Source organism: Actinomadura sp. 21ATH, assembly GCF_041951345.1.
Classification (GTDB): Bacteria; Actinomycetota; Actinomycetes; order Streptosporangiales; family Streptosporangiaceae; genus Spirillospora.
The window spans coordinates 1-57489 of sequence record NZ_JBGNUR010000014.1 but is presented as its reverse complement, the minus strand read 5'-3'; the positions used below and the strand labels follow the sequence as shown (position 1 = coordinate 57489).

Annotated in this window: 48 protein-coding genes (1 of these 48 only partly in view); 25 read left to right on the top strand and 23 right to left on the bottom strand. The window is 73.4% G+C overall.

Annotated features, from left to right (window positions below; all coding sequences use genetic code 11):
* Positions 1-367 carry the 5' portion of a MarR family winged helix-turn-helix transcriptional regulator gene (locus ACA361_RS31350; RefSeq protein ID WP_375017988.1) on the bottom strand. It extends 146 nt beyond the left edge of the window, so 367 of the gene's 513 nt are visible here — the first part of the coding sequence; it begins with the start codon at positions 365-367; its stop codon lies beyond the left edge, outside the window.
* A gap of 63 nt (positions 368-430) precedes the next feature.
* On the opposite strand from ACA361_RS31350, the gene icmF reads away from it, so the two are divergent.
* Together icmF and ACA361_RS31340 are read left to right on the top strand one after the other, a co-directional pair.
* On the top strand, positions 431-3634 hold the full coding sequence (gene icmF / locus ACA361_RS31345; protein WP_375017986.1) for a fused isobutyryl-CoA mutase/GTPase IcmF: 3204 nt from the start codon (positions 431-433) through the stop codon (positions 3632-3634).
* Positions 3627-4412 carry a helical backbone metal receptor gene (locus ACA361_RS31340; RefSeq protein ID WP_375017984.1) on the top strand — a complete coding sequence of 262 codons (786 nt, stop codon included), beginning with the start codon at positions 3627-3629 and terminating at the stop codon, positions 4410-4412. The genes icmF and ACA361_RS31340 overlap by 8 nt, the downstream gene beginning before the upstream one ends.
* Here the strand turns inward: ACA361_RS31340 and ACA361_RS31335 are convergent.
* From ACA361_RS31335 to ACA361_RS31320, 4 genes are all read right to left on the bottom strand, one after another.
* Complete coding sequence (locus ACA361_RS31335) at positions 4342-4989, bottom strand: TetR/AcrR family transcriptional regulator (RefSeq protein WP_375017982.1); 648 nt, start codon at positions 4987-4989, stop codon at positions 4342-4344. The two genes, ACA361_RS31340 and ACA361_RS31335, sit on opposite strands and share 71 nt — an antisense overlap.
* 10 nt (positions 4990-4999) lie before the next feature.
* Positions 5000-5758, bottom strand: a complete 759-nt coding sequence (gene fabG, locus ACA361_RS31330) for a 3-oxoacyl-ACP reductase FabG (RefSeq protein WP_375017980.1) — start codon at positions 5756-5758, stop codon at positions 5000-5002.
* Positions 5759-5790: 32 nt separating this feature from the next.
* The gene (locus ACA361_RS31325) at positions 5791-6942 is read right to left on the bottom strand and encodes an acyl-CoA dehydrogenase family protein (RefSeq protein WP_375018263.1); all 1152 of its coding nucleotides are present in this window, start codon (positions 6940-6942) and stop codon (positions 5791-5793) included.
* A gap of 645 nt (positions 6943-7587) precedes the next feature.
* Positions 7588-7926, bottom strand: coding sequence for a DUF3099 domain-containing protein (locus ACA361_RS31320; RefSeq protein WP_375017978.1), 339 nt, complete (start codon positions 7924-7926; stop codon positions 7588-7590).
* Between the two features lie 50 nt (positions 7927-7976).
* Between ACA361_RS31320 and ACA361_RS31315 the strand changes: the two genes are divergently transcribed.
* Positions 7977-8189, top strand: a complete 213-nt coding sequence (locus tag ACA361_RS31315; protein ID WP_375017976.1) for a dodecin — start codon at positions 7977-7979, stop codon at positions 8187-8189.
* 106 nt (positions 8190-8295) lie between these two features.
* Here the strand turns inward: ACA361_RS31315 and ACA361_RS31310 are convergent, their stop codons facing one another.
* A complete protein-coding gene (locus ACA361_RS31310; RefSeq protein ID WP_375017974.1) occupies positions 8296-9693 on the bottom strand; it encodes a metallopeptidase TldD-related protein in 1398 nt (465 codons plus the stop codon).
* A 98-nt stretch (positions 9694-9791) separates the two neighbouring features.
* Positions 9792-11291: a TldD/PmbA family protein gene (locus ACA361_RS31305; protein WP_375017972.1), complete on the bottom strand. Its 1500-nt coding sequence runs from the start codon at positions 11289-11291 to the stop codon at positions 9792-9794.
* A 188-nt stretch (positions 11292-11479) separates the two neighbouring features.
* Between ACA361_RS31305 and ACA361_RS31300 the strand changes: the two genes are divergently transcribed.
* Positions 11480-12184 carry a beta-ketoacyl-ACP reductase gene (locus ACA361_RS31300; protein WP_375017970.1) on the top strand — a complete coding sequence of 235 codons (705 nt, stop codon included), beginning with the start codon at positions 11480-11482 and terminating at the stop codon, positions 12182-12184.
* A gap of 1 nt (position 12185) precedes the next feature.
* Positions 12186-12974, top strand: a complete 789-nt coding sequence (gene fabI, locus ACA361_RS31295) for an enoyl-ACP reductase FabI (protein ID WP_375017968.1) — start codon at positions 12186-12188, stop codon at positions 12972-12974.
* A gap of 69 nt (positions 12975-13043) precedes the next feature.
* Here fabI and ACA361_RS31290 read toward each other — a convergent pair whose 3' ends face one another.
* The 3 genes from ACA361_RS31290 to ACA361_RS31280 form a co-directional block, all read right to left on the bottom strand.
* Positions 13044-13673 (bottom strand): hypothetical protein, encoded by a 630-nt coding sequence (locus tag ACA361_RS31290; protein WP_375017966.1) that lies wholly within the window; start codon positions 13671-13673, stop codon positions 13044-13046.
* A gap of 160 nt (positions 13674-13833) precedes the next feature.
* Positions 13834-15675 (bottom strand): helix-hairpin-helix domain-containing protein, encoded by a 1842-nt coding sequence (locus ACA361_RS31285; RefSeq protein ID WP_375017964.1) that lies wholly within the window; start codon positions 15673-15675, stop codon positions 13834-13836.
* 32 nt (positions 15676-15707) lie between these two features.
* Positions 15708-16661, bottom strand: a complete 954-nt coding sequence (locus ACA361_RS31280) for an aldo/keto reductase (RefSeq protein ID WP_375017962.1) — start codon at positions 16659-16661, stop codon at positions 15708-15710.
* A gap of 67 nt (positions 16662-16728) precedes the next feature.
* On the opposite strand from ACA361_RS31280, the gene ACA361_RS31275 reads away from it, so the two are divergent.
* Positions 16729-17433 carry a hypothetical protein gene (locus ACA361_RS31275; RefSeq protein WP_375017960.1) on the top strand — a complete coding sequence of 235 codons (705 nt, stop codon included), beginning with the start codon at positions 16729-16731 and terminating at the stop codon, positions 17431-17433.
* Here ACA361_RS31275 and ACA361_RS31270 read toward each other — a convergent pair.
* Positions 17391-17633: a hypothetical protein gene (locus ACA361_RS31270; protein WP_375017958.1), complete on the bottom strand. Its 243-nt coding sequence runs from the start codon at positions 17631-17633 to the stop codon at positions 17391-17393. The two genes, ACA361_RS31275 and ACA361_RS31270, sit on opposite strands and share 43 nt — an antisense overlap.
* A complete protein-coding gene (gene corA, locus ACA361_RS31265) occupies positions 17630-18628 on the bottom strand; it encodes a magnesium/cobalt transporter CorA (RefSeq protein ID WP_375017956.1) in 999 nt (332 codons plus the stop codon). The genes ACA361_RS31270 and corA overlap by 4 nt, the downstream gene beginning before the upstream one ends.
* A gap of 95 nt (positions 18629-18723) precedes the next feature.
* On the opposite strand from corA, the gene ACA361_RS31260 reads away from it, so the two are divergent.
* The 7 genes from ACA361_RS31260 (at position 18724) to mshC (ending at position 25206) form a co-directional block, all read left to right on the top strand.
* Positions 18724-19446, top strand: coding sequence for a histidine phosphatase family protein (locus tag ACA361_RS31260; protein ID WP_375017954.1), 723 nt, complete (start codon positions 18724-18726; stop codon positions 19444-19446).
* A 9-nt stretch (positions 19447-19455) separates the two neighbouring features.
* A complete protein-coding gene (locus ACA361_RS31255; protein ID WP_375017952.1) occupies positions 19456-20004 on the top strand; it encodes a DUF3090 domain-containing protein in 549 nt (182 codons plus the stop codon).
* A gap of 98 nt (positions 20005-20102) precedes the next feature.
* Positions 20103-20873: an SCO1664 family protein gene (locus tag ACA361_RS31250; RefSeq protein WP_375017950.1), complete on the top strand. Its 771-nt coding sequence runs from the start codon at positions 20103-20105 to the stop codon at positions 20871-20873.
* A gap of 49 nt (positions 20874-20922) precedes the next feature.
* Positions 20923-21723, top strand: coding sequence for an NRDE family protein (locus ACA361_RS31245; protein ID WP_375017948.1), 801 nt, complete (start codon positions 20923-20925; stop codon positions 21721-21723).
* A 159-nt stretch (positions 21724-21882) separates the two neighbouring features.
* The gene (locus ACA361_RS31240) at positions 21883-22965 is read left to right on the top strand and encodes an ABC transporter permease (RefSeq protein ID WP_375017946.1); all 1083 of its coding nucleotides are present in this window, start codon (positions 21883-21885) and stop codon (positions 22963-22965) included.
* Between the two features lie 6 nt (positions 22966-22971).
* Positions 22972-23916, top strand: a complete 945-nt coding sequence (locus tag ACA361_RS31235; RefSeq protein WP_375017944.1) for an ABC transporter permease — start codon at positions 22972-22974, stop codon at positions 23914-23916.
* A 60-nt stretch (positions 23917-23976) separates the two neighbouring features.
* On the top strand, positions 23977-25206 hold the full coding sequence (mshC, locus tag ACA361_RS31230) for a cysteine--1-D-myo-inosityl 2-amino-2-deoxy-alpha-D-glucopyranoside ligase (RefSeq protein WP_375017942.1): 1230 nt from the start codon (positions 23977-23979) through the stop codon (positions 25204-25206).
* A gap of 25 nt (positions 25207-25231) precedes the next feature.
* Here mshC and ACA361_RS31225 read toward each other — a convergent pair whose 3' ends face one another.
* From ACA361_RS31225 to ACA361_RS31210, 4 genes are all read right to left on the bottom strand, one after another.
* A complete protein-coding gene (locus ACA361_RS31225; protein WP_375017940.1) occupies positions 25232-26131 on the bottom strand; it encodes an oxygenase MpaB family protein in 900 nt (299 codons plus the stop codon).
* 92 nt (positions 26132-26223) lie between these two features.
* Entirely contained in the window at positions 26224-27813 is a 1590-nt protein-coding gene (locus ACA361_RS31220; protein ID WP_375017938.1) for a serine/threonine-protein kinase, read from the bottom strand.
* Positions 27814-27983: 170 nt separating this feature from the next.
* Complete coding sequence (locus ACA361_RS31215) at positions 27984-28826, bottom strand: PAC2 family protein (protein ID WP_366625094.1); 843 nt, start codon at positions 28824-28826, stop codon at positions 27984-27986.
* A gap of 203 nt (positions 28827-29029) precedes the next feature.
* Complete coding sequence (locus tag ACA361_RS31210; RefSeq protein ID WP_375017936.1) at positions 29030-29488, bottom strand: universal stress protein; 459 nt, start codon at positions 29486-29488, stop codon at positions 29030-29032.
* Between the two features lie 133 nt (positions 29489-29621).
* Between ACA361_RS31210 and metH the strand changes: the two genes are divergently transcribed.
* The 8 genes from metH (at position 29622) to ACA361_RS31170 (ending at position 41256) form a co-directional block, all read left to right on the top strand.
* Complete coding sequence (gene metH / locus ACA361_RS31205; RefSeq protein WP_375017934.1) at positions 29622-33122, top strand: methionine synthase; 3501 nt, start codon at positions 29622-29624, stop codon at positions 33120-33122.
* 59 nt (positions 33123-33181) lie between these two features.
* Complete coding sequence (locus tag ACA361_RS31200) at positions 33182-33874, top strand: HAD family hydrolase (protein WP_375017932.1); 693 nt, start codon at positions 33182-33184, stop codon at positions 33872-33874.
* A gap of 314 nt (positions 33875-34188) precedes the next feature.
* On the top strand, positions 34189-34629 hold the full coding sequence (locus ACA361_RS31195) for a hypothetical protein (protein WP_375017930.1): 441 nt from the start codon (positions 34189-34191) through the stop codon (positions 34627-34629).
* Between the two features lie 451 nt (positions 34630-35080).
* Positions 35081-36079, top strand: a complete 999-nt coding sequence (locus ACA361_RS31190; protein WP_375017928.1) for an ABC transporter permease — start codon at positions 35081-35083, stop codon at positions 36077-36079.
* A gap of 38 nt (positions 36080-36117) precedes the next feature.
* Positions 36118-37872, top strand: coding sequence for an ABC transporter substrate-binding protein (locus tag ACA361_RS31185; RefSeq protein WP_375017926.1), 1755 nt, complete (start codon positions 36118-36120; stop codon positions 37870-37872).
* Between the two features lie 96 nt (positions 37873-37968).
* Entirely contained in the window at positions 37969-38979 is a 1011-nt protein-coding gene (locus ACA361_RS31180; RefSeq protein ID WP_375017924.1) for an ABC transporter permease, read from the top strand.
* Entirely contained in the window at positions 38979-40031 is a 1053-nt protein-coding gene (locus tag ACA361_RS31175; protein ID WP_375017922.1) for an ABC transporter ATP-binding protein, read from the top strand. The genes ACA361_RS31180 and ACA361_RS31175 overlap by 1 nt, the downstream gene beginning before the upstream one ends.
* 154 nt (positions 40032-40185) lie before the next feature.
* Entirely contained in the window at positions 40186-41256 is a 1071-nt protein-coding gene (locus tag ACA361_RS31170) for an ABC transporter ATP-binding protein (RefSeq protein ID WP_375018261.1), read from the top strand.
* A gap of 96 nt (positions 41257-41352) precedes the next feature.
* Here ACA361_RS31170 and ACA361_RS31165 read toward each other — a convergent pair whose 3' ends face one another.
* Positions 41353-42348, bottom strand: coding sequence for a DUF5937 family protein (locus ACA361_RS31165; protein ID WP_375017920.1), 996 nt, complete (start codon positions 42346-42348; stop codon positions 41353-41355).
* 76 nt (positions 42349-42424) lie between these two features.
* Here ACA361_RS31165 and ACA361_RS31160 point away from each other — a divergent pair, with 76 nt between their 5' ends.
* Positions 42425-43684 (top strand): MFS transporter, encoded by a 1260-nt coding sequence (locus ACA361_RS31160; protein ID WP_375017918.1) that lies wholly within the window; start codon positions 42425-42427, stop codon positions 43682-43684.
* On the opposite strand, the gene pepN is transcribed toward ACA361_RS31160, so the two are convergent.
* The 6 genes from pepN to ACA361_RS31130 form a co-directional block, all read right to left on the bottom strand.
* Positions 43608-46190 (bottom strand): aminopeptidase N, encoded by a 2583-nt coding sequence (gene pepN, locus ACA361_RS31155; RefSeq protein WP_375017916.1) that lies wholly within the window; start codon positions 46188-46190, stop codon positions 43608-43610. The genes ACA361_RS31160 and pepN overlap by 77 nt on opposite strands.
* 109 nt (positions 46191-46299) lie before the next feature.
* Positions 46300-48795 (bottom strand): ABC transporter permease, encoded by a 2496-nt coding sequence (locus tag ACA361_RS31150; RefSeq protein WP_375017914.1) that lies wholly within the window; start codon positions 48793-48795, stop codon positions 46300-46302.
* Positions 48792-49586, bottom strand: coding sequence for an ABC transporter ATP-binding protein (locus ACA361_RS31145; RefSeq protein WP_375017912.1), 795 nt, complete (start codon positions 49584-49586; stop codon positions 48792-48794). Before ACA361_RS31145 ends, ACA361_RS31150 begins: the two co-directional genes overlap by 4 nt.
* Before the next feature lie 313 nt (positions 49587-49899).
* On the bottom strand, positions 49900-50580 hold the full coding sequence (locus ACA361_RS31140; RefSeq protein WP_375017910.1) for a response regulator: 681 nt from the start codon (positions 50578-50580) through the stop codon (positions 49900-49902).
* An 83-nt stretch (positions 50581-50663) separates the two neighbouring features.
* Positions 50664-51884: a sensor histidine kinase gene (locus tag ACA361_RS31135; protein WP_375017908.1), complete on the bottom strand. Its 1221-nt coding sequence runs from the start codon at positions 51882-51884 to the stop codon at positions 50664-50666.
* 138 nt (positions 51885-52022) lie between these two features.
* Complete coding sequence (locus ACA361_RS31130; RefSeq protein WP_375017906.1) at positions 52023-52937, bottom strand: RecB family exonuclease; 915 nt, start codon at positions 52935-52937, stop codon at positions 52023-52025.
* Positions 52938-53075: 138 nt separating this feature from the next.
* On the opposite strand from ACA361_RS31130, the gene ACA361_RS31125 reads away from it, so the two are divergent.
* The 3 genes from ACA361_RS31125 to arc all read left to right on the top strand — a co-directional run bounded on the left by ACA361_RS31125 (position 53076) and on the right by arc (position 57417).
* Entirely contained in the window at positions 53076-54254 is a 1179-nt protein-coding gene (locus ACA361_RS31125) for a site-2 protease family protein (protein WP_375017904.1), read from the top strand.
* Between the two features lie 105 nt (positions 54255-54359).
* Positions 54360-55319 (top strand): tRNA (adenine-N1)-methyltransferase, encoded by a 960-nt coding sequence (locus ACA361_RS31120; RefSeq protein ID WP_375017902.1) that lies wholly within the window; start codon positions 54360-54362, stop codon positions 55317-55319.
* 334 nt (positions 55320-55653) lie between these two features.
* The gene (gene arc / locus ACA361_RS31115; RefSeq protein WP_375017900.1) at positions 55654-57417 is read left to right on the top strand and encodes a proteasome ATPase; all 1764 of its coding nucleotides are present in this window, start codon (positions 55654-55656) and stop codon (positions 57415-57417) included.
* Positions 57418-57489 lie beyond the last annotated feature (72 nt).

The following is a 57489-nucleotide window of genomic DNA, read 5'->3' as shown; positions in this document are numbered from 1 at the left end:
GGGTGATGGCGGCCAGCACGACCCGGCGGTCGTCGGGGGAGGGGCGGCGCTCGACCAGGCCGCGCCGTTCCAGCCGGCCGATCACGTTGGTGACCGACGCCGGATGCACCATCAGCCGGGCGCCGACCTTGCCCATCGGGAGCGTGCCGGTCCGGGCGAACGCCAGCAGCCGCAGGGCCTCGTACGCCGCGAACGTCAGCCCGAACGGCTTCAGCGCGGCCTCGACCAGCCCCAGCAGGAGCTGCTGCGCGCGCATGACGGAGGTGACGGCCGCCATGCGGTCGGCGTGCTCGGGCCAGCGGGCGCTCCACTGGCGGTGCGCCTCGGCGATGGGGTCCAGGGGCTCGTTCTTGACCGGGTCGCTCACGGAAAGTATTTTAGCTTCCAAATATTGGATGTCCAAGGGCTGTTCTCACACGTTGGGGGAGCGATGCACGTCCCGGTGCACCCGGTGCGGTTCGTGACGGCGGCGGCGCTGTTCGACGGGCACGACGCGGCCATCAACATCATGCGGCGGATCCTGCAGTCGCAGGGCGCCGAGGTGGTCCATCTGGGGCACGACCGCTCGGTCCGCGAGGTCGTCGACGCCGTCCTGGAGGAGGACGCCCAGGGCGTGGCGATCAGCTCGTACCAGGGCGGGCACGTCGAGTACTTCGAGTACCTTGCGGCGTCGCTGGCCGAGGCGGGCGCCGGCCACGTGAAGGTGTTCGGCGGGGGCGGCGGCGTCATCGTGGCCGAGGAGATCGCCCGGCTGGCCGCCGCCGGCGTGCGGATCTTCTCGCCCGAGGACGGCCAGCGGCTCGGCCTGCCCGGCATGATCAACGAGCTGGTCCGGGACTGCGACGTGGACCTCGCCGCCGACCCCGCCCCGGTCGAGGCGGTACTGGCGGGGGAGCGGCCCGCGCTGGCCCGCGCCATCACCTGCCTCCAGGCCGGGAGGCTGCCCGATGCCGACCGCGCGGCGCTGGCGGAGGCGGCCGGTCGCCGGAACGTTCCCGTGCTCGGCATCACCGGCACCGGCGGCTCCGGCAAGTCCTCGCTCACCGACGAGCTGGTGCGGCGGCTGCGCGCCGACCGCCAGGACAAGGTCCGCGTCGCCGTGCTGGCCGTCGACCCGACCCGGCGGCGAGGCGGCGGCGCGCTGCTCGGCGACCGCATCCGGATGAACTCCCTGGACGGCGACCACGTGTTCTTCCGGTCGCTGGCCACCCGCGGCGCCCGTGAGCTGCCCGAGGGCGTCGAGGGCGCGATCGAGGCGTGCAAGGCCGCCGGCTACGACCTGGTGATCCTGGAGACGCCCGGCATCGGGCAGGGCGACGCGGCGATCGTGCCGCTGGCCGACGTGTCGCTGTACGTGATGACGCCCGAGTTCGGCGCCGCGTCCCAGCTAGAGAAGATCGACATGCTGGACTTCGCCGACGTCGTCGCGATCAACAAGTTCGAGCGCCGGGGCGCCGCCGACGCGCTCCGCGACGTGTCCCGGCAGCTGCTGCGCAACCGCGAGGCGTTCGGGTCCTCGCCCGACGACATGCCGGTGTTCGGGACCAGCGCCGCCACGTTCAACGACGACGGCGTCACCGCCCTCTACCAGCACCTCGCCGGCGAGCTGGGCCTGGAACGGGGCGTGCTGCCCGCCGCCGAGACCAAGATCTCCACCGGGGCGGCGCAGGTCGTCCCGCCGAACCGGGTCCGCTACCTGGCCGAGATCGCCGAGACCGTGCGCGGCTACCACGCCGAGACCACCGCGCAGATCAAGGCCGTGCGGCGCGCGCAGCGGCTGGACGAGGTCCGCGCCGAGCTGTCCGGGCCCGCCGCCGAGGAGGTCGGCGCGCTCCTGGACGGCGCCCGCCGCGACATCGCCCCGGAGAGCGCCGCGCTGATCGCGGAGTGGCCCGCCGTCGTCGAGTCGTACTCGGGCGACGAGCAGGTCGTCCGCGTCCGCGACAGGGAGCTGCACACGAAGCTGACGCGCGAGTCGCTGTCGGGCAGCCGCATCCCGCGCGTCGCGCTGCCGCGCTACGAGGACCACGGCGAGCTGCTGCGCTTCCTGCGCAACGAGAACCTGCCGGGGCGCTTCCCGTTCACCGGCGGCGTGTTCCCGTTCAAGCGCGACAACGAGGACCCGGCGCGGATGTTCGCCGGCGAGGGCGACCCGTTCCGCACCAACCGGCGCTTCAAGCTGCTGTCGGAGGGCCAGCCCGCCACCCGCCTGTCGACCGCGTTCGACTCGGTCACCCTGTACGGCCGCGACCCCGACGAGCGGCCCGACGTGTACGGCAAGGTCGGCACGTCCGGCGTCTCGATCGCCACGCTCGACGACATGAAGGCGCTGTACGACGGGTTCGACCTGGCCGCGCCGACCACGTCCGTCTCCATGACGATCAACGGGCCGGCCCCGGCCATCCTGGCGTTCTTCCTCAACACCGCGATCGACCAGGGGCTGGACGCGTTCCGCGCCGAGCACGGCCGCGAGCCGTCCGCCGAGGAGGCCGCGGAGGTCCGCGCGCGCGTGCTGGGCACGGTGCGCGGCACCGTCCAGGCCGACATCCTCAAGGAGGACCAGGGTCAGAACACCTGCATCTTCTCCACCGAGTTCTCGCTGCGGATGATGGGCGACATCCAGCAGTGGTTCATCGACAACGGGGTCCGCAACTTCTACTCGGTGTCGATCTCCGGCTACCACATCGCCGAGGCCGGGGCGAACCCCATCAGCCAGCTCGCGTTCACCCTCGCCAACGGGTTCACCTACGTGGAGTCGTACCTGGCGCGCGGCATGGACGTCGACGCGTTCGCGCCGAACCTGTCGTTCTTCTTCTCCAACGGCATGGACCCCGAGTACTCGGTCCTCGGCCGGGTCGCGCGGCGGATCTGGGCGGTGGCGATGCGCGAGCGGTACGGCGCCGGCGAGCGCAGCCAGAAGCTGAAGTACCACGTGCAGACCTCGGGCCGCTCGCTGCACGCCCAGGAGATGCACTTCAACGACATCCGCACCACGCTGCAGGCGCTCATCGCCGTCTACGACAACTGCAACAGCCTGCACACCAACGCCTACGACGAGGCCGTCACCACCCCCACCGCCGCGTCCGTGCGGCGCGCCCTGGCCATCCAGATGATCATCAACCGGGAGTGGGGCCTGGCGATGAACGAGAACCCGCTGCAGGGCTCGTTCATCATCGACGAGCTCACCGACCTGGTGGAGGAGGCCGTGCTCGCCGAGTTCGACCGCATCAGCGAGCGCGGCGGCGTGCTGGGCGCGATGGAGACCGGCTACCAGCGCGGCCGCATCCAGGACGAGTCGATGCTGTACGAGCGGCGCAAGCACGACGGCTCACTGCCCATCATCGGCGTCAACACCTTCCGCGCCCCCGAGGGCGAGGAGGACGACGCCGGCGGCGGCTCGCTGGAGCTGGCCCGCGCCACCGAGCAGGAGAAGCGCTCGCAGCTGGAGCGCGTGCGCGCCTTCCAGCAGGAGCACCGCGACGACGCCCCGGCCGCCCTGGAGGCCCTGCGCGAGGCCGCGCGCGGCGGCGGCAACGTGTTCGCCGTCCTGATGGACGCCGCGCGGGTCTGCAGCCTGCAGCAGATCACCGAGGCGTTCTTCGAGGTCGGGGGCCAGTACCGGCGCAATGTCTGACCAGGATCCCGGGGTCCCCGCCGACGACACCGGCCACCCGGTCCCCGTCCCGGACCGGGTGCGCCGCGTCGTGTCGCTGGTGCCCTCGCTCACCGAGTCGATCGCCGCGACCGCGCCCGGCCTGCTGGCGGGCGCGACCGACTGGTGCACCCACCCCGAGGGCCTGGACGTGCCGCGGGTGCGCGGCACCAAGAACCCCGACGTCGAGAAGATCGTCGCGCTGCGCCCGGACGTGGTCGTCGGCAACACCGAGGAGAACCGGCCGCCCGACGTGGCGGCCCTGCGCGCCGCTGGGATCGCGGTCTGGATGACCGAGATCCGCACGGTCGGCGAGGCCCTGGCGTCGCTGCGCCGGATGCTGGAGCTCGCGTGCCGGCTCCCGGCGCCGGCCTGGCTGGACGAGGCCGCCCGCGCCTGGTCCGGCGCCGATCCCCTGGACCCGCGGCGGACGGCGATCGTCCCCATCTGGCGGCGGCCGTGGATGGTCGCCGGGCGCGCCACGTTCACCGGCGACGTCCTCGCCCGCCTGGGCGTCGACAACCTCTACGCGGACCACCCCGAGCGCTACCCGAAGATCCCCATCGGCGAGCTCAACGCCGCGGGCGCCGACCTGGTCGTGCTGCCGGACGAGCCCTACGCGTTCTCCGCCGCCGACGGCCCCGAGAGCTTCCCCGGCAGCACGCCGGTCCTGGTCAGCGGCCGCCTCCTCACCTGGTACGGGCCGTCCCTGGCGGAGGCTCCCCGGCTGCTCGGCCGGGCTCTGGCGGGCGCGCGCTGAACAGGGCCTCCAGGGTGGGCACCATGCGCTCGTCCAGCTCCTCCACCGGGACGCCGATCTCGCGCGCCAGATGCTCGCGGAACAGCGTGTAGCCGTAGATCGTGGACGCCAGCGCGGCGTGCACGGCGTCCACGTCGCCGGACGGGAGCGCGCCGCGCGCCGCGTCCTCGGCGAGCGTGTCGCGGCCGCTGCCCCGGTTGGGCAGGATCCGCGGCCGGTCGTCGCCGTCCAGCACCAGCAGCGCGATCAGCCGGATCGCCTCGGGCCGCCGCGCGTTCCCGCGCAGCAGCAGGGCCAGCCGCTCGCGCAGCGGCAGCCGCGCCGCCGACGCGGCGTCGGCCGCGTTCCCCTTGGAGCGGTGCAGCAGCGCCGAGCGCAGCAGCGCCCGGCGCGAGCCGAAGTACTGGTAGACCAGCCCGCGGTTCACGCCCGCCGCGTCGGCGACCTCGCGCAGGTTGAGCCCCGCGAGGACGCCCTCCTTGTTCAGCAGCTCGACCGCCGCCGTGCGGAGGGCGTCCTCGGTGGCCTCCCGGTCGTGGAACGATCCGGCGCGGCGCCGCGGCCGCGGGCTGGTCATGCGGGCCGCCTCAGTCCTTGGGCCCGCCGGCGACATAGAGGACCTGCCCGGACACGAACCCGGCGTCCTCGCTCACCAGGAACGCGACGGTGCCGGCGATGTCCTCGGGCGTGCCGACCCGGCGCACCGGGATCTGCTCGGCCGAGGCGGCCTTGAACGCCTCGAAGTCGACGCCCACCCGGGCGGCGGTCGCGGCGGTCATGTCGGTGGCGATGAACCCGGGCGCGATCGCGTTGGCGGTCACGCCGAACTTGCCGAGCTCGATGGCGAGGGTCTTGGTGAAGCCCTGGAGCCCCGCCTTGGCCGCCGAGTAGTTCGCCTGGCCGCGGTTGCCGAGCGCCGAGGTCGACGACAGGTTGACGATCCGGCCCCAGCCCGCCTTCGTCATGTGCGCCTGCACGGCGCGCGTCATCAGGAACGCGCCGCGCAGGTGCACCGACATGACCGCGTCCCAGTCGTCGTCGGACATCTTGAACAGCAGGTTGTCGCGCAGGATGCCGGCGTTGTTGACCAGCACCACGGGCGGCCCGAGCTCGGCGGCGATCCGTTCCACGGCGGCCTTGACGCGCTCGGCGTCGGAGACGTCCACGCCGACCGCGAGCGCCCGCGCGCCCTCCTTCTCGACGGCCTCGACGGTCGCCGCGCAGGCGGCCTCGTCGAGGTCGCAGACGGCGACGGCGAACCCCTCCCTGCCGAGCCGGACGGCCGTGGCCGCGCCGATCCCGCGCGCGGCGCCGGTGACGACCGCGACCCTGGTGTTCTCGCTCATGCTGTGCTCCCCGCTCGGCTCATCCGGATCTCCTAGACGCCCAGGTCCTTGGCGATGATGGTCTTGAGCACCTCGCTGGTGCCGCCGTAGATGCGGGTGACGCGGGCGTCGGCGTACATGCGGGCGATCGGGTACTCCAGGATGTAGCCGTAGCCGCCGTGCAGCTGGAGGCACTTGTCGACCACGCGGGCCTGCACCTCGGTGCAGAACAGCTTGGCGCGGGCGGCGTCGGCGGGGGTGAGCTCGCCGGCGTCCAGCGCCTCGGTCGCCCGGTCCACCAGCGACTGGGCCGCCTCGACCTCGGTGGCGCACTCGGCCAGGACGAACTTGGTGTTCTGGAACGAGGAGACCGTCTTGCCGAAGACGGTGCGCTCCTGGACGTACTTCTTGGCGAAGTCCACGGCCGCCATGGCGGAGGCGTAGGAGGAGGCGGCGATGCCCAGGCGCTCCTCGGCCAGGTTGTGGGTCAGGTACTCGAAGCCGCGGCCCTCCTCGCCCAGGAGGTCCTCGGCGGGCACCCGCACGTCCACGAACGACAGCTCGGCGGTGTCGGAGCTGCGCAGGCCGATCTTCTCCAGCTTGCGGCCGACCGAGTAGCCGGGGCTCTTGGTGTCGACCGCAAGGATCGACAGCCCGGCGCGCCGGTTCTCCGGGGTGGCGGGGGAGGTGCGGGCGACGACCAGCACCCGGTCGGCCAGGACGCCGCCGGTGATGAACGTCTTGGCGCCGTTGAGGACGTAGTGGTCGCCGTCGCGCTTGGCGGTGGTCTGCATGCCCGCCAGGTCCGACCCGGTGCCGGGCTCGGTCATCGCGATGGCGGTCATCATGTCGCCGCTGATGAAGTCGGGCAGCCAGCGCTTCTTCTGCTCGTCGGAGCCGTACTTGATCAGGTAGGGCAGGACGAGGTTGACGTGGACGCCGTACCCGCCGAAGCTCACGCCGGCGCGGGCGCACTCCTCGGAGATCACCAGCTGGTACTTGAAGCTGGTCTCGCCGGCGCCGCCGTACTCCTCGGGCACCGTGATCCCGAAGACGCCCAGCTCGCCGAGCTTGTTGTAGAAGTCGCGCGGCGGGTGGCCGGCGTCCTCCCACTGCTCGTAGACGGGTGCCACCTCGGCGGCGATGAAGTCCCGGATCGTGGACCGGAAGGCCTCATGATCCTCGTTGAACACGGTACGGCGCACAGCGACGCTCCCTTCGGTCCGCATCTAGCGGAACGCTAAGTTACTTCGAACTGGATTCTAGAATCAACCGGGGAGTGTTCGCCACGGGGGTGCGGCGGGCGGACCGGGAGGCGGGTTTCGGTCCGTGGCCGGATGGGGCCACGGACGGGTCTTGCAATCCGGGAATCCGCCGCATACGCGGGGCCGGGCGGGCACCGCCGCCGGCCGCGCGGAGGCCCGGGCGTGGGGGCGCGCGACGCTTTGCTCTCCGATGGCCGGCACCCGCCGTACGGCCGCCAGGGGTCAAAACGGGGTGAAGGCGACACCGGGAACGGGTCACGGGGCCGGAAGCGGGCTCAGGAGCCCTGAGAAGCCTTCGCAGGCCCTTGTGCGCCTTCGTGCCCCCTCCCGTGCGGGCTCGGCGGGGACGGGCGGCGCGTCCGCGGTCACCGGGCGGCGGGCGAGAGGTGTCCGTACAGTTCAGAGCCGGGAAAGAGGTCCCGGAAAGTGAAAGCGACGCCGGGTGGATACGGGGGCAATCCACCCGGCGTCGCATCATCGGTGTTCCGACGGGGGCCCGGAACACCGGCACAGGCGCTCCGACGGGGGACCAGAGCGCCGGTACAAATCGTACACCGAACCCCCCCGCCCCTAGTCAAGAGAAAGTCACGACCCGATTTCTGGGCGGTGTCCGGAAATGCCCTTGTGGTGCGGGCTATCGGGCTCCTCGAACCGGGCCGCCGCCTGCGGCTCCCGCCCGCCGTTGGCGACGACGACGCTGATGTAGGGCAGGAAGACGGCTCCGACGATCAGCAGGCCGACCAGCCACAGCGGCGCGCCGAGCACGCCGGCGAGGACCGCGCCGAGGAAGCAGCCGGTCCGGATGCCCATCGAGACGAGGTAGCGCCGCTGCCGGTGTGCGATGTCCTCCGACATGGGCAAGGGCGCGTTGGTCACCGTGTAGACGTCGGAGACCTGGGCCCTCTTGCGGGGAATGACTCTCACGATTCCACGGTATGCCCTGGATGGCCGGGAGGCGACAGCAGGAGGGCCCTATGAGCGACCGCACGTACCGGGTGACCGAGATCGTCGGCACCTCGCCCGTTTCCGTCGACGAGGCCGTGCGCAACGGCATCAGACGCGCGTCGCAGACGCTGCGGCACCTGGACTGGTTCGAAGTGACCCAGGTGCGCGGCCAGATCGTGGACGGGGAGGTGGCGCACTACCAGGTCGGGCTGAAGGTCGGCTTCCGCCTGGAGGATTCCTGAGGACTCCTGACGGTGCCCGCGCGCACCCCAGGAAGCCGTGGGCGGCCTCCGGTGCCGTACCGGAGGCCGCCCGAACAGAGCGCGTCGCGAGCCCGCAGAGGCTCGCTCAGGACGCCTGGGACACCGTCGACATGTTGAAGTCGGCGACCCGCACGGGCGGCATCGCCGCCCGCGTGAAGTAGTCCGACCACTCGCGCGGCAGCGTCGGCGCGGTCGCGCCGGCCTCGGTGAGCCGGCCGAGCAGGTCGACCGGGCTCTCGTTGAACCGGAAGTTGTTCACCGCGCCGACGACCTCGCCGTCCTCGACGAGGTACACGCCGTCCCGGGTGAGGCCGGTCAGCAGCAGGCTCTGCGGGTCGACCTCCCGGATGTACCAGAGGCAGGTCAGCAGCAGCCCGCGCTCGGTGCGCGCGACCATGTCGTCCAGCGAGGCGCCGCCGCCCGGCACGGTCATCGTCAGGTTGTCGACCGAGGGCGTCACCGGCAGCCCGGTGAGCGCCGCCGACCGCCGGGTCTGGGTGAGCGCGTTCAGCGTCCCGCCGGAGATCCACTCGGTGGCCGCCAGCGGCAGGCCGTTGTCGAACACCGACGACTCGCGGCTGGAGGCGTGCGCGACCACGAACGGCGCGCACTCCAGCCCCGCCGCCCGCGGGTCACTGGACAGCGTCACCGGCAGCCCCGACAGCTTCTCGCCGATCCGGGTGCCGCCGCCCGGCGCGCTGAACACCGTGCGGCCGTCGTGGGCGTCCTGCGCGCCCGCCGACCAGTACAGGTAGATCATCAGGTCGGCCACCGCGCTCGGCGGCAGGATCGTCTCGTACCGCCCGGCGGGCAGGTCGATCCGGCGCTCGCCCCACTCCAGCCGGCGGGCCAGCCCGCCGGCCAGGCCCGGCACGTCCACGTCGGCGAAGTCGCGGGTGCCCACGCCCGCCCACGCCGAGCCGCCCGCGCCCTTGGCGTTCAGCTCCAGCAGCCCGGTCGGCTGGTCGTGCCGCAGCCGCAGCCCCGCCGACGTGCCCAGGTAGGTCGAGGTGACCACGTGGTTGGCGAACCCGTACAGCCGCCGCCCGCCGGCCTCCGCCTCCGCGAACGCCTCGCCGAGCGCCGGCGCGACCGCCCCGAACACCCCGATGCCGGTCTCGGCCGGCGCGTCGTCCCACGCGCCGCCCCCCGCCGACTCGGTGACCAGCGGCGCCGCGTCCTCGGCGGCGGCGTTGCCCGCCGCGTCCGCCTCGGCGGCCCGGACCAGGTCCTCCAGCTCGGCCGCGGTCACCGCGGCGCGCGACACCACCCCGGCCGCCACGCCCTCGCCGGTACGGCGCAGCGCGATCACCGTCAGCCGGCCGGACCGGGTGACGCCGTTGGTCGTCAGCGTGTTGCCCGCCCAGCGCAGGTTGGCCGTGCTGGACTCATCGGCGATGACCAGGCAGTCGTCGGCGCGCGACAGCTCCAGCGCCCGCTCGACCGCCTCCTGCGGCCGCATCACCCCGCTCGCATGGCTCATGCCCTCCGCTCGCCTCCGGGGCGCCTTCTGGCGGCGCCTTCCCTCCTCACTCGTTCCTCGCTCGTCAGTCCAGGCGCCGCCGCGCCCCTGCGGCTCGCTCATGAGCCGGCCTCCTTCAGCGCGTTGAGGATGTTGACGCCGCGGAACAGCGCCGACGGGCAGCCGTGGCTGACCGGCGCGACCTGCCCCGGCTGGCCCTTGCCGCAGTTGAACGCCCCGCCGAGCACGTACGTCTCCGGCCCGCCCACGGCCTCCATCGAGTTCCAGAAGTCGGTGGTGGTCGCCTGGTACGCCACGTCCCGCAGCTGCCCCGCCAGCCGGCCCTTCTCGATCCGGTAGAACCGCTGGCCGGTGAACTGGAAGTTGTAGCGCTGCATGTCGATCGACCAGCTCTTGTCGCCGACGATGTAGATCCCGCGGTCGACGCCCGAGATCAGCTCCTCGGTGGAGGGGCCGTCCGGCGCGGGCCTCAGCGACACGTTCGCCATCCGCTGCAGCGGCATGCTGGACGCGGCGTCGGCGAACGCGCAGCCGTTCGAGCGCTCCTCGCCGGTCAGCCGGGCGATGCGGCGGTCCAGCTGGTAGCCGGTGAACACGCCGCCGGAGATGATGTCGAACTCCTGCGTGCGCACGCCCTCGTCGTCGTACCCGATGGTGGCCAGGCCGTGCTCGGCGGTCCGGTCGCCGGTCACGTTCATCACCCGCGACCCGTACTGGAGCGTGCCGAGCTTGTCGGGGGTGGCGAACGAGGTGCCGGCGTAGGCGGCCTCGTAGCCCAGCGCGCGGTCCAGCTCGGTGGCGTGGCCGATCGACTCGTGGATGGTCAGCCACAGGTTGGACGGGTCGATCACGACGTCGTAGGCGCCGGCGTCGACCGACGGCGCGGCCAGCTTCTCGGCCAGCAGCTCCGGCATCCGGGCCAGCTCGCCGTCCCAGTCCCAGTGGTCCCCGGTCAGCCACTCCCAGCCGCGGCCGACCGGCGGCGCGATCGTCCGCATCGTGTCGAACAGGCCGTCGCCGATGCCGACGGCGGTCAGCACGGGGTGCAGCCGCACCCGCTGCTGGGTGGTGACGGTCCCGGCCAGGTCGGCGAAGAACTTGTTCTCCTTGACCTGGAGGAGGGTGGCGTCGGCGTGGTCGACGCGGTCGTCGCCCAGCAGGCGGCGGCTCCAGTCGGCGAGCAGGGCGGCCTTCTCGGCGGTCGGCACGTCGAACGGGTCGGTCTCGTACGCCGAGACCCACGTCCGCTCGCCGTGCACCGGCTCGGGCGCCAGCTCGATGGGCTCGCGGTTGACGGCGGCGGCCACGGCGGCGACCTCGACGGCCTGCTCGGCCACCCGGGCCGCGCCGGCGGTGGTCAGGTCGACGCCGGCGGCGAAGCCCCACGTGCCGTCCTTGACGACCCGTACCGACAGCCCGACGTCGTCGGCGTCCAGCGCGGTCTCCAGGGAGGCGTCGTGCAGGCGCAGTGTCTGGCTGCGGACGCGCTCGAGCCGGAAGTCGGCGTGCTCGGCGCCCAGCTCCCGGGCCCGGGTCAGCGCCGCGTCGGCGAGCGCGCGCAATGGCAGCGCGGTGAAAGCGGGATCGATGTCATGCACCTACCGCAACCTACCCTTTGTCACCCCGCGCGCACCCCGTCCCGCGCGTGGCGCGGCCGGAACAAACGCGGTGATCAGATCTTGTCGGAACGGCACATCTCGTCGCCGCCGGAGGGTCGATACAGTCCATGACTGTTGTGAGCGAGCCGGAGAACCACGGCCCTTCCCTTCGACCGAGAGGTACGACCATGAGTCGCTCTGTCCTCGTGACCGGCGGTAACCGGGGCATCGGCCTGGCCATCGCCCGCGAGCTGTCGGCCGGAGGTGACGCGGTCGCGGTCACCTACCGATCCGGCGAGCCGCCCGAGGGCCTGTTCGGCGTCCGGTGCGACGTGACGAGCTCCGAGGACGTGGACGCGGCGTTCGGCAAGGTCGAGGCCGAGCAGGGCAAGGTCGAGGTGCTGGTGGCCAACGCCGGCATCAACAAGGACACCCTGCTGGCGATCATGAGCGAGGACGCGTTCACCTCCGTCCTGGACACCAACCTGACCGGCGCCTACCGGGTGGCGAAGCGCTCGGTGAAGGGCATGATGCGCAACCGCGGCGGCCGCATCATCCTGGTGTCGTCGGTGGTGGGGCTGCTCGGCTCGGCGGGCCAGTCCAACTACGCCGCGTCCAAGGCGGGCCTGGTCGGCTTCGGCCGGTCGCTGGCGCGCGAGCTGGCCTCCCGCAACATCACGGTGAACGTGGTGGCGCCCGGCTTCGTCGACACCGACATGACCGCGGAGCTGTCGGAGGAGCAGCAGGACGCCATCAAGAAGGTCATCCCGCTGGGCCGCACGGCCCGGCCGGAGGAGGTCGCCAAGACGGTGCGTTTCCTGGCGAGCGAGGACGCCGCCTACATCACCGGGGCCGTGATCCCGGTGGACGGCGGCCTGGGAATGGGGCACTGACATGGGCATCCTGGAAGGCAAGCGGATCCTGGTCACCGGCGTCCTCACCGACGCCTCGATCGGCTTTCACGTGGCGCGGATCGCGCAGCAGGAGGGCGCGGAGGTCGCGCTGACGGCGTTCCCGCGGCCGACGCTGACGGCGCGCACGGCCAAGCGGCTCCCGACCGGGCGAGACAACCCGCCGCCGGTGCTGGAGCTGGACGTCACCAACACCGAGCAGCTGGACGGCCTGGCCGACGGCCTGCGCGAGCACGGCTTCGACCGGCTCGACGGGGTGGTGCACGCGATCGGCTTCGCGCCGCAGACCGCGCTGGGCGGCAACTTCCTGGACACGCCGTGGGAGGACGTCGCCGTCGCGGTGCACGCCTCGGCGTACTCGCTGAAGTCGCTGACGATGGCCTGCCTGCCGCTGATGAAGGGCGGCGGCTCGGTGGTCGGCCTGGACTTCGACGCCACCAAGGCGTGGCCGGTGTACGACTGGATGGGCGTGGCCAAGGCCGGGCTGGAGTCGACGTCCCGCTACCTGGCCAAGTACCTGGGCCCGCAGGGCATCCGGGTGAACCTGGTCGCGGCCGGGCCGCTGGCGACGATGGCGGCCAAGAGCATCCCGGGCTTCGAGGGGATGACCGAGCTGTGGCCGCAGGCGGCCCCGCTCGGCTGGGACATCAAGGACAGCGAGCCGACGGCGCGCGCGTGCGCGGCGCTGCTGTCGGACTTCTTCCCGGCGACGACGGGCGAGATCGTCCACGTCGACGGGGGTCTGCACGCGATCGGCGCCCCGTCGACCTGACCGGGACCCCACCGGACGCCCGCCGCGACCCGCGGCGGGCGTCCGGCGTTCCGGAGGGTCCCAGAAGTGTCAGCGGCGGGCGTGGCGGAAGCGTCGGCTCAGGACGCTGACGTTGAGCGCGCCCACGGCTCCGGCCGCTCCGGCCGCGGCGGCGACCCACAGCATGGAGGGGGTGCTCTGCGGCGCGGTGGCGGCGACCGGGGCGGTCAGCCTGGTCTCCGGCATCGCCCCGGCCGGCGGGTCGTCGGCGACCTCCGGCGAGGGCAGCAGCCCGGGCAGGTCCGGCGCGCCGCTCTCGGGGGTGTAGGGGCGCAGGCCGCCGGGCGCGGTCTGGGGGCTGACGCCGGACGGCGGCGCCTGCACCTTGGGACCGTTCCCGCCGCCGTTGCGCCCCGGGCTCTTCGGCTTGCGCTCGGACGGCGCGGGTTTGGCCCCGGTCTCCTTCTTGGGGGGCTTGGCCGTCCTGGTGGGGGAGGGCGCCGGAGTCGCGGGCTTCTTCGGCTCCAGGCCCTCGCGGATGTTGTCGAGCTGGCACTTCCAGTTCTCGATGGTGCTGGCCGGGTCGGTGCCCTTGGGGCACGGCGCGGCGGCCGGGGCCGCGGCGGCCGCGGGGGGCGCGCTGAGGGCGACCAGGACCAGCGCCCCGCCCGCCGAGACCGCCGTGGCCGAACCGAGTCGCTTCAGGCGCTGCTGGGGCATCTCACTCCTCCGACGCTATTGACGAATCGCCAATAAGCCTAGTGAGACGCGCGTCTCGCCACAAGAACGCCGTTCGGTGCATTTCTGCCTCGAAGGCACCCGGCCAAACCTCGACACGCGCGTTCACATCGGCGTTGCGCGTACCGTCAGCCCCGCCCGTTCAGAGGACGACCAGCCTGGCCAGGCGGGTGCGGCGGGGCGGCGCCTGCCGCTCCCGGACGGCCTGGGCCAGCGCCGGACCCGCGGCCTGCACGACCGACAGGTGCCGGCGGGCCAGCCCGAAGGCGATGGCCACCAGCGGCCGCGACAGCCCCGCGGTGTCGTCGCCGCCGTCGGGCGGCAGCACCGCCACCACGGCCGGCCGCCGCGCGCCCCGGCCCAGCGCCACCGTGGCGGCCCAGCCGTGCCGCAGCCGCGACGCCAGCGCCGGCGGCACGACCGCCGTGCCGCCCGCGAACTCCACGCGCAGCCCTTCGGCGTCCGCGCCGGCGACCGTGCCGGTCTCGCCCACCGCGGCCTGCGGCAGCGGCGCCGCGACCAGCACGCGGTCGCCCGGGTCGAATCCGGCGTACCGGCCGGGGCCGGGGTTGAGCCGGGCCTTGAGCGCCGTGTTGAGCGCCGCGGCGGCCGCGGCGGCCGGCGCCAGCACCTGCACGTCCTCCACGGGGATCCCCAGGGCGCGCGGGATCGAGTCGGTCACCAGCTGGACGGCCCGGTGCACGGCCTCCTCCGCGCCCGCCGCCGGGACGATCACGACCTCCTTGCCGGGCGCCTCCACGGCCGCCAGCTCGCCGCCCCGCACGGCGGCGGTGAGCGCCGCGAGCGGGTCGCCGGGCGGGCCGGGCTCCAGCTCGACCACCGGCACGGTCTCCGACGCCTCCAGATCGTCCAGCGCCCGGCCCGGACCGGCGGGCGGCAGCGCGCCCGGCTCGCCGCACAGCACCAGGTGCGTGCCGTCGGCGCACGCCTCCACCAGGACCGCGCAGAGCTCCACGTCCAGCTGCGCCGCGTCGGTGACGATCACCAGGTCGAGGTCCAGGGGGTGCTGCTCCCCGCGCGCGAAGACGACCTCCAGGCCCTCCCGGGGCTCCAGCAGCGGGTGGAGGCCGGTGACGCGGTACGCGGGCTCGGCGCCCAGGTCGGCGAGCAGGCCGGCGAGCAGGTCGGCCGCGGCCCTGGCGGTCGGGGTGACGACGGCCGCCCGCACGCCCTGCCCGGCGGCGGCCGCGGCGATGCCCGCCGCCGTGCGGGCCAGGTCGCCGGCCGTCCCGCGCAGCACGCTGACGCCGGTGCGGAGCGCCGCCGTGAGGGCCAGCGAGCGGTCCTCGGCCAGCCCCGACCGCAGCGCCTTGATCGCGTCGTCGTCCAGGAGCGGCGCGGCCGTGGCGGTGAGGCGCTGGAACCCCTCGCCCGCCGCCTCCTCGGCCATCGCCCATCGCGCCAGCCCGAGGACCTCCTCCGGCTCGGGGATCTCGTCCGCCTCCTCCAGCGCGGCCTCGTCGAACTCCGGCTCCTCCGCCAGGGACATCACCTCGGCGTCGGCGAGGGCGGCCTCCACCGCGGCCCGCGGGTCCGGCACGTTCAGCCGCTCCAGCGCGGTGACCACGTCGGCGGGCGGCGTGATCGTGTGGCCGTGCCGCGCCGCCTCGGTCAGCAGGTGGACCACCAGCGCCCGGCCCCGCCGCGGGTCGTCCGGGCGGGCCAGGTCGCCGAGCGCGCGGCGGGCGAAGTGGTCGGCCTGCGCCGGCGCCACCCCCGGCACGCGCAGCAGCCGCCACGGGTCCTCCCGCAGCCGCCCGGCCGCGCCCGCCCCGAGCCGCGCCAGCGCCCGCCCCGCCAGCGACTCCGGCACGCCCGTCGCGGCGAACAGCTCGGCGAGCGCGGCGCGCTCGGCCCGCTCATCGGGGACGGGCGGCGCTTCCGGCGCGTCCGGGGCGGCGGGGGCGGCGGGAACGGCCTCCGAGGGGGAGCCGGGGTACGAGTCGGAGTGCGAGTCGGTCACGGGGACCGGATCGTAGTCGATGAACGGCCCCGTCAGGGGGATGCGGGCGCCATGTCGGAAACGTCGTCGAGCGCCGCCCGGATCTCCATCGGCAGCGTGAGGCCCTCGGTCAGCAGCGCCTGCTCCAGCTGCGCCGCCGTCCGCGCCCCGACGATCGGCGCCGCCACCCCCGGCCGGTCGCGCACCCACGCCAGCGCCACGCTGAGCGGCGTCACGCCCAGCCCCTCGGCCGCGGTCACCACCGACTCCACGATCCGCGCGCACTCCTCGTCCAGGTACGGCTGGACGAAGTCGGCGAAGTGCGGCGCCGCGGCGCGCGAGCCCGCCGGGATCCCGGTGCGGTACTTGCCGGTCAGCACCCCGCGGCCCAGCGGCGACCACGGCAGCAGGCCGGCGCCGGCGTCCAGCGCCGCGGGCACCGCCTCGCGCTCGATGTCGCGGCGCAGCAGCGAGTACTCCAGCTGGGCGGAGATGATCGGCTCGCGGCCGGGCCAGGCGCGCTGCCACGCGCCCGCCTTGGCGATCTGCCAGCCGGCGTAGTTGGACACCCCGACGTAGCGGGTGCGGCCCGACACGACCGCCTCGTCCAGCGCCGACAGCGTCTCCTCCAGGGGCGTGGCCGGGTCGTAGGCGTGCAGCTGCCACAGGTCGACGTACTCCAGCCCCAGCCGGTCCAGCGAGGCGTCCAGCGCGCCCAGCAGGTGCCGCCGGGACGCGTCGTAGCGCCCGTTGGGCCGGATGGCGGCCTTGGTGGCGACGACGACGGCGTCCCGGTCGACCGTCTCGCGCAGCAGGTGGCCGAGGATCCGCTCGCTCAGGCCGTCGCTGTAGACGTCGGCGGTGTCGATCAGGGTGCCCCCGGCCTCGACGAACGCCGTCAGCTGCGCGGCCGCCTCTTCGGGCTCGGTGTCGTGCCCCCAGGTCATGGTGCCCAGGCCCAGCCGGGACACCACGAGCCCGCTTCGCCCGAGGTGACGCTCTTCCATGGTCGGAACAGTAGCGGGACCGCGACCCGGTGACCCGCCGGGGTGCCGCGGGTTAGAGTGCTCGGCCATGGCGCCACCGCAGTTCTCGATGTACTCGCCGGGGCCCGGACCCGACGACGGCACGGCCGTCGAGCCGCTCTTCGGCGCGGGCCGCGAGCGGGACCCCGGTTTCCTCGCCTCGGTGCGGGACGGATCGGTCATCGGGCAGCTGCGCCGCCTCGTGCTGGTCCTGGTGGCCGCGCCGGTGCTCATCCTGGCCATCACGCCGCTGATCGTCCGCGGCGAGGCGGTCACCGCCGCGGTGCCGTGGTGCTGCCTCGCCCTGGCCGCCGCGGCGGCGGCGGTCGCGGCCGCCGGCCCGCGCACCCCGCCCCCGATGAGCCCCGGCCGGGCGCCCCGGGCCGCCGCCGCCGAGGCCCTGGGCCACTTCCGGCAGGCCCTCATGGTGCGGTACGCGCTGGCCGAGGGCGTGATCCTGCTCGGCCTGGCGCTGGCGATCGCGTTCCGCAGCGAGCCGGTGTACGTGGCCGGGTTCGCGCTGGGCTACCCGCTGCTGCTGTGGCTGACGCTGCCCACCGGCGGCCGGATCGAGTCCGTGCGGCGGCGCCTGGAGTCGCGGGACGCCGAGTCGCACCTGTGGGCGGCGCTGCTGGCCTCGGCGCCGCGCCCGGACCGTTCCGCGTACACCGTGCCCCCCGAGAACCCCGCCGGCCCCGCGGCGGGCACCGGTCAGGACCCCGGGCCGGACGCGGACGGCGTCGCCAAGCTCTGACCGGCCGCCGGCCCGGCCGCGGGAACGGGCGCGGCGGTGGCGGGCCAGCGCGGGAGCCGCGGCCCGTGGTGGACGAGCAGGAAGATCAGCAGGATCCACAGCAGCACGAGCGTGATCACCGTGGCCGGCCAGATCTTGTGCCGCCGGCGCGGCGGGCGCGGCGGCCGCGCCCGGCCCTTGAGCCCCGCGGGCCCCTTCACAGCCAACCGCTCTTGCGGAGCCGGATGTAGACGATGACGCATACGGCCACCATCACCAGCATCACGGTCGGGTACCCGTACAGCCAGCGCAGCTCGGGCATGTAGTCGAAGTTCATGCCGTACAGGCCCGCGATCATGGTCGGCACCGCGATGACGGCCGCCCACGCGGAGATCTTGCGCATGTCCTCGTTCTGCTGCTTGCCCATCAGCGCCAGGTGCGCGGTGAGCACGCTGTTCAGCAGCTCGTTGTGCGCGTCGACCTGGGCGTCCACGCGCAGCAGGTGGTCCAGCACGTCGCGGAAGTACTCCTGGGCGCCGCGGCACTCGGGCACCCGGCCGCGGACGATCTCCTGGAGCACCGGGATCAGCGGGTCCTGCGCGGTGCGGAACTCCAGCACCTCCCGCTTGAGGGAGTAGATGTCGGCGGTGACGTCGGCGGGGCCGGGCCGGAACACGGCGCGCTCCAGCTCGATGATGTCCAGCTCCACCTCGCGGGTCACCACCCCGTAGTGGTCGACGACCTCGTCGCACACCGCGTACAGCACCCCGGCGGGCCCGTGCCCGATCAGCTCGGCGTCGCCCTCCAGCCGGTCGCGGACCGGCTTGAGGGGGTTGCCCTCGCCGTGCCGGACGGTCACCACGAAGCCGTCGCCGAGGAACAGCATGATCTCGCCGACCTCGATGTCGGAGGTGGCGTCCTTGTAGACCAGCGTCTTCAGCACGACGAACAGCGTGTCGCCGTAGCGTTCGAGCTTGGGCCGCTGGTGGGCGGAGACGGCGTCCTCGGCGGCCAGCGGGTGCAGTCCCAGCTCTTCGCGGACGAGGGCGAACTCGTCCGGGGTCGGCTCGTGCAGGCCGATCCACACGAAGCAGCCCGCGGGCCCGCCGCCGGCGGCCCGCGCGGTCTCGGCGCGCGCCGCGTCGAAGGCGTCGCTGATGTCGCCCTCGATGTCGCGCCGCACGCCCCGGGCGTAGATGGCCTTGTCGACGATCACAGGAGTCCATCCTGGCGCATCGGGCGCCGCCCGGGGAACCCCGGGCGGCCCGCGGCGGAGATCGGCGGCCGCGGTGATCTCGTAGAGTGCCTGGCGTGACGACGCTTCTGCTGGTGCGGCACGGCCTCACCGCGATGACCGGCCCGCTGCTCGCCGGCTGGACGCCCGGACTGGGCCTGGACGACCGGGGGCGCGCCCAGGCGCGGGACCTGGCCGCCCGGCTCGCCCCGGTCCCGCTGGCCGCCGTGGTGTCCAGCCCGCTGGACCGCTGCGTGCAGACCGCCGAGGCCGTCGTGCGGGCGCACGGCACGCCGGTGGAGAAGATCGAGCTGGACGAGCGCTTCGGCGAGGTCCACTACGGCGACTGGACCGGCCGCCCGCTCAAGGAGCTGGCCGAGGAGCCGCTGTGGAAGGTCGTGCAGGCCCACCCCAGCGCGGCCCGCTTCCCGGGCGAGGACGGCGAGGCGATGGCGGACGCGCAGCACCGCGCGGTGAGCGCCGTGCGCGACTGGAACGCGCGGGTCGCCGCCGAGCACGGCCCGGACGCGACGTACGCGGTGTGCAGCCACGGCGACATCATCAAGGCGATCGTGGCCGACGCGATGGGCCTGCACCTGGACCAGTTCCAGCGGATCCAGGCCGCGCCCGCCTCGCTGACGGTGATCCGCTACACCGAGCTGCGGCCGTTCCTGGTGCGGCTGAACGACACCGGCGGCGGCGTCGAGGATCTGCTGCCGCCGCCGCCCGGCGAGGCCGGCGAGACCGGCGGCGGTGCCGGCGGGGGAGACGGTGACGCGGCGGTGGGCGGCGGCGCGTAGGGTCGAGTCATGCCCGTCATCTCCTATGAACTGCCGGAAAGGTTCGTCGCCGGGGCCGTGGGGCGGCCCGGTGACCGCGCCTTCTACCTGCAGGCCCGGTCGGGCCGCCGGGTCACCAGCGTGGGGCTGGAGAAGTTCCAGGTGACCCTGCTGGCCGAGCGGCTGGAGGAGCTGCTGGACGAGGTGCTGCGCCGCAGCGGCGGCGACGCGCCGGTGCCGGCGGCGACCCCGGCCGAGCTGCGCGACGACGGGCCGCTCGACCAGCCGGTGGAGGAGGAGTTCAAGGTCGGCACGATGGCGCTGGCCTGGGACCCCGAGGACGAGCACGTCGTCATCGAGGCCCAGGAGGTCACCGAGGGCGACGACGACGCCGAGGTCGGCGAGGACGATCCGGCGATCGCGGTGCTGCGGGTGCGGATCACGGCCGCGCAGGCGAGGGCGTTCGCCGAGCGGGCGCTGAAGGTGGTGGCGGCGGGCCGGCCGCCGTGCCCGCTGTGCGGGCTGCCGCTGGACTCCGAGGGGCATGTCTGCCCCCGGCAGAACGGGTATCTCGGCTAGAACGGCCGGTGCGGCCGGGAACGGTTCAGGAACGGCGAACGACACGGGGCGGATCGGGTGTGCTGGATCATGGACGGGACGGACGGAAGAATGAACGCATGACGCAGTCCTCCCGGGATCGTTCCCCCGCCGGCGACGGGCGCGCCGTGTCGCCCCGCGACACCGAGGCGGCGGAGGCGCTGCTGGCGCGCGGCCGGCTGGCGGTGGAGGGGCGGCTGGTCCAGGCGTCCAACGCCACGCTGTACTGCGCGATCGAGCTGGACGGGCTGAGCGCGGCCTGCGTCTACAAGCCGGTCGCGGGGGAGCGCCCGCTGTGGGACTTCCCCGACGGGACGCTCGCCGAGCGGGAGGTGGCGGCGTACGAGGTGTCGAAGGCGATGGCGCTGGACGTGGTGCCGCCCACCGTGCACCGCGACGGCCCGTACGGGCCCGGCATGGTGCAGCTGTGGGTGGAGCCCGACCCGGACGTGGACCTGGTGGCGCTGTCGCGCTCCGACGACGCGGCGATCCGCCGGATGGCGGTGTTCGACGCGGTCGTCAACAACGCCGACCGCAAGATCGGGCACCTGCTGCCGCCGGGCGACGGGCACGTGTACGGCTGCGACCACGGCGTGTGCTTCTCGGTGGAGTACAAGCTGCGCACGGTGCTGTGGCAGTGGCGCGGCAAGAAGCTGACCGGCGAGGCCGTCGAGGCGCTGGGCCGGGTGGAGGCGGAGCTGCGGTCGGGGCCGCTGGGGGAGCGGCTGGGGGAGCTGCTGACGCGCGACGAGGTGGACGCGACGCGGCGCCGGGTGGACCTGATGCTCAAGCACCGCATCCACCCGTACCCGCCGGAGGACTGGCCGGCGATCCCCTGGCCGCCGATGTAGCGGACCCCGGTGCGGCGGGCATTTCGGGCATGATGCTCAAATAGGGGCCATGTGTACGGCGATCGTCAGCGTCGACCCCTCCTCCCCGGTCCCCGTCATCCTCGTGGGCGTGCGCGACGAGTTCACCGCGCGCTCCTGGGACCCGCCCGCCCGGCACTGGCCGGACCGGCCGCGGCTGGTCGGCGGCCGCGACCGCCGCGCCGGAGGGACCTGGCTGGCCGCCGACCCGGTCGCGGTGCGCGCCGCGACCGTCCTCAACGCCCGCGGCCCGATGCCGCCCGAGGAGACCCGCCTCTCGCGCGGCGAGCTGCCGCTGCGGGTCGCCGCCGACGGCAAGCTCGGCCGGATCGACCTGCCGCGCTTCGACCCGTTCCTGCTGATCGGCGCCGAGCCCGGCACGGTGCGGCTCTGGCACTGGAACGGCGCGGAGCTCGCCGAGCGCGAGCTGGGGCCGGGCCTGCACATGGTCCTCAACAGCGGCCTGGAGGGGGAGGGGCAGCGGGCCGGCGAGACCGAGGACATGCACATGATCGCTCGGCTGGGGCACTTCCGGCCGCTGTTCGCCGCCGCCGCGCGCCCCGAGCCGCGCCCGGACGCCCGTACCGTCCAGGAGGCATGGGGCGAGTGGCTGCCGCTGGCCGAGGGCGGCGGGCTGGCCCGCACCGACCCGGCGTCGCTGCTCCCGCTCGTCGAGATCGAGGAGGGCCGGGTGTGGGGCACCACCTCGGTCTCCCTGATCGCCCTGTCGGCGGACGGCCTGCGCTACGACTTCCGCGCCCTGGGCGGCGCGGGCGACGAAGTGGACCAAGGGGACGAGGGGCGCGCCGGAGGCTGGATCCGCGCGGTCTGAGCGCGGCGGGCCGGGCCTCTTGCGCGGGCACGCCCTCTTGTCTCACCCTGAGTGCTACCTTGACTACCTCGTGCGATCTTTGCGCGTCCGGACGGGGCCGGTCAGCGGAGCGACGAGGGGAGTGCGCATGGCAGGCAGCCGGCCGCGGGGGGCGCCGCGATGACGTTCACCGAGCCGAAGGGCGCGGCCGGCGCCGGAAGGGGGACCGGCGCCGGGAAGGGCGCCGGCGAGGGCGCCGAGGCGGGACCGGCCGACGAGGAGCCGCGAGAACGGCCCGGCGGGCACGAACGGCCGGCGTGGCCGGAACGGTGGGAGCGGCCGGAGTACGTCCCCGCGGGCCGGGCCTGGCGGCGGTTCCGCCGCGACCGCGCCGCGATGGCGGCGCTGGCGCTGCTGGCGGCGGTGACGCTGTTCGCGCTCCTGGCGCCGCTCCTGGAGGCGGTGACCGGGCACCCCTACGACGCCACGTTCCCCCGCACCGGGCTCGGCCCGTCGGGGCAGCCGGTGGGGCCGGGCGCGGAGTTCTGGCTGGGCGCCGACCAGCTCGGCCGCGACGTGCTGGTCCGCGCCGCGTACGGGGCGCGGATCTCGCTGCTGGTCGGCGTCGGCTCGGCGGCGCTGGCCGCCGTGGCGGGCGTCGCCGCGGGCCTGGTCGCCGGGTTCGCGGGCGGGGTGGTGGACGCGGTGCTGTCCCGGCTGATGGACCTCACGCTGGCGCTGCCGTACCTGCTGGTGGCGATCACGCTGGCCACCACGTTCCAGATCTCCTCGGCGGGGGCCGGGCTGGCGATGACCGTGCTGGTGATCGCGGTCTTCTCGTTCGCCGGGCTGGGCCGGGTGGTGCGCGGGCAGGTGCTGTCGCTGAAGGAGAAGCCGTTCGTGGAGGCGGCGCGGGCGCTGGGCGCGAGCCGCACCCGCATCATGTTCGTGGACGTGCTGCCGAACCTGGCGGCGCAGGTGACGGTGCTGGCCTCGCTGCTGGTCCCGGCGGCGATGGCGTTCGAGGCGACGCTGTCGTTCCTGGGGGCGGGGGTGCGGCCGCCGGTGCCGAGCTGGGGCTCCATGCTCGGCGAGGGCGGCGAGGTGTTCCAGACGGCCTGGTGGACGCTGGCGGTTCCGGGCGCCCTGCTGCTGCTCACCACGCTGGCGTTCAACCTGCTGGGGGACGGCATCCGCGCCGCGCTGGGCGGCCCGGGCGGCGGCGGCCGCGCCCGGGTCCCGCGGGCCGCCCGGGGGAGGTGACCGCCGATGGCGGCGCTGCTGGTCCGGCGGGTGCTCCACGCGGTCCTGGTGCTGTGGCTGGTGTCGACGCTGGTGTTCGCGTTCCTGCACCTGTCGCCCGCGCCGGTCGAGCGGGTCATCGGCGGCCCGCGCGCCAGCGCCGAGACGCTCGCCCTGATCCGCGCCAACCTCGGCCTGGACCGGCCGCTGCCGGTGCAGTACGGGGACTTCCTGCTGCGGCTGGCGCGCGGCGACCTCGGCGACTCCTACGTCAACGGCGGCGCGGTCGCCGGGCTGATCGCCGACCGGCTGCCGACCACGCTGGTGCTGGTGTGCGGCGGGGCGGTGCTGTGGCTGGCGGGCGGGGTGGCGGCCGGGGCGCTGACGGCCACCCGGGCGCGCGGCCTCTGGGACCGCGCCACGACCGTCCTGGTGCTGCTGGGGATGTCGACGCCGGCGTTCGTGATGGCGCTGGCGCTGCTGTTCCTGCTGTCGTCGCTGCCCGCGCAGGCCGGGCTGCCGCACTTCGAGGCGGGCCCGCCGATGCAGGAGCACTTCTGGCGGCGGATGGTGCTGCCGTGGATCTCGCTGGCGCTGCTGCTGGTGGCCACGTACGCGCGGCTGACGCGCGGGTCGATGCTGGACGTGCTGGAGGAGGACTACATCCGCGCGGCGCGCTCCAAGGGGCTGCCGGAGCGGCGGGTCGTCTACCGGCACGGGCTGCGGGCGGCGATGGCGCCGGTGCTGACGCAGTTCGGCGTGGACGTGGGGATGCTGATGGGCTCGACGATCGTCACCGAGAAGGTCTTCGGGCTCCAGGGGGTGGGCCAGCTCGTCCACCAGTCGATCGCGGTGGGCGACAGCCCGGTGGTCATCGGGGTGACGCTGACCGTCACCCTGTTCGTGATCGCCGCGAACCTGGCCGTCGACGTCGGCTACGCGGTGCTGGACCCGCGCCTCCGCTCGGCCTGAGCGCCCATCCCGGTGATCTCGGCGTAGGGGGACGAACGGTGCATGGATAAGCTTTCCGGTATGCGATCGTGGCCCGTTCCCCAAGTGCCCAGCCTCTCCGCCGCCGGCCTGCCCGCCCCGGGCGGGCGGCTGCGCCTGCACGACACGGGGACGGGTTCGCTGCGCCCCACCGAGCCGGGCGAGACGGCCCGGATGTACGTGTGCGGCATCACCCCCTACGACGCCACCCACCTGGGCCACGCCAACACCTACCTCGCGTTCGACCTGGTCAACCGGGTGTGGCGGGACCTGGGGCACACCGTCCACTACGTCCAGAACGCCACCGACGTCGACGACCCGCTGCTGGAGCGCGCCCAGCAGACCGGCGAGGACTGGCGGGAGCTGGCCGACCGCGAGATCGAGCTGTTCCGGGAGGACATGACCGCGCTGCGGATCCTGCCGCCCGACCAGTACGTCGGCGCGGTCGAGGCGATCCCGCTGATCGTGCGGATGGTGGAGAAGCTGCGCGCCCGCGGCGCCACCTACGAGGTCGGCGGCGACCTGTACTTCCCGGTGTCCGCGGACCCGGCGTTCGGCGAGGTGAGCCGGCTGAGCCGCGCGGAGATGGCGCCGCTGTTCGCCGAGCGGGGCGGCGACCCGGACCGGGCGGGCAAGAAGGACCCCCTGGACGCGCTGGTCTGGATGGCGCAGCGCCCCGGCGAGCCCGGCTGGGAGTCGCCGTTCGGCACCGGCCGCCCCGGCTGGCACGTGGAGTGCTCGGCGATCTCGGTCGAGTACCTGGGGATGGGCTTCGACGTCGAGGGCGGCGGCTCGGACCTGGCGTTCCCGCACCACGAGATGGGCGCCTCGCACGCCCAGGCGGCCACCGGGGAGAGCCCGCACGCCCGCGCGTACGTGCACGCGGGCATGGTCGGCCTGGACGGCGAGAAGATGTCCAAGTCGCGCGGCAACCTGGTGTTCGTGTCCCGGCTGCGGCGCGGCGGCGCCGACCCGATGGCGATCCGGCTGGCGCTGCTGGCCCACCACTACCGGTCGGACTGGGAGTGGACCGGCGCCGGCCTGGAGGCCGCGGCCGCCCGGCTGGAGCGGTGGCGCGCCGCCGCCGCGCGCCCGTCCGGCCCGGCCGCCGCGCCGGTGGCCGCCGCGGTGCGCGGGCATCTGGCCGAGGACCTGGACGCGCCGGCCGCCCTGGAGGCGATCGACCGCTGGGCCGCCGAGCCCGGGGACGACACCGCCGCGCCCGGCCAGGTCAGGGCCATCGCCGACGCGCTGCTCGGCGTCCTCCTCTGATCGCCTCAGAGGGACTCCCGGGGCGTCAGGCGGCGGTCGCCGGCCGCTGGGCCGCGTACTTGCGCGCCCGGCGGGCGACCCGGCGCCGCGACGCCCACAGCATCACCGGGATGCCGGCCTGGCGCAGCCGCCGCGGGACGAGCCGGTAGAAGAACGCGTGGAACCTCAGCAGGCCCCACAGGACGCGGTCCTTGCGGCCGCTCCAGGGCAGCCCGTACTGGTCCCTGATCCGCTCGGGCAGCAGCCCGGTGGTGACGAACCGGTTGAGCCACAGGGCGGGCGCCATCCAGCGCAGCTTGCGCGCCCACAGCACCTCCCGCATGATCTCGCGGCCGGCGTCGGTGACCTCCAGGGAGCCGATCATCTCGTCCATGTAGCGGCGGAACGCGCCGATGTCCTCGGGCTGCGCGCCGGGCGGGCAGCCGAGCACGTCGGCGACGTACCGGGCCTGGTCGATGTAGGCGGCGGCGCGGTCGCCGCTGGGGGAGCCGAGCACCCGCTCGTAGACGAACAGGGCGGCGTCGATCAGCGTGGCGTTCACCCAGACCTGGAGGTCGGGATCGTTGCCGGAGTATCCGGGGCCGGTGATCCGCTCGTGCATGCGGCGGATCGCGCGGCCCATCCGCGCGGCCTCCTCGGCGCCGCCGAACGTGACGATCATCAGGAAGTCGAGGGTGCCGAACAGCCGGTCGAGGGGCCGGTCGCGCAGGTCGCTGTGGTCGGCGACGCCCTGCGCGACCTTGGGGTGGGCGACCTGGAGCAGCAGCGCGCGGCCGGCGCCCAGCATGACGGCGGGCTCGGCGGCCACCAGGCGGAGGACGGAGCGGTCCGGCGCGGGCGGTGCGGGGGCCTCAGGGACTTCGGGGGCCTCAGGGGCGTTGGGAGCCTCGGGGGACGCGGAGGGGTCGGGGGGCACGGGCGGCACGGTGATCCTTCCGCCGACGGCATGCGGTAAGTGCATACTTCCGTACGGTCCGTCCCGTAACAAGACTTCTTGGCCAATTGCCAACAAGGACGTCACTTCACGACGTAGCAGTCCCAGTCCCCGGGCGTCCCGGCGCTGCCGCCGAGCCGGGCCTCGGCGTCGGGCGCGTACTGCGACCGGCAGACCTGCGTCATCGTGATGTGGGTGTCGACGCCCACGCCCTTGGGGTCGCAGTACCACTCGCCCGCCCGGAAGTCGGCGGTGAAGTCGCCGCTCGCGTCGCAGTAGCGCTGCGGGTCGGGGGAGCCGAGCACCACCGGCTCGGGGTCCGGCCGCCCGCCGCCGGGCGGATCGTCCCCGCCGCCGCCCGTACCGCCGGTGGGGGCCGGGCCGCCGCCGCCCTGCCCGGGCGCCCCGGAGGGACGGCCGCCGTCCGGGGTGCCCGCCGGGGTCCGCGAGCGCGCCGGGTCGGCGGCCGGGCGGCTCCGCTCGGACGCGGTCGCCGCCGGCGTGCCCGAGCCGGCCGGCCCGTTCCCGGAGGGGTGGGCGACGGGCGCGCCGCGGCCGCGCTCGCCGGAGGTCAGCGCCATCACCCCGTAGGTCGCGCCGCCGGCGGCCACGGCGATGGCGGCCGCCGCCAGCACGGCGGGGAGCCGGCCGCGCCGCCGGCGCCGCCGGCCGCCCCGGGAACCCGTCCCCGGCCGCGTGCTCTCGGTGGAGCCCTTCTCTGCGGGCCCCGCGCCCCCTGCGCCGCCCGCGGTCTCCTCTGCCGGGGCCGCGGGCGCTCCGGCGGACAGGAGCGGGTCAGGCGCGGCGTTCTCAGGTTCCTCGGGAACTTCCGCGGGCCCGGAAGCCGCTGAGGGCGCGAACGCGTCGTCGTGGCCCACCAGGCGCAGTAGGACCTGGGCGGCCGTGGGCCGCTCGGCCGGGTCCTTGGCCAGAGCGGCGGCCACCAGGGCGCGCAGGTCGCCGTCCAGGTCGCCGAGGTCGGGCTCGTGGTGCAGGATCCGGTAGATCACGGCGGTGATCGAGTCCGCGCCGAACGGGGGCCGCCCGGTCGCCGCGAACGTCATCGTCGCGCCCCAGGCGAACACGTCCGCCGGCGCGCCGACCTCGTCGCCGGTCACCTGCTCGGGCGCCATGTACGCCGGGGTCCCGACGGGCCGGCTGCTGACCGCGCTGGCCGCGTCCAGGACCCTCGACAGCCCGAAGTCGATGACCCGCGGGCCGTCGGGGCCGAGCAGGACGTTGTGCGGCTTGAGGTCGCGGTGCACGATCCCGGCGCGGTGGATGGCGGCCAGCGCGCTGGCGGTGTTGACCGCCAGCCGCTCCAGCGTGCCGCCGGTGATCGGGCCCGCCGCGGCCACCTGGCGGCTCAGTGACGGGCCGGGGACGTACTCGCTGACCAGGTACGGGTTGTCGCCGGCGACGTCGGCGTCCATGACCTGCGCGGTGCAGAACCGGGCGACCTGGCGGGCGACGGACGCCTCGCGGACGAACCGGGCCCGCGCGGTCTCGTCGTCGTCGAACCGCACCCGCAGCAGCTTGACCGCGACCCGCTCGCCGCCCGGCCCGGCGCCCAGGAAGACCGTGCCCTGGCCGCCCGAGCCGAGCCTGCCGACCAGCTCGTACGCGCCCAGGCGCCTGGGGTCCTGCGGCTGCAGGGGCTGGGCCTCGGGCACACGGGCTCCTTCACGTCCGGCGTCGGGTCGCATGATGCCATCGGGCGCGCGTCCCGGCAGCGGACGGCGCCCGCTCCCACACCTATCACCTGCCGGGCGCGGCCCGTGCGGGATCGCCGTTCATCGCGTGACCCGACATGCCGGAAACGTCCCCTGGAGGGGCGCGGCGGTCAGCCGGCGTCGCGGCGCCTCAGGTAGCGCTCGAACTCGCGGGCGATGGCGTCGCCGCTGGCCTCGGGCAGCTCGGTGGCGTCCTTCTGCTCCTCCAGCGTCCGGACGTACTCGGCGACCTCGGAGTCCTCCTCGGCCAGCTCGTTCACGCCGTTCTCCCAGGCGCGCGCCTCCTCGGGCAGCTCGCCCAGCGGGACGGTCACGTCGAGCAGGTCCTCCACGCGGCGCAGCAGCGCCAGCGTGGCCTTGGGGGAGGGCGGCTGGGCGACGTAGTGCGGGACGGCCGCCCACAGCGACACGGTGCTCAGGTCGGCCTTGGCGCAGGCGTCCTGCAGCACGCCCAGGATGCCGGTGGGACCCTCGTACCGGGTCGGCTCGAGGTTGAGGGTGGAGACCAGGCCCGCCTCGGACGCCGCGCCGGTGACGGGGACCGGGCGGGTGTGGGGCGCGTCGGCCAGCAGCGCGCCCAGCAGGACGACGTTCTGCACGTTCAGCTCCAGCATGAGCCCGACCAGCTCGCGGCAGAACGACCGCCACCGCATGTTGGGCTCGATCCCGTGCACCAGGACCACGTCGCGGCCCGAGGGCAGCCGGGTCCAGGAGATCCGGGTGGTGGGCCAGGTGATCCCGCGGCTCTCGCCGTCGCTCATCTCGATGAGCGGCCGGGTGACCTGGAAGTCGTAGTAGTCGTCGGGGTCGAACTCGGCGATCGGAACCGCGTCCCAGGTGGACTCCAGATGCTGGACGACCCCGCTGGCGGCCTCCCCGGCGTCGTTCCACCCCTCAAAGGCGGCCACGAGCACCGGGTTCACGAGCTCCGGCACGCTTTCCAGCTCGACCACGCGCTGCCTCCTTCCGACGTCGGGTACAGCGTCACCGCGGGGGCCGTCATTCCCGGGTCGGGGGCCCGGGATCATGATCGGTGGCTGCCACCCTACGTCCTGAGTGGGGACCTACCCCACCGATCCGCCGCCCAGACCTCACCGGGACGGGGCGGCGGACGGGCGCGGTCACGATTGGATCTCGCCGCCGGCCGGCGCCGCGGTCACTTGCCGTCGGTGGTGTGCACGATCAGCACGTCGCACGGGGAGCGGTGCGAGAGGTTGGCCGGGACCGAGCCGAGGATCCGGCCGGCCAGGCTGTTGAGGCCGCGGTTGCCGACCACGACCAGGTCGGCCGCGCGGTCCTTGGCCAGCCTGCTGATCACGTCGACCGCGTCGCCCTCGACGGCCTCGTGCTCGATGTCCTTGGCGCCGGCCGCCACCGCGCGCTCGCGGGCGGCCCGCAGCGCGTCGTCGGCGGGCGTGGAGCCCTGGACCTTGTACGCCAGGTCGCCCAGCCGGTCGGCGGCGGACTGCCGCTCGCGCTCGGGCATCGGGCTGTAGGCGGACGCGAGCAGCAGCGTGGCGCCGGTGGCGGCGGCCAGCTGGGCGGCCCGGTCGACCGCGCGGAACGAGGTGTCCGAGCCGTCCGTGCCGACGAGGATGGTGCGGTATGCGCTCATGCCGCTCCTTACCGGGGAGTAGGTTGCAGGGTGGCACGTTATCCTCCCGGTGACCCATCCGTCACGGGGCCGCGCCCCCGTACCGGGAGATGCGCGCGCGGGCGGCCGCGCGCCTTGGCTAGGCTGGGTCACCATGAGCACTCCCACTTCGCACTCCTTGCGTCAGGCCCTCAAGCAACGCGTCGTCGTGGCCGACGGGGGCATGGGGACGATGCTCCAGGAGGCCGGCCCCACCCTCGACGACTTCCAGGGCCACGAGGGCTGCAACGAGATCCTGAACGTCACCCGGCCCGACATCGTCCGCGCGGTGCACGCGGCCTACTTCGACGCCGGCGTCGACTGCGTCGAGACCAACACCTTCGGCGCCAACCTCGCCAACCTCGGCGAGTACGGCATCACCGAGCGGATCTACGAGCTGGCCGAGGCGGGCGCCCGGCTGGCCCGCGAGGTCGCCGACGAGTACTCCACCGAGGACCGCCCCCGCTGGGTGATCGGCTCGGTCGGCCCGGGCACCAAGCTGCCCACGCTCGGCCACGTCACGTTCGCCGAGCTGCGCGACGCCTACCAGAAGACCGCCGAGGGCCTCATCGACGGCGGTGTCCAGGCCATCCTCGTGGAGACCTGCCAGGACCTCCTCCAGGCCAAGGCCGCCCTGATCGGCGCCAAGCGCGCCATCGCCGCGGCCGGCTCGGGCACCGTGCTGATCGGCCAGGTCACCATCGAGCAGAACGGCGCGATGCTGATGGGGTCGGAGATCGGCGCCGCGCTGACCGCGCTGGAGCCGCTCGACCTCGACCTGATCGGGCTCAACTGCGCCACCGGCCCCGCCGAGATGAGCGAGCACCTGCGCTACCTGGCCCGGCACGCCCGGATCGGGATCTCCTGCATGCCCAACGCGGGCCTGCCCGAGCTGACCTCCGACGGCGCCCACTACCCGCTGACGCCGGGCGAGCTGGCCGACGCGCACGACACGTTCACCCGCGAGTTCGGCCTGTCGCTGGTCGGCGGCTGCTGCGGCACCACGCCCGAGCACCTGCGCCAGGTCGTGGAGCGGGTCCGCGGCCGCGAGGTCGCCGAGCGCCGCCCGCGCCCCGAGCCCGGCGCCTCCTCCCTCTACCAGCACGTCCCGTTCCGCCAGGACACCTCGTACCTGGCGATCGGCGAGCGCACCAACGCCAACGGCTCCAAGGCGTTCCGGGAGGCGATGCTGGAGGAGCGCTGGGACGACTGCGTCAAGATCGCCCGGGACCAGGCGCGCGACGGCGCCCACATGATCGACCTGTGCGTCGACTACGTCGGCCGCGACGGCGCCAAGGACATGAAGGAGCTGGCGTTCCGGTTCGCCACCGCCGCCACTCTGCCGATCGTGCTCGACTCCACCGAGATCCCGGTGCTCCAGGCCGGCCTGGAGATGCTCGGCGGCCGCGCCGTGGTCAACTCCGTCAGCTTCGAGGACGGCGACGGCGAGAACTCCAAGCTCCGCAGGCTGATGCCGATCGTTCGCGAGCACGGCGCCGGGATCGTCGTCATGTGCATCGACGAGGAGGGCCAGGCCCGCACCGCCGACCGCAAGGTCGAGATCGCCTCCCGGATGATCGAGGAGCTCACCGGGAACTGGGGCATGCGGGTCGGCGACATCATCGTCGACTGCCTCACCTTCACCATCGGCACCGGCCAGGAGGAGTCCCGCCGGGACGCCCTGGAGACGATCGAGGCGATCCGCGGCCTCAAGCGCCGCTACCCGGACGTGCAGACCACGCTGGGCCTGTCGAACGTCTCGTTCGGCCTCAACCCGGCCGCGCGGATCGTGCTGAACTCGGTTTTCCTGAACGAGTGCGCCGACGCCGGCCTGGACTCGGCGATCGTGCACGCCTCCAAGATCCTGCCGATGACGCGGATTCCCGAGGAGCAGCGCAAGGTCGCCCTGGACCTCGTCTATGACAGGCGCAGCCCGGCCGTCGAAGGCGGCGAAGCCTACGACCCGCTGCTGACGTTCATGGAGCTGTTCGAGGGCGTCGACACCGCGGCGATGAAGGCCGACCGGTCCGCCGAGCTGCTCGCGCTGCCGCTGTGGGAGCGCCTCAAGCGCCGCATCGTGGACGGCGAGCTGGACGGCCTGAACGCCGACCTCGACGAGGCCCTCACCCAGCGGCCCGCCCTGGAGATCGTCAACGACGTGCTGCTGGACGGCATGAAGACGGTCGGCGAGCTGTTCGGCTCCGGGCAGATGCAGCTGCCGTTCGTGCTGCAGAGCGCCGAGGTCATGAAGACCGCGGTCGCCTACCTCGAGCCGCACATGGAGAAGTCGGAGGAGGACGGCGGCAAGGGCCGGATCGTGCTGGCCACGGTCAAGGGCGACGTCCACGACATCGGCAAGAACCTCGTCGACATCATCCTGTCCAACAACGGCTACGAGGTCGTGAACCTCGGCATCAAGCAGCCGATGTCGGCGATCCTCCAGGCCGCCGAGAACGAGCGCGCCGACGTGATCGGGATGTCCGGGCTGCTGGTCAAGTCCACCGTGATCATGAAGGAGAACCTGGAGGAGCTGAACTCCCGGGGCCTGTCGGGCCGGTGGCCGGTGCTGCTCGGCGGCGCCGCCCTGACCCGCGCCTACGTCGAGCAGGACCTGGCCGGGCTGTTCGACGGCGAGGTCCGCTACGCCCGCGACGCGTTCGAGGGGCTGCGGCTCATGGACGCGTTCATGGCCGTCAAGCGCGGCGAGCAGGGCGCGCAGCTGCCGCCGCTGCGCGAGCGCCGGGTCAAGTCCCGCGGCGCCCGCTTCGAGGTCACCGAGCCCGAGGACATGCCCGCCCGGTCCGACGTCGCCACCGACAACAAGGTGCCCGCGCCGCCGTTCTGGGGCGACCGCATCGTCAAGGGCGTCCCGCTCAACGACTACGCGGCCTTCCTGGACGAGCGCGCCACGTTCATGGGCCAGTGGGGCCTCAAGCCCGCCCGCGGCGCCGGCGGCCCCTCCTACGAGGAGCTGGTGGAGACCGAGGGGCGGCCGCGGCTGCGGATGTGGCTGGACCGCATCCAGACCGAGGGGCTGCTGGAGGCCGCCGTCGTGTACGGCTACTTCCCGGCCGTGTCCGAGGGCAACGACCTGGTCCTGCTGAACGACGACGGCTCGGACCGGGAGCGGTTCACCTTCCCGCGCCAGCGCCGCGACCGGCACCTGTGCCTGGCCGACTTCTTCCGGTCCCGCGAGTCCGGGGAGACCGACGTGGTCGCGTTCCAGCTCGTCACGATGGGCTCGAAGATCGCCGAGGCGACCGGGGAGCTGTTCGCCAAGAACGCCTACCGCGACTACCTGGAGCTGCACGGCCTGTCGGTGCAGCTGACCGAGGCGCTGATGGAGTACTGGCACGCCCGGATCCGGTCGGAGATCGGCTTCGGCGCCGAGGACTCCGACGACGTCGAGGACTTCTTCAAGCTCGGCTACCGCGGCGCCCGCTACTCCTTCGGCTACGCCGCCTGCCCGGAGCTGGAGGACCGCGCCAAGCTGGTCCGGCTGCTGAAGCCGGAGCGGGTCGGGGTGAGCCTGTCGGAGGAGCTCCAGCTGCACCCCGAGCAGTCGGCGGACGCCCTGGTCGTGCACCACCCGGAGGCGAAGTACTTCAACACGTGACCTATCCTCGGTTCCTTCGAAAGATCTTGTTTTCGGGGGATCCGAGGAGGGGTGCGCGCGTGCGCGAGACCGTGCGGGACGACGGTTCGGTGGAGAGCGGCCTGCAGGCCGTCCTGTTCGACATGGACGGCCTGCTGGTCGACTCCGAGCGGCTCTGGCTGGAGGTCGAGACCGAGGCCGTGGAGTGGCTCGGCGGCACCTGGGGGCCCGAGCACCAGGAGAAGCTGGTGGGCGGCTCGGTGGACATCGCGACGGCCTACATGCTGGAGCTGACCGGCGCCGACGTCCCGCCCGCGGAGCTCGGCCGGCGGATGATCGAGGGCATGCGCGAGCGGCTGTCGGCGTGCGCGCCGATGATGCCCGGCGCCAAGGAGCTGCTCGCCGAGATCCGCGCCGCCGGGGTGCCTGCCGCGCTGGTGTCCTCCAGCCACCGCGTGCTGCTGGAGCCGGCCCTGGACGCGATGGGCCGAGAGCACTTCGCCCTCAGCGTCGCCGGGGACGAGGTGAGCCGCACCAAGCCCGACCCCGAGCCGTACCTGACCGCGGTGGCGCGGCTGGGCGCGGTACCGGAGCGGTGCGTGGTCCTGGAGGACTCCCCGAACGGGGTGGCGGCGGCGGAGGCCGCGGGCTGCGTCACCGTCGCCGTCCCGAACGTCCTGCCGGTGCCCCCGGCGCCGGGCCGTACCGTGGTCGGATCGCTGCACGAAGTCGATCTCCGGATGCTGGCCGGGCTGGTCGCCGCGGCCGGCTGACCTCCCGCCCGGCCGGCGCCGCCCGTTCCGCACGGCAGCCCGCCGCAGCCCGCCGGTGCCCAGCGCGTCCGCTCCGCGCGCCCGTGACCTGCCCGAGACCGCTCCGATACCGACCGGTAGGTTACCGTCCTCCCGGTGCCGGCCGGCTGCCGCGAGCGGGGGCCGCCCCCCATACCCGGGGGCGGGTCTCAGGGTGGGGATCACGCCGGAGGAGGAGGCGGCGGGCGCCGGAACCGTCCGGCCGGAGGAGCATGGAACGGCCTCGCGCGTGCTTCCATGGAGGAAGCACCACCATGCGAGATTGAGGGGCCGGCATGACCGATGCGACCATATTCGCGATCAGCCTGGGCATCACCCTGCTGGGACTGGTCATCAGCTGGGGCGTCTACCGGCGGCGGGGCGCGGCGTCGGGGCTGCGCGGCGCGGCCTGGTCGCTGGTGCCGGTGGCCGCCACCATGACGGGGGTGACGGCGTTCTTCGTCGACCTGGCCACGTTCAGCCCGGCCAAGTGGGGCGGTGCCGCCATCGCGGGCGTGGCCGTCCTGCTGTACCTGGTGTCGGGCGTCATGCTCAGCCGCCGCGCGGGCGCGGCGGCGGACAGGCCGGCGGCCGGCGGGGGGCGGGAGCGCCGGGCCGCCGGCGGCGACCGGGCGCCCAAGGGGGGACGGAAGGCCGTCGAGCAGTCCAGGCCCGCCGCGGCGGACCCGGAGATGGCCGAGATCGAGGAGATCCTGCGGAACCGCGGCATCAAGTAGCCGCCCGCGGATCTTTACCGCTTTTTTGCCCGCGACTCCCGCCCCGGGAGCCGCGGGAGGCCGGAGCGGCACAGGAGCCCCCTGTGCCGCTCCGGCCCTTCTTTTTGCCTCCGCACCCCCCTGACCTGCGCATGATCGGTCTCGAATCGGCCTCATTACGGTAAAGCTTCCTGGTCTAGACCGGATGGCGGTTGTCTTTCACTCCTTCCGTCCACGTACTATTCGGGCGCTTTGCCGATGCATTGTGCGGATCGCGTGTGCCCCAGATGACGGCGAGATCACAAGTCAGAAACGGGTACTGGCGGACCACGCTCGACGGATGGACAGTCGTCCCCGAACGACTAGGTTTCCCTCCAGCAAACGCGGCGTAACGGGCACGGAGGACGGACGATCTCCGTCCCCGCGAACGGTCGACCGGTCACGCGTGGCCGACGGGTAGGAGGTACTGAGGGTGGGCGCACCGATCGAGGTGTCCGGGTCGGACAAGGAGGCCCAGCCGGAGGCCGTGCTCTCGGGTGTGGAGAGCAAGGCCATCCAGGGCCGCTCGCTCGGACGGATCGCCTGGCTCCGGCTGCGGCGCGACAAGGTGGCGATGACCGGCGGCGTGCTGGTGGTCCTGCTGATCCTGATGGCCGTGTTCGCGCCGCTGATCGTCAAGCTGCTGGGGCATCCTCCGAACGAGTACCACCAGGAGCTGCTGGACCCGACGTTCGGCTCCCCGAACGAGCCCATGGGCGGGATGAGCGGCGAGTTCCTGCTCGGCCTCGAGCCCGGCACCGGCCGCGACCTGTTCAGCCGCATCGTGTACGGCGCGCGGGTGTCGCTGCTGGTCGGCTTCCTGGCCACCATCGTGGCGGCGGTGATCGGCACCGCCATGGGCGTGATCGCCGGCTACTTCGGCGGCTGGGTCGACGGCCTCATCTCGCGCCTCATGGACGTGTTCCTGGCCTTCCCGCTGCTGCTGTTCGCCATCGCCATCGTCGGCGTCATCCCCGACGAGATGGCCGGCCTCACCGGCAACGGGCTGCGGATCGGCGTGCTGGTCTTCGTGATCGGCTTCTTCAGCTGGCCCTACATCGGCCGCATCGTTCGCGGCCAGACGCTGTCGCTGCGCGAGCGGGAGTTCGTGGACGCCGCCCGCAGCATGGGCGCGCGCGGCCCGTACATCATCGTGCGGGAGATCCTGCCGAACCTGGTCGCGCCGATCCTCGTCTACGCGACGCTGATGATCCCGACCAACATCCTGTTCGAGGCGGCGCTGTCGTTCCTGGGCGTCGGCATCGAGCCGCCCACCCCGTCCTGGGGCGGCATGCTGACCACCGCCATCCAGACCTACCAGGTGACGCCGTACTTCGTGGTCATCCCCGGCGTAGCCATCTTCATCACCGTCATGGCCTTCAACGTCTTCGGCGACGGGCTGCGTGACGCTCTCGACCCACGGACCCGCTGACCCCCGCGGGAACGACCGTCCTTAGTGAAAGGGAATCCATGAAAAGGCCCAAGGTTCTGACCGCCGCGGCGGCCGGCGCCGTCGTGCTGAGTCTGGGACTGTCCGCCTGCGGCGGCGGTGGCGATGACCAGCAGGGCGGCGGGACGAGTGTGAGCAACGCCGCCATCGGCAAGGTCCACAACGCGTCCGACAAAAAGGGCGGGACGCTGAAGATGGCGACCAGCTCGGACATCGACTCCACCGACCCGGGCAACATGTACTACGCCTGGGCGAACAACTTCACCCGGCTGTACTCCCGGATGCTGCTGACCTACCCGGCCAAGCCCGGCCCCGACGGGTTCAAGCCGGTGCCGGACATCGCCGAGGGCCTCGGCACGTCCAACGCCGACAAGACCGAGTGGACCTACAAGCTCAAGCGCGGCCTCAAGTACGAGGACGGCTCGGAGATCCGCGCCGAGGACATCAAGTACGCGGTGGCGCGGACGTTCGACCGCGGTGTCCTGCGCAACGGCCCCAGCTACTTCTCCAACCTGCTGGACGCCAAGGGCTACAAGGGCCCGTTCAAGGACAAGGACCTCGACAACTTCAAGGGCGTCTCCACCCCCGACGACCACACCGTGGTCTTCCACCTGAACGCGCCCTTCGCCGAGTTCAACGAGCTGGTGACCTTCAGCGGCCAGACCACCCCGGTGCCGCAGGACAAGGACAAGGGCGAGCGCTACGGCCTGCACCCGTTCTCGTCCGGCCCCTACAAGTGGGAGGCCGACTACCAGCCCAACAAGGGCGGCGCGCTGGTCCGCAACGAGCACTGGGACCAGGCCACCGACCCCAACCGCAAGCAGCTCCCGGACCGCATCGAGCTGCTGGCCGGCATGAACGCCGACGAGCTCGACAACCAGCTGCTGTCGGGCCAGATCCACGTCGCGCTCGAGGGCACCGGCGTCCAGGACAACGGCCGCAAGACGCTGCTGTCCAGCGCCGACCACCGGAAGAACGCCGACAACCCGCCCGGCGGCTTCCACTGGTACATGCCGATCAACACCAAGGTGATCCCCAACGTCGAGTGCCGCAAGGCGATCGTGTGGGCGACCAACCGCGACTCGCTGTGGCGCGCCTACGGCGGTGACGTCGGCGGCGAGCTGGCCACCTCGATCATGCCCCCGAACGTCGAGGGCCGCGAGAAGGGCACCGACTACTACACCAAGGCCGAGAAGGGCTACACCGGCGACACCGCCAAGGCCAAGGAGGCCCTGACGGCCTGCGGCCAGCCGAACGGCTTCGAGACCAAGATGGTCTACCGCAGCGACCGGCCCAAGGAGAAGGCCGTCGCCGAGGCGATGCAGGCCGCGCTCCAGCGCGTCGGCATCAAGCTGACCCTCCAGGGCTACCCGGCCAACACCTACACCAACGACCAGTTCGGCTCCCCGTCCTTCATCAAGAAGGAGGGCATCGGCCTGGGCACCTACGGCTGGCACGCCGACTGGCCGACCGGCTACGGCTACCTGCAGGCGCTGACCGACAAGGACGCCATCGTCCCGTCCGGCAACGCCGCGATCTCCGAGCTCGACGACCCCGCCATCAACAAGGGCTGGGACGACGTGGTCAAGATCGAGGACCCGGCCCAGCGGAACAAGATCTACAACCAGATCGACGACTCCATCCGCAAGCAGGCCGCGTTCATCCCGAACGTGTACGCCAAGTCGCTGCTGTACAGGCCGGCCAACCTGACCAACGTGTTCTTCCACGAGGGGTACGGCATGTACAACTACTCGACCATGGGCCTGAGCGGCTGACCCAGCCGGTTTCCCTGGTCGACTCGTTGAACGAAAGCAGGTGAAGGCAGCGGGCGGCCGCCCGGCACCCCGGGTGGCCGCCCACCGCCGCTGACCGTGATCGCATTTATCGTTCGCCGGCTCGTGGGCGCGATCGCGCTGTTGCTGGTCATCAGCGCGGTGACCTTCGCGATCTTCTTCTTGCTGCCCCGGCTCGCCGGCACCACCAATGACGACCTCGCGGCCCGGTTCGCCGGCAAGGCGCCCACGCCGGAGACCGTCGCGGCCGTCAAGGAGCGCCTCGGGTTCGACGACCCGATCGCGGTCCAGTACGGGGACTTCATCAAGGCCGTGGTGGCCGGTGACACCTACGACACCGGCACCACCACGATCGACTGCCCGGCGCCGTGCTTCGGGTACTCGTTCCGCACCAACACCAGCGTGACCGACCAGCTGATCGACCGGATCCCGGTCACGCTGTCGCTGGTGGTCGGCGCGGCGGTGCTGTGGCTGGCGATCGGGATCGCGATCGGCGTGCTGTCGGCGCTGCGCCGCGGCTCGTTCTTCGACCGCGCCGCGATGCTGGTCGCGCTGGCCGGCGTCTCGCTGCCGATCTTCTTCACCGGGCTGCTGTCGCTGACGTTCGTGGTGCACGCCTGGGGGCTGCTGCCACCGGTCAGCTATCACAGCTTCCTGGACAATCCCTTCGCCTGGGCGGGTAATCTCATATTGCCCTGGGTGACCCTGGCCTTCCTCTACGCGGCCATGTACGCGCGGATGACCAGGGCCGGGATGCTGGAGACGCTCAACGAGGACTACATCCGCACCGCGCGGGCCAAGGGCCTGCCGGAGAACAAGGTCATCACCAAGCACGCGCTGCGCGCCACGCTGACGCCGCTGCTGACGCTGTTCGGCCTGGACATCGGGCTGCTGCTGGGCGGCGCGGTGCTCACCGAGAAGACCTTCTCGCTGGCGGGCCTGGGCAGGCTGGCGCTGGACGGGGTGGTCGGCAGCGACCTGCCGGTGGTGCTCGGCGTGGTCATGGTCGCGGCGATCTTCATCGTCCTGGCCAACCTGGTCGTCGACGTCCTCTACGGCGTGGTCGACCCGAGGGTGAGGCACAGCTGATGGACGAGGGGACGGGAGGCACGGTGGACGGGGCGAAGTCCTTCCTCGACGTGCGCGACCTGCGCATCCACTTCCCCACCGACGACGGCCTGGTCAGGTCGGTGGACGGGCTGACGTTCAAGCTCGAGCGCGGCCGCACGCTGGGCATCGTGGGGGAGTCGGGGTCGGGCAAGAGCGTGACCAGCCTGGGCATCCTCGGCCTGCACAACCGGCGCAACGCGCAGGTGTCGGGCGAGATCTGGCTGAACGGCACCGAGCTGGTCTCGGCGCCGCCGGAGGACGTCCGGAAGCTGCGCGGCCGCGAGATGGCGATGATCTTCCAGGATCCGCTGTCGTCGATGCACCCGCACTACACGGTCGGCAAGCAGATCATCGAGGCGTACCGGGTCCACAACGACGTGTCCAAGCAGGTGGCGCGCAAGCACGCGATCGACATGCTGGGCCGGGTCGGTATCCCCAAGCCGGACCGGCGGGTGGACGACTACCCGCACCAGTTCTCGGGCGGCATGCGGCAGCGCGCCATGATCGCGATGGCGCTGTCGTGCGACCCCGAGCTGCTGATCGCCGACGAGCCCACCACCGCGCTGGACGTGACCGTCCAGGCGCAGATCCTGGACCTGCTCCGGGACCTGCAGCAGGAGTTCAACTCCGCGATCATCATGATCACCCACGATCTCGGGGTGGTCGCCGAGCTGTCCGACGACATCCTGGTGATGTACGGCGGCCGGTGCGTGGAGTACGGCGGCGTGGGGGACGTGTTCCACCGGCCCGAGCACCCCTACACGTGGGGGCTGCTGGGCTCGATGCCGCGGCTGGACCGGCCGCCGTCCGAGCGGCTGATGCCCATCAAGGGCACCCCGCCGAGCCTCATCAACCTGCCGGCGGGGTGCGCGTTCAGCCCGCGCTGCGCGTACGAGGGGCTGACGGAGGGGAAGGCCACCACCGAGCGCCCGGAGCTGCGGGAGACGTCCCCGGGGCACAGCGTGGCCTGCCACATGGCCGCCGAGCGGCGGCGCCGCATCTGGACCGACGAGATCGCTCCCAAGCTGTGACGGGAGCAGTGGAGACATCGTGAGCACTTCCGACGACAAGCGCCCGGCGGACCCGGCGGATCCGGCGGACCCGGCGGTCCCCGAGGCGGCGGTCGCGGGCGCGACGGCGGCGGACGTCGCCGAGGACGACCGGCCCGCCGTCGCCGAAGGCGAGGTGCTGCTGGACGTCCGCAACCTCGGGAAGCACTTCCCGGTGCACGCCGGGCTGCTGCGCCGCCAGGTCGCCGCGGTCAAGGCCGTGGACGGGGTGTCGTTCTCGGTGCGCAAGGGCGAGACGCTCGGCCTGGTGGGCGAGTCGGGCTGCGGCAAGACCACCACCGGCCGGATGGTGATGCGGCTGCTGGACTCCAGCTTCGGCAAGATCGTCTTCGAGGGGCAGGACATCACCAAGCTGTCCCAGAAGCGGATGCGGCCGCTGCGCCGCGACATCCAGATGATCTTCCAGGACCCGTACTCGTCGCTGAACCCCCGGCAGACGGTCGGCGCGATCGTCGGCGCCGCGTTCCGGCTGCAGAAGATCGACACCAAGGTCCCGGTCAAGAAGGCCGTGCAGGACCTGCTGGAGCTGGTCGGGCTCAACCCCGAGCACTACAACCGGTACCCGCACGAGTTCTCGGGTGGGCAGCGGCAGCGCATCGGGATCGCCCGGACGCTGGCGCTGCGGCCCAAGCTGATCGTGGCCGACGAGCCGGTGTCGGCGCTGGACGTGTCGGTGCAGGCGCAGGTGGTCAACCTGCTGGAGGACCTCCAGGACGAGCTCGACCTCACCTACGTGGTGATCGCGCACGACCTGTCGGTGGTCCGGCACATCGCCGACCGGGTCGCGGTCATGTACCTCGGCAAGATCGTCGAGATCGCGGACCGCAACGACCTGTACGAGCGGCCGATGCACCCGTACACCAACGCGCTGCTGTCGGCGGTGCCGATCCCGGACCCGGCCGAGCGCGAGAACCGGCAGCGGATCCGGCTGCAGGGCGACGTGCCGAGCCCGCTGGATCCGCCGCCCGCCTGCCGCTTCCACACCCGGTGCTGGAAGGCGCAGGACATCTGCAAGGAGAAGGAACCGCCGCTGGTGGAGCTGAGCCCGGGACACGAGGCGGCCTGCCACTTCCCGGAGAACACCACGGTCAGCGCCACCGACCTGGTGGCGGCGCAGACCGCGGCGCTCAAGGGCCAGGCGGCCGAGGCGACGGTCGTCAAGGGCAAGCCGGACGACGACGACTGACGTCCGGTCCGCGCGCACGCCGGGAACCGGCCGCGCCCTCCGCGTGAGGGGCGGCCGGTTCCCGCGTTCCAGGGAGTGCCGGGCAGCCAGGGCGTCTCAGTCCTCGCGGGCGCCGCGGGCGAGGGCGTCGCCGAGCGGGGTGCGGCGGTAGAGGACGTGGCGCCCGGCGCGGGCCCGTTCCAGGAGCCCGGCGCGGCGGAGCACGGTGAGGTGGTCGCCGGCGGCGCCGACGGCGATGCCGAGCGAGCGGGCCAGCTGGGTGGTGCCGGCGGGGTCCTCCAGGGCCAGCAGGACGCGGGCGCGGGTGCGGCCGAGCAGCCCGGCCAGGGCGCCCGGGTCGGCCACCGCTGAGTCCTCCTCCCACAGCGCGGCGATGCCCCGGGCGGGGTAGATCAGCGCGTACGGCCAGGGCTCGTCGGTGTGCATCGCCACCCGCGGCCACAGGAACGCCGACGGGATGAGCAGCAGGCCGCGCCCGCCCAGCGCGACGGTCCCGCGGCCCCGGGTGCCGACGATCTCCACGCCGCGGTCGCGCCACCGGACCTGCCCGTTCAGGCCGTCCAGGGCGGCCTCCCAGCCGCCCTCGCCGAGCCGCCCGGCACGGTGCACGACGTCGCGCTCGCAGATGGCGCGCAGCTGCGGCCAGCCGGGCGCCAGCAGCTCCCGCCAGGCCGCCTCCAGCGCATCGGCGATCATGCCGACGACGCCGGGGTCGCGCAGCCGCGCGGCGGTGGCCGCGGGCACCTCCCCCCGGTACCGCAGCGCCCCGGCGATCTCGCGGCGGGCCAGCTCCAGCGGGGTGGCGCGGACGCGTTCCAGGTCGCCCTCGATCGTCTGGGCCAGGCCGCGGTCGGGCGGCGGGGAGGTGAAGCTCGGGCCGTAGTCGGGGGACTGCAGGGCCAGGACGGCGTCCAGCGGCGTCTCGGCGAGCAGCCGCCGGAACGCCGGCGCGACCCGCCGCGACCACGCGCCGGGCAGCCGCCGGCCGGGCAGGCCGGCGAGGGTGCGCAGCAGCGCGTCGAGCTCGAACAGCGGGGAGAGCGCGAACCGGCTGTGCAGCAGGTCCTCGGTCTCGACCTCGAAGCGGAACACGTCCGGAGCCTACGCGACCTTACGTCGAGGGACGTAAAGCTGGCGGGGTGACCGCGTCCCCGGAAAGGTGACCGGCATGTCCGACGAAACCCCCATGACCGGCGGCTCCCAGGCCGTCACGTACGCGCGGATCCTCGCCGAGCCGCGGTTCCGGGTGCTGTTCGCGACCCGCTCGCTGGTGATCGCCGCGGACACGCTGCGGATGGTGGCGCTGTCGGTGCTGGTGTACGCGCAGACGGGGTCGCCGCTGCTGGCGGCGGTCGCGTTCGGCATCGGGTTCCTGCCGCAGGTGGCGGGCGGGGCGCTGCTGGGGGCGCTGGCCGACCGGCTGCGGCCGCGGCCGCTGATCACCGGCGTGTACGCGGCGGAGGCGGCCGCCGCGGCGGCGCTGGGCCTGCTGGACCTGCCGGTCGCGGTGTGCCTGCTGCTGGTCGCGGCGATCGCGTGTGTGACGCCGGTGGTGTCGGGCGCGGTGAACCGGCTGGCCGCCGAGGTGCTGCCGGGGGAGGGGTTCGTCCTGGGCCGCTCGCTGATGATGATCGCGGCGGCGGTGGCGCAGCTGCTGGGCCTGGCGTTCGGCGGGATCGCGGTGGCGGCGCTGGGGGACCGGCGCGCGCTGCTGGTGACGGCGGCCGCGTACGCGGTGGCGGCGGCGGTGGTGCGGCTGCGGCTGGCCGACTTCCCGCCGGCCCCGGCGGCGGAGGGGGCGCCGGGATCGGTGCTGCGGGCCAGCCGGGCGGTGAACCGGCTGCTGTGGCGGGACCGGGCGGTGCGGGCGATCCTGCTGGCGCACTGGCTGCCGGTGGCGTTCGTGGCGGGCGCGGAGAGCCTGCTCATCCCGTACGCGCAGGAGCACGGCCACGGGGAGGCGGGCGGCGCGCTGCTGCTGGCGGCCCTGCCGGTGGGGATGATGGCGGGCAACGCGGTCTGCGGCCGGCTGCTGCGGCCGCGGACGCGGGAACGGCTGGTGGTGCCGATGATGGCGCTGTGCGGCCTGCCGCTGCTGGCCCCGGCGGCCGGGCCGCCGCTGCCGGTCCTGGTCGCGCTGCTGGCCGTCACCGGGGCCACGATCGCCTATGAGCTGGGCCTGCAGCGCCCGTTCGTGGACGCGGTGCCCGAGGGGGCGCGGGGGCAGGCGTTCGGGCTGCTGTCGACCGGCACGATGACGCTGCAGGGGGTGGGCCCGGTGGTACTGGGCGCGGCGGCCGAGGCGGCGGGCATCGGCCCGGCCGTCGCGCTCGCCGGGGTGGCGTGCCTGGTCACGGCGCTGCTGCTGCGTCCCGGTCTGCGGCGCGTACGCGCAGGGCACGGCGCAGGTCGTCCAGCCGCTCGGTGAGGGCGCGCCACAGCGCCGGCGGGAGACCGCCGCGGTCCAGGCGGCGCGCGGCGGCCCGCTCGGTGGCGGGGGAGACGGCGTGGGCGGGGAACAGCGCGGTGCCGAGGACCTTGGCGACGGCGGCGCCGCGCGCGGCGGCGGCCGGGACCTCCTCGAAGTAGCGGCCGACGTAGGGCGCGGTGAGCGCGGCGGTCTCGGGGTGCCAGAAGCCGGCGGCGGTCGCGGCCACCAGGTGCGGGGACAAGGGCGCGGCATGCTCGGCGTCCCCGCCGCCGAGCATGCCCCGCCAGGCGCGCTCCTTGGCGGCGGGGTCGGGGAGGGCGGCGCGGCACCGGGCGGCGCCCGCGTCCGCGGACGCGCCGCGGTCGCGGCGGCGCTCGGCGGCGATGTCGTCCTCGCCGGCGGCGCCGAGGACGCACAGGCGCGCGAGCGCGTCCCAGCGCAGGGCGGCGCCGGGGTGCGCGAGCGCGTCCCGGTACGGCTCGGCGTCCCGCGTCCCGCCGCCGTCGCCGGCGGTGAGGAGGGCGCGCAGGCCGCCGGCTCCGCCGGCGCCGGTGCACTCGACGAGGGTGCGGGCGGCGATCGGGCGCAGCGCCGCGCCGCCGCGGCCGAGGACGGCGCGGCAGGTGGCGGCGAGGGAGGCGAGCGCCGCCGGGCGCCGCTCCGGCGGCAGGTAGCGGTCGGCGACCTCGGTACGGGCGAACGCGAGCATCGCCGCGGCCACGGCCGGCTCGGTCTCGGCGGGCAGGTGCCGCGCGGCCAGCTCCAGGAACTCCGCCGGCGTCAGCTCGGCGTCGCGGACCATGTCGCGGGCGGCGTTCCACAGCACGGCGCGCGGCAGCGGGTCGGCGATGCCGGACAGGCCCTCGGCGGCGGCGCGCCAGGAGTCCTCGTCGAGCCGGATCTTGGCGTAGGTGTGGTCGCCGTCGTTGGGCAGGACCAGATCGGCGCGCGGCGCGCCGCCGGGCGCCGCCACGCGGGCGGGCGCGCCGGGCGCGATCTCGGCGCGGACGCGCTCGCGCGCGACGAGCCGGCCGGTGCCGCCGTCGCGGTCGTACAGCCCGACCTGGAGGAGGTGGGGCCGCGCCGCGGGCGTCCCGGCGGGGCCGATGACGTCGATGCCGGTGGTGCGCAGCCAGCGCTCGGCCCAGCCGTGCACGTCGCGGCCGCTCGCGCGGGCGAGGGCGCCGAGGAGGTCGCCGAGATCGGCGTTGCCGAAGCGGTGCCGGTCGAAGTAGGCGTTGACGCCGGCGAGGAACGCCTCGTCGCCGATCCACGCGACGAGCTGGCGGAGGGCGGAGGCGCCCTTGGCGTAGGAGATGCCGTCGAAGTTGGAGAACGCGGCGGCGGTGTCGGGGACGTCGCCGGGCGCGACGGGGTGGGTGGTGGGGCGCTGGTCGGTGTCGTAGGCCCACGGCTTGCGGGTGACGGCGAACGACGTCCAGGCGCCGGGGAACACGCCGGTCTCGGCGGCCACCCGGTGCCCGATGTACTCGGCGAACGACTCGCTGAGCCACAGGTCGTCCCACCAGCGCATGGTGACCAGGTCGCCGAACCACATGTGGGCCATCTCGTGCGCGATGACGACGGCGCGGGTGTCGCGTTCGGTGACGGGGACGGGCGAGGTGAACAGGAACTCCTCGCGGAAGGTGACGCAGCCGGGGTTCTCGACGGCGCCGTGCCCGAACTCGGGGACGAACGCCTGGTCGTACTTCCCGAACGCGTACCGGGGCCGGAACAGCTCGTGGTGGCGGTCGAGGGAGCGGCGGGTGACGTCGAGGATCCCGGCGGCCTCCGCGTCCAGATGGGGGGCGAGCGACCGGCGGCAGTGCAGGCCGAGGGGGATCCCGTCGTGCCCGGCGCGGACCGAGTGGAGCGGCCCGGCGACCAGCGCGGCCAGGTGCGGGCTGATCGGCGGGGTGGGCGCGAACTCCCACCGCGCGGCCCCGCCCGGCGCGGTGCCGGTGCGGCGGCCCGCGGCGTTGCTCAGGACCGTCCAGTGCGCCGGGGCGGTGACGGTGAACGCCAGCGGGGTCTTCAGGTCGGGCTGGTCGAAGGCCGCGAACACGCGGGGCGTGTCGCCCGGCCCGCAGCAGGCGTACACGTACACCTCGCCGTCGGCGGGGTCGGTGCAGCGGTGCAGGCCCTCGCCGGTGCGCGAGTACTCCAGGTCGGCCTCGACGCGCAGCTCGTTGCGGGCGGCCAGGTCCGGCAGCGGCAGGCGGCCGCCGCGCAGCGCGCCCGGGTCGAGTTCGCGGCCGTTGAGGACGGCGCGGCGCAGCGTCCCGGGAACGATCTCGGCGAACGTGGCCGCGCCGGGCCGCGCGCAGCGGAACCGCAGCGTGGTGACCGACCCGAACACCGCGTCGCCGCGGGTGAGGTCGAGGTCGACGGCGGCCCCGCCGACGTCCAGGAGCGTGGAGCGGGCCAGCGCCTCGGCGCGGGTGAGAGGGGAGACAGGGGTGGGCCCAGAGACGGACCCGGAGGCGGGCACAGGGGCGGGCATGGAGATCATCCTCCTGTACGGGACGGCGCCCCGCACGGCCTCGATGGCCGTGCGGGGCGCCGTGACCGCCACCGGACGCGGGTCCGGTCAGCGGGTCCGGTCAGCGGGGTCAGTCCGTGGAGATGGCCTTCAGGACGTCCATCCGCCCCGCCCGCCAGGCCGGCCACAGCGCGGCGAGCACGCCGATCACGGCCGCGATGACCAGGTACACGGCCAGGGTGCCGACCGGGATGCTGAGGAGGCTGAGGCCGTCCTCGCGCAGCGCCCGCTGGAGCGCGGCGCCGAACGCCACCCCGATCCCGATGCCGAGGACCGCGCCGAACACCGCGATCACGATCGACTCCAGCCGGATCATCCGGCGCAGCTGGCGGCGGCTGATGCCGATCGCCCGCAGCAGCCCGATCTCCCGGGTCCGCTCGATCACCGACAGCGCCAGGGTGTTGACCACCCCGACCGCCGCGATGATCACCGACATGACCAGCAGCACGGTGAGGAACGACACGAACCCGTCCACCTGCGCGCGGGCCTCCTTCTTGATCCCCGCCTGGTCCTGCACCTCGGCGTTCGGGTGGTCGCGCAGCGACCGCTCCAGCGCCGCGGCCGTCGCCGCGTTCGCGCTGGACGCTTCGATCATCACGGCGCCGACCGCGGTACGGGCGGCGTGCGCCCGGTGCGCCTGCTCGTTGATCAGCCGGGGGCCCAGGAAGTCGTTCTTGGCGTACACCCCGGTGATCTTCAGGTTCTCGGTCTTCCCGTCGGTGAACTGCACCGGCACCGCGGCGCCGACCGCCCAGCCCTGCGCGCGGGCGGTGTCCTCGTCGACGAGCATCCCGTCCCGGCCCGCCTGCAGGCCGCCCGACACCAGCTCCAGCCGGACGCCCTTGGCCAGCGCGGCGGGATCGCCCGCCACGTACGCGGCCCGCTTGCCCTTGATGTTGGCGTTGCCCGTGTAGTACGGCGCGGCGCTGTCCACGCCCGGCACGCCCTTCACCCGGTCCAGGACGTCGCTGCTGAGCCCGTTCATCCCGGTCGGCATCACGATGTAGTCGGCGCCGAACTGGTCGTCGACCTGCGCGTCCACCGACGTCCGCATCGACGCGCCCAGCACGTTCACCGTCGTGATCAGCGCCAGGCCGATCATCAGCGCGGCGGCCGTGGCGGCGGTGCGGCGCGGGTTGCGCAGCGCGTTCTGCCGCGCCAGCCGGCCGGGCGCGCCCATCAGCCGCGCCGCCGGCGCGCCCAGCACCCGGATCACCGGGATGCTGATCACCGGGGCGAGCAGCGTCACGCCGATGAACACCAGGAACGCGCCCGCGCCGACCGGGATCGCCGGGTTGCCGCCGCCGCCGGCCAGCCCCAGCCCGATCAGGCCCGCCCCGATCAGGGTGAGCAGGGTGCCGAGCGCCAGCCGGATCCGCATCGACCGCTGCGGCAGCGCCACGTCGTCGCGCATCGCCGCCACCGGCGGGATCTTGGCGGCGCGCCGGGCGGGGAAGTACGCCGACACGACCGTGACGACGATCCCGACCGTGTACGACCAGATGATCGGGTTGGCGGTCAGCACCAGCCCGCCGCCGTCCTCGCCCATCACCTGCGACTGCAGCAGCGCCGCCAGGCCCGCGCCGGCCGCCAGGCCCAGCGTCGACCCGACCACGCCGACCGCGACCGCCTCGCCGATCACCGCCCGGGTGACCTGCGAGCGGGCCGCGCCGATCGCGCGCAGCAGCGCCAGCTCGCGGGTGCGCTGCGCCACCAGCATCGAGAACGTGTTGAAGATGATGAACGCCCCGACGAAGATCGAGATCAGCGCGAACACCAGCAGGAACGTCCGGAAGAACCCCATGAACGTCGCGATGTCGCTCTTCGCGTCCTCGCGCAGCTGCGTCCCGGTGATCGCCTCCATGTTCGCCGGCAGCACCTTCGCGACCGCGGCGCGCAGCTCCTCCTCGGACGGGCCGCTCGACCCCATCTGCACGTCGGTGAAGTGGCCCGGCCTGAGCATCAGCCGCTGCGCCGTCGGCGTGTCGAACGCGGCGATGCTGGCGCCCATCATGTCGCCGCCGTCGAACACCCCGACCAGCCGCAGCCGCTGCGGCGTCTGCGTCAGCACCTGGACGGTGTCGCCGACCCGGTACCCGGCCTTCTCGGCCGTGCGGGCGTCCAGCGCCATCTCGCCGCCGCCCTCCGGGGCCCGCCCGGTGCTCATCTCGTAGTCGCCGGCGGGGTTCCAGTTGACCCCCATCTGCGGGGCGCCCTGCCCGGACACGACCTTGCCGTCCCGGCCGACGACCGCCGCGTACCCGGTGACGTTCCCGAACGGCTCCTTGACGCCCTCGACCTTCTTCAGCGTCTCCACCACCGACGCCGGGACCGGCTGCGCGGACTGCCCCGTGTCGGCCGGGTCGTCCACCACCTTCTTCGCCCGCACGTCGACCGCGACGCCCTTGCCGATGTCGTCGAACAGGTCGGCGAACTGCCGGTTCATCGTGTCGGTGAAGATCAGCGTGCCGGACACGAACGCCACCCCGAGGATGACCGCCACCGCGGTCAGCACCAAGCGGATCTTGTGCGCCGCCAGGTTGCGGAGCGTGACCTTCGCCATCATCGGGCCGCGACCCCCGGCAGCTCGAAGCCCTTCATGCGCTCCAGCACCCGCTCGGCCGTCGGCGCCGCCATCGTGTCCACGATCCGCCCGTCGGTGAGGAACACCACCTCGTCGGCGTACGCCGCCGCCGACGGGTCATGCGTCACCATCACGATCGTCTGGCCCATCTCCCGCACCGACGACCGCAGGAACCCCAGCACCTCCGCGCCCGACCGCGAGTCCAGGTTCCCCGTCGGCTCGTCCGCGAAGATGATCTCCGGGCGGGACGCCAGCGCCCGCGCGCACGCCACCCGCTGCTGCTGGCCGCCCGACAGCTCGCTCGGCCGGTGCCCCAGCCGCGGCCGCAGCCCCACCGTGTCGATCACCTGGTCCAGCCACTGCCGGTCGGGCTTCCGGCCCGCGATGTCCATCGGCAGCGTGATGTTCTCCAGCGCCGTCAGCGTCGGTACCAGGTTGAACGCCTGGAAGATGAACCCGACCTTGTCGCGCCGCAGCCGCGTCAGCTGCTTGTCCTTCAGCCGCGTCACCTCGGTCCCGCCGATGTGGACCTCACCGGAGTCGACCGCGTCCAGCCCCGCCATGCAGTGCATCAGCGTCGACTTCCCCGACCCCGACGGGCCCATGATCGCCAGGAACCGGCCGCGCGGCACGTCCAGGCTCACCCCGTCCAGGGCGATGACCTGCGCGTCCCCCGAACCGTACGCCTTGGCGACGCGGAGGGCCCGTGCGGCGAAGTCGCCCGCCCCCGGCGCGGAGTGCGCGTCAGCGGTCGATGGGGCGGTGTTCTTCACAGTGAAACTCCCTGTCTGCATGCTGGAACCGCATGGCGATCGATACGGATGGGTGCGCGCGCCCGGGCCGGGAGCACCGCGTGCACCCGGGAAGACGCTCAGAACACACCTGAAACACTAGAAGGCGCACGCCCCCGGCGGATGATCCCCGAGAACGGACTTGCGGATCCGCCGTCCGGGGGAGGAGCACCCGCCGATCGTCCTCCCGAAGTAGGGCCGACCCCGGCCACCCCCTAGGTGATCACCCCGAGGACCCCCGGCGGCCGGCCCGGGCCGCCACCGGGCCGCGATCGGGCCGCCGCCGGGCGGGCCCCTAGCCCTGGCCCGGCCGGCTCAGCCCCGTCTCGTACGCGTACACCACCGCCTGCACCCGGTCCCGCAGCCCCAGCTTGGCCAGCACGTTCCCCACATGCGTCTTCACCGTCGTCTCGCTGACCACCAGCGCCGCCGCGATCTCCGCGTTCGACTGCCCCCGCGCCACATGCGACAGCACCTCCCGCTCCCGCTCGGTCAGCGTGTCCAGCCCCGGCGGCGGCGCCGCGTCCCGCACCGCCGGCAGCCGCGTCGCGAACTTGTCCAGCAGCCGCCGCGTCACGCTCGGCGCCACGATCGCGTCGCCCTGCGCCACGATCCGGATCGCCTGCACCAGATCCTCCGGCGGCGAGTCCTTCAGCAGGAACCCGCTCGCCCCCGCACGCACCGCCTCGATCACGTACTCGTCCAGATCGAACGTCGTCAGGATCAGCACCCGCGGATCGTGCGACGCCGCCCCGTCCCGCACGATCCGCCGCGTCGCCTCGATCCCGTCCACACCCGGCATCCGGATGTCCATCAGCACCACGTCCGGCAGCAGCGACCGCGTCAGCTCCACCGCCACCGCGCCGTCCCCGGCCTCGCCCACCACCGCGATGTCGGGCTCGGCCTCCAGGATCAGCCGGAACCCCGTCCGCAACAACGGCTGATCATCCACCAGCAGCACCCGTACGGCGCTCATACGCCCACCTTCGCTCGCCGGCACCCGGCCGCCACCGCGCTCATCGCCTCGCCCCTACCCATCGATCCAGCCGCCCCGGACGCCTACGCCTGCAGCGGGAACCGGGCACGCACCCCGAACCCACCGCCGACCCGCGGGCCGATCCGCAACTCGCCGCCGTACAGCGCGACACGCTCGTACATCCCGACCAGGCCATGGCCCGGATTGTCGCCGTTGTCGGCGATGATCGTCGCGGTGCCACGCCCGTCGTCCTCGATCTCCACGGTCAGATCCTCATCGGTGTAGTGCAACCGCACCCAGGCCCGCGCCTGCGGGCCCGCATGCTTGAGCGTATTCGTCAGCGCCTCCTGGATCAGCCGGAACGCCGCCACGTCCACCCCCGGAGACGGCGTCCGCGCCTCACCCTCGATCCACAGCTGCACCGACAGGCCCGTCTCCCGCACGCTGTCCAGCAGCTCCCCGAGATCGCCCAGCCCCGGCTGCGGCGCCAGCTCCGCCCCGACCCCCTCCGAATCCCGCTCGGTCCGCAGGACCCCCACGATCCGCCGCATCTCGCTCAGCGCGGTACGGCCCACCTCCTCGATCGTGGTCATCGCCTCCCGCGCCCCCGCCGGATGACGATCCATGATCCGCCGCGCCGCCCCCGCCTGCACCGTCATCACGCTCACATGGTGCGCCACCACGTCGTGCAGCTCCCGCGCGATCCGCGACCGCTCCTCCACCCGCGCCGCCCGCGCGTCCGTCCCCCGAGCCCGCTCCAGCCGCGCCGCCCGGTCCTCCAGCTCCGCGAAGTACGCCCGCCGCAACCGCAGATTCCGCCCCAGCACCCACACCCCGACCAGCAGCGCGTTGTCCGTCAGCACCGTGATCAGCCCCAGATCCTCCGGGAACGTCACCAGGATCACGTTCATCGTCACCAGCGCCACCAGCCCGCCCAGCGCGCTCACCGCCAGCCCCCGATGCGCCGCCACGCTGTAGGCCGCCACCATGAACGCCACCAGATCCGGGATCGTCGGCGGATAACTCGCCAGCGTGATCAGCACCTCGCCCGCCGAGATCCACAGCAGCGCCGCCAGCGGCCGCGTCCGCCGGAACGCCAGCGCCATCGTCGCCGCCACCACCAGCAGCAGATGCCACGGATCCGTCTCCGCGTAATGCCGCCCCAGCCCCCGCGGCAGCTCCTCCAGATACAGCTGCGGCAATCCCACCACCAGCAGCGCCAGCGCCAGCGCGGCGTCGGCCGCCTGCGGACGCGCCTTCAGGAAGGCACGGCAGGTACGCAGACCACGGATGCGGGGTGACACAAGACTCACCCTAGGAGGCCGGACCAGGTCCCGAGCCCTCCTGAACGCCGATCCGCGATCCTCCCCAAGGATGACCCGCCCGCCCGCACCCCGGCCCCCGCCCGCCCGCACCGCCGGGCCGGCACCGCCCGCCGCCCCTCACAGATCGTCCCGCTCCCGCCCCGCCGGCTCCAGATCCGCCGGAGACGGCCGGTCCACCGGCGCCTCCGGCAGCGGCGGCGGCGTCCCCCCGAACTCCGGGCACCGGGACCGATGATCACACCAGTCGCACAGCCGGCTCCGCCGGTGCCGCCACTCGCCCGTCTCCATCGCCCGCCGGATCGCCGCCCACAGCGCCTCCACCTTCCGCTCCGTCGCCCGCAGATCCGCCTCGTCCGGCTCGTACCGCAGCACCTCGCCGTTACCCAGGTACATCAGCTGCAGCAGCCGCGGCACCCGCCCCTGCCGCCGCCACAGCACCAGCGCGTAGAACTTCATCTGGAACAGCGCCCGCGCCTCGAAATCCGCCCGCGGCGCCGTCCCCGTCTTGTAATCCACGATCCGCACATCACCCGACGGCGCCACGTCCACCCGGTCGATGTAACCCCGCAGCTTCAACCCCGAATCCAGCACCGTCTCCACGAACACCTCACGCTCCGCCGGCTCCAGCCGCCGCGGATCCTCCAGCGTGAAATACCGCTCCACCATCGACCGCGCCTGCTCCAGCCACGCCGCCCGCTCCGCGTCCCCCGACGCACCCTCCCCGAACAGCGTCGCCAGCTCCGGCTCCGCCGCCAGCAGCCGCTCCCACTGCGGCCCCAGCAGCTCCAGCGCCTCCGCCGCCACCCGCCGCTCCGCCGGCAGGTCGTACAGCCGCTCCAGCACCGCGTGCACCAGCGTCCCCCGCACCGCCGCAGCGCTCGGCCGCTCCGGGATCCGATCGATCACCCGGAACCGGTACAGCAGCGGACACGTCATGAAATCGCCCGCCCGCGACGGCGACAGCGAACCGATCACCGCCGGCCCCGTACCGCCACGCCCGCCCGTCCCGGTGCCCGCCTCGGTGGTCGTCATGGCACAGCAGACTAGGACACGCCCACGACGAAATCCCGCCACCCCGCACCCCCCGCCCGCGCCCCGCCCGGGCAGGCCCACGACCCCGCCCCCGGGCTGACCACCCGGCCACCCCGCCGGGGCCGTAGCATCGAAGACGTGGCAGACAGCGCACCCCCGACCGAGCCCCCCACCCGGAACAAGCCCGCCGACCCGCCCCCCACCACCGGCCCCGGCCTGTTCATCGGGCGGCCCTTCGGCGTGCCCGTCTACGTCTCACCCAGCTGGTTCCTCGTCGCCGTCGTCGTCACCGTCATGTTCGAAGGCCAGGTCAACGGCGTCGTCGAACGCCCCGCCAGCTTCGCCGTCGCCTTCGCCTACGCCGTGCTCCTGTACGCCTCCGTGTTCGTCCACGAACTCAGCCACGCCGTCACCGCCCGCGCCCTCGGCCTCCCCGTCCGCTCCGTCGTCCTCCACATCCTCGGCGGCGAGACCTCCATCGAAGAAGAGGCCCCCACCCCCGGCCGCGAATTCCTCATCGCCTTCGCCGGACCCGTCGTCAACCTCGTCCTCGCCGTCCTCGGCATCCTCGCCCACATCCTCCTCCCGCTCCCGCCCGTCGCGATGCTCCTCGTCGACGCCCTCACCTTCGCCAACCTCCTCGTCGGCGTCTTCAACCTCCTCCCCGGCCTCCCGCTCGACGGCGGCCGCCTCGTCCGCGCCGCCGTCTGGAAAGCCACCGGACGCGCCAGCAGCGGCGCCGTCTTCGCCGCCTGGGTCGGCCGCGGCGTCGCCGTCCTCTGCCTCGTCGCCGGCGCCTTCATGGCCACCTACCCCGTCCAGGGAGAATCCGCCGCCTTCGGCTGGCTCGCCCTCCTCTGGACCGCCCTCATCGCCTCCTTCATCTGGGTCGGCGCCACCCAGACCCTCCGCGCCGAGAAGATCCGCGGCCGCATCCCCGCCCTCCACGCCCGCCGCCTCGCCCGCCGCGCCACCCAGGTCACCGCCGACACCCCCCTCGCCGAAGCCATCCGCCGCGCCCACGACCAGCACGCCGGCGCCCTCGTCATCGTCGACCACGACGGCCGCCCCCGCGGCCTCGTCAGCGAGAAGGCCGTCACCGCCACCCCCGAACACCGCCGCCCCTGGATCCAGGCCGGCGAACTCTCCCGCGCCGTCCACGACGACAACACCCTCCCCGCCGACCTCACCGGCGAGGAACTCATCGACGCCCTCCGCCGCGCCCCCGCCTCCGAATACCTCCTCGTCGAGCCCGACGGCCGCGTCTACGGCGTCCTCACCGCCACCGACGTCGACCGCGCCTTCACCGGCATCTGACACCGGCCCGCCGAACCCGACCGGACGAACAAGGCAACCGGCAGGTTTCGCCGACACCCCCAGAGGGAACAGAGCAGTGCCCTCGGGCCGCTAGCCTTGACCGACATGAGCGAACCCACCCCGACGCCCGGCACCCCGGCCCAGCCCGCCGGCGCCGCCACCGGCCGCATCCCCCACGGCCCCTTCCGCGCCGGCGACCAGGTTCAGCTCACCGACCCCAAAGGCCGCATCAACACCATCACCCTCCAGCCCGGCAAGGCCTACCACTCCCACAAGGGCGCCATCACCCACGACGACATCATCGGCAGCCCCGAAGGCACCGTCTTCCGCTCCACCGGCGGCGTCGAATACCTCGCCTTCCGCCCCCTCCTCGCCGACTTCACCGTCCGCATGCCCCGCGGCGCCGCCGTCGTCTACCCCAAGGACGCCGCCCAGATCGTCGCCATGGCCGACATCTTCCCCGGCGCCCGCGTCATCGAAGCCGGCGCCGGCTCCGGCGCCCTCACCTGCTCCCTCCTCCGCGCCGTCGGCGAACACGGCCTCGTCACCTCCTACGAACGCCGCCCCGACTTCGCCGACATCGCCCGCACCAACGTCGAGAAGTTCTTCGGCGGCCCCCACCCCGCCTGGCGCATCACCGTCGGCTCCCTCGAAGACGCCCTCACCGAGACCGACATCGACCGCGCCGTCCTCGACATGCTCGCCCCCTGGGAATGCGTCGACGCCGTCGCCAAAGCCCTCATCCCCGGCGGCATGATCTGCGCCTACATCGCCACCACCACCCAGATGTCCCGCATCGTCGAAGAACTCCGCGGCCACGGCGCCTTCGCCGAGCCCTACGCCTTCGAGACCATGCTCCGCTCCTGGCACGTCGAAGGACTCGCCGTCCGCCCCGACCACCGCATGGTCGGCCACACCGGCTTCCTCGTCACCGCCCGCCGCCTCGCCGACGGCGTCACCCCGCCCGCCCGCCGCCGGCGCCCCGCCAAAGGCGCGCCCCTCCCCGCCCCCGCCCCCGGCCCCGCCACCGACGGCGACACACCCGCCCCCGCCGGCGAGGCATAGATCACAAACACCGCCCCGCGACCCCGCGACACGCGCGGCCACCACCACCGCCGCAGGCCGTAACACACAATTCACACCCCCGCGTCACCACCGCCTACCCCCACCCCCCCCCGAACGGAAAGCGCCGAACCCGCCGCCCCCCCCAACGGAATCCGCCGTTTCGACGCCCCGCCCTCCCGCTACGGACATTCCGCGCGCCCCCCGAACCCCCCGCCCCGACCAGTCAAGATCCCGCGGGCACGACACGAGTACCGAAAGGGCAGGTTACGGAAGCCCTCCAGATAGGTAGGGTCTCTGTAGGTCGTCGGCTCTCTTCGTGAGGAGGTGACGGGGCGTGGCCGCTCGTGACGATGCTGGGGCGCGCAGGGCGCAGCACGACAAGGAGGTCAGGGACCTCCAAACGCAGATCTCCTTCCTGGAGGAGGAGATCTCCGTGCTGCGCCGCAAGCTCGCGGAATCCCCGCGCCAAGTACGTGTTCTAGAGGAACGTCTCCATGAGGCACAGGCCAACCTGGCCGCCGTGACAGGCCAGAACGAGCGCCTCGTGGCGACGCTGAAGGAAGCCCGCGAACAGATCGTGGCGCTCAAGGAGGAGGTCGACCGGCTGGCCCAGCCGCCGTCCGGCTACGGGGTGTTCCTCGAAGCCCGCGACGACGGCACCGTGGACATCTTCACCGGCGGCCGCAAACTGCGGGTCAACGTCAGCCCCGCCGTGGACGCCGAAGAACTCCAGCGCGGCCAGGAGGTCATGCTCAACGAGGCGCTCAACGTCGTCGAAGCACTCAAGTTCGAAGAGCAGGGCGAAGTCGTCATGCTCAAGGAACTCTTCGACGACGGCGAACGCGCACTGGTGATCGCGCACGCCGACGAGGAACGCGTCATCATGCTCGCCGAACCGCTCCGCGGCGTACCGCTGCGCGCCGGCGACTCCCTCATGCTCGAACCCCGGTCCGGATACGCCTACGAAAAGATCCACAAGGCCGAGGTCGAAGAACTCGTCCTCGAAGAGGTCCCCGACATCTCCTACAACGAGATCGGCGGGCTCAGCGGGCAGATCGAAATGATCAGGGACGCCATCGAGCTTCCCTACCTGCACGCCGACCTCTTCCGCGAACACCAGCTCCGCCCCCCCAAGGGCGTACTGCTCTACGGACCGCCCGGCTGCGGCAAGACCCTCATCGCCAAGGCCGTCGCCAACTCCCTCGCCAAGCAGGTCGCCGAAAAGACCGGCCAGGAGGGCAAGAGCTTCTTCCTCAACATCAAGGGCCCCGAACTCCTCAACAAGTACGTCGGCGAGACCGAACGCCACATCCGCCTGGTCTTCCAGCGCGCCCGCGAAAAGGCCTCCGCCGGCACCCCCGTCATCGTCTTCTTCGACGAGATGGACTCCATCTTCCGCACCCGCGGATCCGGAGTCTCCTCCGACGTCGAGAACACCATCGTCCCGCAGCTCCTCAGCGAGATCGACGGCGTCGAGGGCCTGGAGAACGTCATCGTCATCGGCGCCTCCAACCGCGAAGACATGATCGACCCCGCGATCCTCCGCCCCGGCCGCCTCGACGTCAAAATCAAGATCGAACGCCCCGACGCCGAAGCCGCCAAGGACATCTTCTCCAAGTACATCCTCTCCGGCCTCCCCCTCCACCCCGACGACGTCAAGGAGAACGGCGGCGACGAGGCGGCCACCGTCGACGCCATGATCCAGCGCGTCGTCGAACGGATGTACACCGAGAGCGAGGAGAACCGCTTCCTGGAGGTCACCTACGCCAACGGAGACAAGGAAGTCCTCTACTTCAAGGACTTCAACTCCGGCGCGATGATCCAGAACATCGTCGACCGCGCCAAGAAGATGGCCATCAAGCAGTTCCTCGACACCGGCCAGAAGGGCCTCCGCGTCACCCACCTGCTGGCCGCCTGCGTCGACGAGTTCAGCGAGAACGAAGACCTCCCCAACACCACCAACCCCGACGACTGGGCCCGCATCTCCGGCAAGAAGGGCGAACGGATCGTCTACATCCGCACCCTCGTCTCCGGTACCAAGGGCTCCGAAGCCGGCCGGTCCATCGACACCGTCGCCAACACCGGCCAATACCTGTAACAACAGCGCAAACACGAGCAGACAACCGCACGACGACCGACCCACGGCGCGGCGGCCACCACACCGGTGGCC

What these genes read in the sequence shown, in the direction of transcription:
- ACA361_RS31235 (WP_375017944.1), top strand. Translation starts at nt 22,972, where the DNA reads ATGGCGGCGCTGCTGGTCCGGCGGGTGCTCCACGCGGTCCTGGTGCTG.
- ACA361_RS31300 (WP_375017970.1), top strand. Translation starts at nt 11,480, where the DNA reads ATGAGTCGCTCTGTCCTCGTGACCGGCGGTAACCGGGGCATCGGCCTG.
- ACA361_RS31160 (WP_375017918.1), top strand. Translation starts at nt 42,425, where the DNA reads ATGTCCGACGAAACCCCCATGACCGGCGGCTCCCAGGCCGTCACGTAC.
- ACA361_RS31210 (WP_375017936.1), bottom strand. Translation starts at nt 29,488, where the DNA reads ATGAGCGCATACCGCACCATCCTCGTCGGCACGGACGGCTCGGACACC.
- ACA361_RS31120 (WP_375017902.1), top strand. Translation starts at nt 54,360, where the DNA reads ATGAGCGAACCCACCCCGACGCCCGGCACCCCGGCCCAGCCCGCCGGC.
- icmF (WP_375017986.1), top strand. Translation starts at nt 431, where the DNA reads ATGCACGTCCCGGTGCACCCGGTGCGGTTCGTGACGGCGGCGGCGCTG.
- metH (WP_375017934.1), top strand. Translation starts at nt 29,622, where the DNA reads ATGAGCACTCCCACTTCGCACTCCTTGCGTCAGGCCCTCAAGCAACGC.
- ACA361_RS31175 (WP_375017922.1), top strand. Translation starts at nt 38,979, where the DNA reads ATGGACGAGGGGACGGGAGGCACGGTGGACGGGGCGAAGTCCTTCCTC.
- ACA361_RS31315 (WP_375017976.1), top strand. Translation starts at nt 7,977, where the DNA reads ATGAGCGACCGCACGTACCGGGTGACCGAGATCGTCGGCACCTCGCCC.
- ACA361_RS31245 (WP_375017948.1), top strand. Translation starts at nt 20,923, where the DNA reads ATGTGTACGGCGATCGTCAGCGTCGACCCCTCCTCCCCGGTCCCCGTC.
- ACA361_RS31195 (WP_375017930.1), top strand. Translation starts at nt 34,189, where the DNA reads ATGACCGATGCGACCATATTCGCGATCAGCCTGGGCATCACCCTGCTG.
- ACA361_RS31290 (WP_375017966.1), bottom strand. Translation starts at nt 13,673, where the DNA reads ATGCCCCAGCAGCGCCTGAAGCGACTCGGTTCGGCCACGGCGGTCTCG.
- ACA361_RS31185 (WP_375017926.1), top strand. Translation starts at nt 36,118, where the DNA reads ATGAAAAGGCCCAAGGTTCTGACCGCCGCGGCGGCCGGCGCCGTCGTG.
- pepN (WP_375017916.1), bottom strand. Translation starts at nt 46,190, where the DNA reads ATGCCCGCCCCTGTGCCCGCCTCCGGGTCCGTCTCTGGGCCCACCCCT.
- ACA361_RS31280 (WP_375017962.1), bottom strand. Translation starts at nt 16,661, where the DNA reads ATGGAAGAGCGTCACCTCGGGCGAAGCGGGCTCGTGGTGTCCCGGCTG.
- mshC (WP_375017942.1), top strand. Translation starts at nt 23,977, where the DNA reads ATGCGATCGTGGCCCGTTCCCCAAGTGCCCAGCCTCTCCGCCGCCGGC.
- ACA361_RS31250 (WP_375017950.1), top strand. Translation starts at nt 20,103, where the DNA reads ATGACGCAGTCCTCCCGGGATCGTTCCCCCGCCGGCGACGGGCGCGCC.
- ACA361_RS31310 (WP_375017974.1), bottom strand. Translation starts at nt 9,693, where the DNA reads ATGAGCCATGCGAGCGGGGTGATGCGGCCGCAGGAGGCGGTCGAGCGG.
- ACA361_RS31340 (WP_375017984.1), top strand. Translation starts at nt 3,627, where the DNA reads ATGTCTGACCAGGATCCCGGGGTCCCCGCCGACGACACCGGCCACCCG.
- ACA361_RS31275 (WP_375017960.1), top strand. Translation starts at nt 16,729, where the DNA reads ATGGCGCCACCGCAGTTCTCGATGTACTCGCCGGGGCCCGGACCCGAC.
- ACA361_RS31150 (WP_375017914.1), bottom strand. Translation starts at nt 48,795, where the DNA reads ATGATGGCGAAGGTCACGCTCCGCAACCTGGCGGCGCACAAGATCCGC.
- fabG (WP_375017980.1), bottom strand. Translation starts at nt 5,758, where the DNA reads ATGAGCGAGAACACCAGGGTCGCGGTCGTCACCGGCGCCGCGCGCGGG.
- ACA361_RS31130 (WP_375017906.1), bottom strand. Translation starts at nt 52,937, where the DNA reads ATGACGACCACCGAGGCGGGCACCGGGACGGGCGGGCGTGGCGGTACG.
- ACA361_RS31335 (WP_375017982.1), bottom strand. Translation starts at nt 4,989, where the DNA reads ATGACCAGCCCGCGGCCGCGGCGCCGCGCCGGATCGTTCCACGACCGG.
- ACA361_RS31140 (WP_375017910.1), bottom strand. Translation starts at nt 50,580, where the DNA reads ATGAGCGCCGTACGGGTGCTGCTGGTGGATGATCAGCCGTTGTTGCGG.
- ACA361_RS31240 (WP_375017946.1), top strand. Translation starts at nt 21,883, where the DNA reads ATGACGTTCACCGAGCCGAAGGGCGCGGCCGGCGCCGGAAGGGGGACC.
- ACA361_RS31255 (WP_375017952.1), top strand. Translation starts at nt 19,456, where the DNA reads ATGCCCGTCATCTCCTATGAACTGCCGGAAAGGTTCGTCGCCGGGGCC.
- fabI (WP_375017968.1), top strand. Translation starts at nt 12,186, where the DNA reads ATGGGCATCCTGGAAGGCAAGCGGATCCTGGTCACCGGCGTCCTCACC.